Source organism: Maricaulis sp., assembly GCF_048268525.1.
Classification (GTDB): Bacteria; Pseudomonadota; Alphaproteobacteria; order Caulobacterales; family Maricaulaceae; genus Maricaulis.
On the sequence record NZ_JBLWVH010000020.1, the window covers coordinates 1 to 56,092 of the forward strand.

Genomic DNA, 56,092 nt, shown 5'->3' on the forward strand with positions numbered 1-56,092 from the left:
TGTTCGACCGCCGGGTCTCGACGACCTTCATCGGGTCGCTGGCCGGCGCTGCATCGGGTCCGGCCGTCGCTCGCGGCGTCTCCTTCCTGCGCGACAAGCTGGGTGAACAGGTGTTCGCGCCCGGCATCACCGTGATCGACGATCCGCACCGGCCCTGGGGCCACGCCTCTGCGCCCTTTGACGGCGAAGGCACGGTCAACCGGCGCAGCGCCATCATCGAAGATGGTCGTCTGACCACCTGGTTCCTCAACTCCGCCGCCGCGCGCCAGCTCGACATGGCACCGACCGGCCATGCCCGCCGGTCGATGGGCGGCTCACCCGGCGCCGGACCGACCAATTTCCATATGGAAGCCGGCGCCCGAAGCCGTGACGACCTGATCGGCGGCATCACCGAAGGCGTGCTGATCATGGAAATGTTCGGACCGTCGCTCAATTCCAATACCGGCGACTGGTCGGTGGGGGTTTCCGGCTATCGCATCGCCAATGGCCAGATCGACCACCCGGTCAGCGAGATCACCGTGGCCGGCAATCTGATCGACATCTATGCCCGCCTCATTCCGGGCAGCGATCTGGAATTTCGGGGTTCTGTTAACGCCCCCAGCGTATTTGTGGACGCCATGTCCGTCGGCGGTCTCTAGGACCCGCGGCGAACAGCTAAATCAAGGAGCCCGGCATGAGTGAAACCAAGATCAACAACCAGCTGCTGCACCTCGTCATCGGTGGCGAGCTGGCCTGCGTCGATCCGCAGAACTGCGAGTTCAAGGATCTCGACGAAGTCGATTTCGTCGGCGCCTTCGGCACCTATGCCGAGGCTCGCGCTGCCTGGAAGGGCGCCGCCCAGCGCACGGTCGACAATGCCCACATGCGCTATTTCGTCATTCACGCCCACAAGCTTCTCGATCCCGCGACCGAGAAGAAGGACGGCTAGGGTCCGATCCGCGGCGTGACTGACACGGCCCAACCCGGCGACACCAAGCCAGCGTCCACCGCGACGCTTGCCCGGCGCCTGTGGCGTGACTGGCTGTGGCGCCGCCGCGGGATGGTCGTGCTGGCCCTGGTGCTGTCCGCCATTACGGCGGCAGCGGCAGCCTCCTATGCCGGGGTTATCGCCTGGACCTTCGACAAGCTGAATACCGGCGCGGCGGACTTTTTCCCGCTGGCGCCACTGGCGGTGGTCGGGCTGGCGGCCGTCCGGGGCATAAGCCTCTACCTGCAAACAGTGCAGACCAACCGGCTGGCGTTGAACGTGATGCAGGACCTGCAGAACGCGATGTTCGCCAAGCTGATGCAGGCCGATTTCGCCCGACTGCAGGCCGAGGGTACCGGCTCGCTGGTGTCGCGTTTTACCAATGACATCACGCTGCTGCGCGAAACCATTGTCCGCCTGTCCAACAATCTCATGCGCGATGTGCTGACTGTGATCATCACCATCGGCGTCATGCTGAGCCTGGACTGGATGCTGTCGCTGCTGATCCTGGTCGTCTACCCGGTCGCCGCCTGGCCGGTGATCCGGATTGGCCAGCGCCTGCGCAAGACCTCGTCCCAAGCCCAGGCGCAGATGGGTGAAGTGACCGGCCAGCTGGAAGAGAGTTTCTCGGGCGCCCGCATGATCAAGACCTACGGGCTTGAGGATCATGAAACCGAGCGGGCTCGCAAATCCTTCTTCGAGCGCCTGCGTTTCCTGCTGAAAATCACCGAGAACAAGGCCCGCGTCGATCCGATCCTGGAAGTGGTTGGCGGCCTCGCCTTTGCCGGCCTCGTCGCCTTTGCTGGCTGGCGCATGCTGGAGGGTGAAACCTCGCTCGGCAATATCATCGGCGTGCTGACCGGGATCGCGGTGATCTCACCGGCGATCCGGGCGCTGGGCACGCTGAACGCCGTGGTCCAGGAAGGCTTTGCCGTTCTCGAGCGGGTCTTCACCGTTCTGGATACCGAAGAATCCGTCACAACGGCGCTGGACGCCCCGGCGCTGGACGTGAAAGCCGGCGCCGTCGAGTTGGACCAGGTGAGCTTTGCCTATCCGGACGGCTCGATTGCCCTGTCCGACATCTCGCTGAAAGCCGGTGCCGGGCAAACCGTCGCTCTGGTCGGTCCGTCGGGATCCGGCAAGTCGACCATCCTCAACCTGTTGCCGCGCCTCTATGATCATCAATCCGGGCAAATCACCGTCGACGGCACCGCCACCAACGCGGTCTCGCTCGCCTCGCTGCGCCGCTCGATGGCGCTGGTCAGCCAGGATGTGACCCTGTTTGACGACACGGTGCGGGCCAATATCGGCTTCGGGGATCTCGATGCCGGCGAGGACGCCATCATCGCCGCGGCCAGGGCGGCCGATGCGCATGACTTCATCATGGCCCTGCCGGACGGCTATGACAGCCCGGTCGGCCCGCGTGGCGGCAACCTGTCGGGCGGGCAGCGTCAGCGCCTGTCGATCGCCCGGGCCATCCTGAAGGATGCCCCCATCCTGCTGCTGGACGAGGCGACCAGCGCCCTCGACACCGAGTCGGAACAGCGGGTCCAGACTGCGCTCGAACACCTGTCGGAGGGACGCACCAGCCTGGTCATCGCGCACCGGCTCTCGACCGTGCGCCGGGCCGACTGGATCTATGTGATGGAAGACGGCCGCATCGCCGAACAGGGCCGCCATGACGACCTTATCGCCCGCGACGGCCTTTACGCCCGCCTGTGCCGGATGCAATTCGAGGCCTGACCCCTGCCTTGGCAACGCCAGGGCCGCTCAGGCCTCGCGGACCTCGATGATTTCGCTACAACGACCGGCTGCGGGCAGTTTCACCGTGAATTTCGAACCCGCGCCCGGCGCGCTTTCGACAGTGATGTCGCCGCCCATCAGCTCGGCCAGTTTCTTGGCGATGGCCAGGCCCAGCCCGGTACCGCCATTCTTGCGCTGCAAGACGGCCTCGCCCTGGCTGAACGGCATGAAGATGCGCGACATCAAATCGCCGTCCATGCCGATCCCGGTATCGCCAACCTCGAAGGTGACATCATGAGTGCGGTCGGCGGTCTGTGTCATCAGGCAGCGCACCCGCACTTCGCCGCGATCCGAGAATTTGACCGCATTCGACAGCAGGTTGGACAGGATCTGGCGGACGCGGGCCGGATCGCCGACCACCTCACGCTCGGCGACGGGATCGATTTCCAGATGCAGGTTGAGGCCCTTCTCCATCGCTTTCATGCGATAGGGACCGGCGACCGTGCGCACCAGTTCGGCCGGATTGAATGTGTCCTGCTCGACCTCGAAACGGCCGGACTCGATATTGGCCAGATCGAGAATGTCATTGAGGATGGTGAGCAGCGACTGGCCTGACCCCTCGATCAGATTGACCATTTCGCGCTGCGACGGCTCCAGGTCCGTGGTCGCCAGCAAGGCCGACATGCCCAGCACGCCATTCATCGGTGTGCGGATCTCGTGGCTCATCGTGGCCAGGAAACGCGACTTGGCGCGGCTGGCTTCGGTGGCCTGTTGGCGGGCCTCGACCAGATCGTGAATATCGGTCAGAGCGCCGACCATGCGGACCGGGTCACCGTCCGGCGTGCGCACAGCCTCGCCGCGCATCCGGAACCAGCGGTGCAGACCGCCGACGACCTTCAACCGCACCGTCAGGTCGCAGGGTCGCCCGGCCCGGAAATGGGCCTGCTGGGCTGACTGGAAACGTGGCCGGTCATCGGCATGGATCAGATTGGTGAATGTATCCGTGGCCGCGGTAAAATCCCGGGGCTGGTAGCCCAGCAGTTCACGGCCGCGCGCCGAGATATAGATCTGGTCGGTCTCAAGGCAGAAATCGAGAATGCCGTCGGACGTGCCTTTCATCGCCAGCTCGGCGCGATCACCGGACTCGGCGGCCAGGATCTCGCCCGTCAGGCGGCGGCGGTAGTGGTTGAAAACGGACAGCATTTCGTCGGCGACGTCGGCCGGGCGCTTGAACATCGCGACCACGATGCCGACCGACTGGGCGCCATTGTAGAGCGGCATGCCGACATAGGCCCGCATGCCCATTTCCTCGAGCATGAAATCGCGCGGATAGCGCGCAGACACATTGTCCTCGAAGATGTCGGCGCCCGCGTCCATCACATCGGAACAGGGCGTCCCTTTCAGCTCGTAACAATAATTGCCGACCATCGCTGAACCGCAGGCAACTTTCAGCGTGCGCATACGCGAATGGGTGGCATCGATACGGGCGATATAGAGGCGGTCGGCAGCAAATATCTCGGCGGTCTGCTTGACGAAAGCCTCAAGGAAGGCTGGTCCACACTCGCGTGACAGCAGGAAATTGAGGCGGTTCAACCGCTCCTGTGTACAGTCCGAACGTATGGCCAGATCCGGCATCAGCCCCTCTCCCCTCCGCCTCCCGCAAGGCGGGACGCTGAACGTGGTTAACGAGGGTTAATGTGACTCAATCCTGTGGAAAGAGTCGTCATATCTGATGAATTCACTGGTTATAAAAAATGGCCTCGCTCTACTCGCGGCGAAGCAGCCTTTCCGTCAGGAAGTTGCCCCACCAGCTCGACATGAAGCCTGACTGGACCGCATCACGGTCATAGACCGTTTCAACCCATTCCCAAAAATCAATCGGGGTGGTTTCGTTATAGGCGCGATAGCACTCGAAGAAATAATCAAGCACGCCGGTCTTGCCTGCCTTCACGTGCAGGTATTTCAGCGACAGGTGCTTGATGGCCTCGTCATAGGGCAACTTCAGCTTGGTCAGCGCGTAGAGCACCGAGATGATGCCGGCCCGGTCAGCGCCCGACTTGCAGTGGATCAGGGCGGGATATTCGATGCTCTCGAAAATCTTCACCGCCCGCTGCATGCGGTCGACATACGGCGCTTCGCGTGACCCGAAGGGCATGTCGATCATGGTCAGGCCGTGCTTCTCGCAGGCCTCTTTTTCGAGATCGTAATAGCACACGCCCGGCTGCGTGCCGCGAATGTTCAAAATGGTCTTGAACCCGTCCGCCGCCAATTGCTCCAACCGCTCCGGTGAGGGCTGGTTGGCCCGCCACATGCCGCCACCGACCTCGTGCATGTTGTGGAATTTCTGACGCAGGATGCCGTGATCCTTCCACAGATAATCCTGCCAGGCGCGCTCGCGATCAGTCGGGTCGTTCAGGTCATAGGGCATGCTGGGCCTTTCGTCTGGCAGCGCATTTAGGCCGGTCTCGGCCTTGACGCAACCGCGCGCCATGCTTGACCTTTTGGCTCACCGGGGTGAGCAAGGGAGCATTATGTCGAAACGCCTGCTCTCCCGGCCCTGGGCCCAGGAAGTCCTAGCCTTCTTCGTCCTGCTCTATCTGGAGCTGGTCCGCCACTCCATTCGCTGGGAACATCGCAATACCGCCTACGTCCAGTCAGTCTGGGACGAGCGCAAGCCGATCCTGGGCTGTGTCTGGCACGGCCGCATCCTGATGGCCCTGCATGGCTGGGCCCGACAGAAGGATCGCATGGTCGCCCTGGCATCGCGATCACGCGAGGGCGAGATCGGATCGCGGCTGGCGCGCTGGTACAAGGTCGGTGTGGTGCGCGGCTCCTCGCGCAATCCCGACAAGCCGGGCGCCGCCAAGGGCGGGGAAGCGGCCTACCGCGCCATGGTCAATCATCTCAATGCCGGCGGTTGCGGTGCGGTGACGCCGGACGGGCCGCGCGGCCCTCGCATGCGGGCCGGCTTCGGCGCCGTCCGCATGGCCCGCGATACCGGCGTTCCGATCCTGCCCTTCACCTGGTCGACCCATCGCAAGACCATCCTGCGCAAGGCCTGGGATCATCACTGCCTGCCGCACTTCTTTACCCGCGGTGTCATCATCTGGGGCGAGCCGATCCACGTCGCCCGGGATGCCAGCCCGGCCGACCTCGAAGCCGCGCGCCTCGACCTCGAAACCCAGCTCAACGACCTCAGCCGCGAGGCCGACGAGGCCGTCGCAGGTGACCTGATCGAGCCTGACGTCAAACGCCGTCCGGGCACGGGGCGCGCGGCCAGCAAGGCCGACCGCACCGCAGGCGGTGAGGCGGGAGCGACCGCGTGAGCCTGCCGGCTTCGCTCGCCCTCTATCGCGTCCTGACCGGGCTCGCCGCCCCGATCCTGCCGCTCGTCCTGTCGCGCCGCGCCCGCGCCGGCAAGGAAGACCCTGATCGCCGCCATGAACGTCTCGGCCGGCCCGAAATACAGCGGCCTGAAGGCCGACTGATCTGGCTGCATGGCGCCAGCGTCGGCGAAAGCCTGGTACTGGCGACACTGATCGACCAGCTGGCAGCGCGCGATCCGGAGCTGGAATTCCTGGTCACCACCGGCACCGTTACATCCGCCGCCCTGATGGCCAAACGCCTGCCGCCCCAGGCCAAGCATCAATACGTCCCGGTCGACACGCCGGGTGCTGTCCGCCGCTTCCTTGATCACTGGCGCCCGGATGTCGGTGTCTTCGCCGAGTCGGAACTCTGGCCCAATCTGCTGATCGAGGCCCGCAATCGCGACATTCCGATGGCCCTGGTCAATGCGCGCATGACCACCGCCTCGCTGACCCGCTGGCGCAAGCGCGGCGACGCCGTCCGCCGGCTTCTGGAAGCCTTTGCCTGGATCGGGGCTGCCGACACCCGCACCCGCGACGGTCTGGAAGACCTCACCGGTCGCGAGATCGTGCTGGCCGGCAATCTGAAACTGGAAGCCAGACCCGCCGCCCCCGACGCCCGCGAGCTGTCATCCCTGAAGATCGCGCTGGCCGGGCGACCGGTCTGGCTCGCGGCCTCAACGCATGAGGGCGAGGACAGCACCATCCTGGCCGCGCATGCGCTGTTGCGCGAGACCCATCCCGGCGCCCTCCTCATTCTGGCTCCGCGACATCCCGAGCGTGGCAAGCCCCTCGCAGCCATGGCCCGTCAGCGCGGCTTCAAGGTGGCGCGGCGCTCTGCCGGCGAGATACCGGACGGCGCCGATACGGTCTGGCTTGCCGATACGCTGGGCGAGATGCCGCTGTGGTTCGCGCTGGCTCCGGCGGCATTGATCGCCGGCAGTCTCAAGCCCGGCATTGGCGGCCATAATCCGATCGAAGCGAGCCTGGCGGGGGCCTGTGTGATCACCGGTCCGCATGTCGACAGCTTTGACGATATCTACGGCGCCTATCGCCGCCACTCGGCGATGATTGAAGTGACCGATGCGCAAACCCTGTCTGCCGCGGTCGAACAGGCCTGGCAGGCCAAGGCACCGGGACGGGCCGCCGCTGAACGGGCCATCAGCGAGGCCTCGGGCGGTGCGCTGGACACCACGCTGTCGGCCCTCTCCGTCCTGCTTGACCAAGCCGATGGCCCGGAGCCGGAGGCATGAAGGAACCGGCTTTCTGGCGCACCGATGGCGGCCGCGGATCGGGAGCCCTCGCCCGTGCCCTTCTGGCGCCGCTGGGCTGGATTCATGCCTGGGCCGTCGCCCGCCGCATCCGCAAGGCGACGCCCGTCCGTATTGACCCCAAAGTCGTGTGCGTCGGCAATCTGACGGTCGGCGGCACCGGCAAGACCCCGGTCACCCAGACCCTGATGCAACGCCTCGCCGACATGGGTCTGACCGCCGCCTCCCTGTCACGCGGATATGGTGGGCGCGAAGCCGGCCCCTTGCGCATTGAACCGTCTACCCACGACGCCGCTTCTGTCGGCGATGAGCCGCTTCTGCTCGCCCGCTCCGGCCAGGCCTGGATCGCCCGCGATCGCGCAGCCGGTGGCCGCGCCATCGAGGCGGCGGGCGGTGTTGATCTGGTGCTGATGGATGACGGTCATCAAAACCCGGACCTGGCCAAGGATTGCTCGATCGTCGTCGTCGACGGGCTGACCGGCTGGGGGCCGGGCACGATTGTCCCCGCCGGCCCGCTGCGCGAACCGGTCGCGACAGGCCTTGCCCGTGCCGACGCAGTAGTCGTGATGATGCCCGATGCCGCCACCGAGCCGGACTGGACCGGGCTCGGCCTGAGCGAGCTTTCCATCCCGGTCTTCCACGCCTGGCTGGAACCGCTGGCGCCGCCACCAGCTGGCAAGCTGGTCGCCTTTGCCGGCATTGGCCGACCGGAGAAGTTTTTCGATGCGCTCAGAGCAGACGGCGGTGATATCGGCGAGGTCGCGGTCTATGGCGACCATCACGCCTTCAACGCCGGGGACCTGCGCCATCTCGACGCCCTGGCCGCAGCCCATGACGCGCAGTTGATCACGACCGAGAAGGACTGGGTCCGCCTGCCCGTCGATTTCCAGGCCCGAGTCACCGCCTGGCCGGTCCGCGCCGTGTTCGCCAATCCGGGCGCGCTGGACGGCCTGTTGCGCGACGTCATGGATGCCGACATGGACGCAAGCGGCGAGGCTGGTTAAATCCGGACCATGATAGATGCCACCCGCAATGCCTCAGCCCTGACCCGGATCGGCTGGCGATTTGAAGCCGCCGCCTGGGATGCCTATGCCGGCTGGTACAAGATCAAGGGCATCGACAAGGCGTCGGACGCCGCCGGCGCATTGCTGCGCAAGCTCGGCCCGCTGATGCCGGTGCACAAGGTCGCCCGCATCAACATGCAACGCTGCTTCCCCGAAGCCGCCGCGCCCGAAATCGAACGCCTGCTGGGCGGCATGTGGGAAAATTTCGGGCGCCTGGCCGGTGAAATGCCGCATCTGGGCGTGTTTTCCGGGCCTGAGTTCAATGAGCGGGTCGAATTCATCGGACGGGAAAAGTTCGAGGCCCTGCGTGATGCCGGCAAGCCGGCCGTGATCATCTCGATGCACCATTCCAACTGGGAGATCGGGGCCGCCGCCATCAGCCAGACCGGCCTGCCCTGCCACATCACCTATCGCCCGGCCAACAACCCGCTGATCGATCGCCGCATCACCGACATGCGGGTCGGCTATGGCGTCAAGACGCTGACCGCCAAGGGCGGCGACGGCGCCAAGGCCCTCATGCAGGCGCTGAAGGCCGGTGAGGCGGTGGCGCTGATGAACGACCAGAAAATGAATGACGGTATCGAGGCGCCTTTCTTCGGCCTGCCCTCGATGACAGCACCCGGCCCGACACGCCTGGCGATGCGCCATGGCTGCCCGCTCTTGCCACTATCGATCCGGCGCATGGGCGGCGCCCGCTTCCGCGTCGAGGTGCATGACCCGATCGAGATTTCCACCAATCCAGACAGGACCGCCGCCATCGTCGAGACGGTGACGCGGATCAATGAGTGGGTGGAAAGCGAAATCCGTCAGGCGCCGGAACAATGGTTCTGGGTCCATCGGCGCTGGGCGAAATCGGTGTATAAGGGCTAGGCGGAGCGGGGGTGGCGGTCCTACATGCTCCCATGACAGCCGCAATCGGCTGACCGAGTTTGGCGAGACCAGCGGTGTGATCGGTTCCGTGTCGCGATATCGTTTGCGCGAGGCAGTGGTCCAGCCGTCGCGGATGGAAACGAACGGGGACAGGGAATACATGGTGTGTGTCCCAATTTACTCCCTTGGACGTGGTTCTCTTTGGTACGATATGAATTTTGAGGAATGAACGATGATTCCACCTTGGGAGTTCTGCCCAGATTGTGATCCGTTTGGCCCCAAAGACCCGTCAAATGTGACGGAGTGGGACCAGTATTGTATCGACTTCATGTTTTGGTACCGTGAATTGAAGACAGAAGAAGCTGAAGCGTACCAAAGGGATAATCCAGCACCGGCGAAGTGGGATTTCTTCTACGAGGCGATGGAAAGTCGCAGGCGGCGAGTTACGCAATAGGCAGTTCCAGAGGAACATCGGTTCGAGCGTGGACCGTCAATTAATGGGGACAACACCACCTGTGCCGCTGCGTGTGAAGCTATGTCTTCCCTCTCCCAGGGGAGCAGGACGCTCGCGTCTCGCCTCAGCCTACCGAGGCTGGAGCCGAGACTTGGAATCCCTTCGGGGAAATCGGTGTCTGTCCCGGTTTATTCGAGAGATCTCCACCAATCCCGACAAGACCGCCGCCATCGTCGAGACCGTGACGCGGATCAATGAGTGGGTGGAAAGCGAAATCCGTCAGGCGCCGGAACAATGGTTCTGGGTCCATCGGCGCTGGGCGAAGTCGGTGTATAAGTCTACGGGCGCCTGATGACGGTCGGATTTTCCCGCATGACATGCGCAATCGGCTGACCGGCTTTGTCGAGTTCAGCGGTGCGATCGGTCCGTTATCGCGATATCATTGCGCAGGGCAGTGATCCGGCCGTTAGGCTCGGAGCCAAACCGGGGCGCGGGGCAGATGGGGTACACCCCTGTTTTTCACGGCGGAGTAAACTATGAAGTTTGGAAGAGTCTTTGTTGCGGATATTTGTGGCATCCCGCATTTCATGTGCCAAAATCTTGATGATTATTCGGCATCCACAAAAGGACTCGGCCAAAATTTTGGCATCAATTATTCCGACAAGCACCTAAAAATGGCGGCCAAAATGGGGGCGATGGGGGCCTTTTACTACAGTTTAGTCGGAAGAAGATATTATTCAGCGTTGACTATTCTGTCTCGAGGGGCAGTGCTACCAGTATCCTGCTTAAGCGAATTCTGCCGCGCATGCGGGAGTGAAATGTATTATCTCTCTGTTCCGCATTTGGATTATCTTTCAGAGCGTGGAAATTGCAGGGAGGATACTCATCAGCACTTGAGTTCTTTGTTGCAACATCAATCGTGTAAATGTGGCGCAAGAACTCCGTTTATGGTGATCGCTGTTTGCAATGAGTGATGCAAGACCATTGAATCGCCTCATCAAACGGGAAGACACGCCAACCTGGGGCGCTAAAAACCGCTTCAGATGCAATAGCTCCCCTCCAGCCGCGCGCAATCCGCGCAAACCCGTCCATAGACCGCTTGCCGAGAGACCGCCGTATCCGGTTCTTCAGGTCAAGGGCGGCGCAGCCGCCGCTTCGCGGTTTCACCCTTGAGCTGAAGAACCGGATACGGCCTGCTGGCTGACAAGCGATCTATGGCTGATTGCGCGCGCGACGCTCAGTTCGCAAGGAGTTCAACCGGGGGCCGAGCACATCGCATGGGTAATTCGGAACCTGCCTGCGACACCGGAAAAAGGAGCGCCAAGCCCCAAGCCTAGTGCAACTCGGACATGTCCAGATCCAGCAGGCTTTGCGGGTCGACATAGAACTGGTTGCGTAGTTTCACGCGCCAGTCGAGATGCGAGCCGGTGGCCCGACCGCCCGCACCCATGGCGCCGATCAGCTGGCCCTGCTCGACAATGTCGCCCTCGGAGACCTCGACCCCGGACAGGTGCAGGAAGGCCGAGACCAGGCCATGGCCATGATCGATGAAGATCAGGCCGCCCTCGTAATACATGTCCGGCTCGGCCAGGGTCACCAGACCACCAGCGGGCGCATAAATCGGCGTACCGACCTCATTGGCCCAGTCCAGCCCCCAGTGCGGACTGCCCTCATGGCCATTATTGTAAACCCGGGCGGATCCATAGACGCCGGTGGTTATGCCCTCGGCGGGATGAATGAACCCGCCCAGGAAACCCTGCCCGTCCCAGACCGAGTTGAAAGCGGCCTGCTTTTGCGCGTATTCGCGCTGGCGCCGCGGCAGGGTGGACGGGTCCGGCGTCACGGTCGCCTGGGGCACGCCATTGACCTGCTGGAGATCGTATTCGCGCTGGGTGATGTCCCAGACTTCGCTGCCCCCGATACCGAGGAGGTTATCATGGTCGATCGCCGAAACGTCGATAGTGAGGGGCAAACTTGCCGGCGCTCTGCGCGGTATCCCCAACAGGGCCAACCCATCGCGATCCGCCACCGCAGAAACCTCGCCGAGCCTTAGCTCGGTGCGCGGAGGATAGAAACAGACCAACAATGCGCCTTCTTCGCGGCGCCCGGTGCACCCGACATTGTCAGCGCTCACAAAAGGGCCGACATGGGCTATTTCCGCCTCCCGCGCCTCAGGCGAGGCTTGGGCGATCAGGTCACCGATCGGGTCGGCGGCGTCACTGACCAGTGCCGTCGTGGATTGCAGGGCAAGGGCGACGGCGAGGCTGATCATTTTCCCGGCTCCGAATTCAGTTCGATCCAGCGCTGCTTGGCGACCAGAACATCCTTGTAGGCTTCCTGCTCGTCGACATTCCAATAGCGCAGCTGGTCAAGCTGGATCGGGTCATTGGTGACGGCACAACGCACGAAAGCGCCCGCCTTCAATATGATGAAGTCGCTATCGCCATACTCAAGTATGGCTTCGCCCTGGAATTCTTTGTCGAAACTGAAATCACTCATGCATCTTCTCTAGCAGTGTTTTCCGGCCAGCGGGAGGGTGGCGTGTGTCAGAAAAGCCGCCCCTGGCCCGCCGCCTCCGGCTTGCTGCGGGGTTTGGGTTTCGCCTTGGTCTTTTTGGGCAGGTCGGGGGTCTCCGGCGCCCGCTTGCGCGAGCCACGCTCGCCCTCGATCCGCGCTGCGCGTTCGCCATCGGCGAAGACCAGGTCAATGCCCGCCCCCTCCATCAGCGAGCCACCGGACCGCACCAGCTTGCCGGCCCGGTCTCGGACCAGCACGAAACCGCGTTTGAGAACCGACTGGTGCGACAGGGCTTCCAGCCGCGCCGACCAATTGTCCAGATCGCGTTGACGGTCCCGGCGCAGGCGCTCTGCAGCCGGACCCAGCCGCGCTGCGCGCTCGTCCAGCAAGGTGCGCTTCTGGCGCAGGTCACGCGATAGCGCCGCCGGCTTCAATCCCGCGGCGAGCACCAACAGACGACCGCGCTTCTCGGCGGCATGATTGAGCAAAGCCGGATCGAGCTTGTCGGCGATCATGTCGAAGCGTTGGCGTTTGAGCTCCATCAGCGCGGCGGGTCGCGGCAATGCCCGTGCCGCCGAGCGCAGCTCTGTCCGGCGCCGCTCAATATGACGAGACAGGCCTGCCACCAGGCGACCACCCAACTGGTCCAGCGAGGCCTTCAGCTCGGCGCGTACCGGCACCGCCATTTCCGCTGCACCCGTCGGGGTTGGTGCGCGGCGGTCCGAGGCAAAATCGATCAGCGTGGTGTCAGTCTCGTGACCGACCGCCGAGATCAGCGGGATCGCGCTGTCAGCCGCGGCCCGCACAACCACCTCTTCGTTGAAGGCCCAAAGGTCCTCGATCGAGCCGCCGCCGCGGGCGACGATCAGAACATCCGGTCGCGGCACCGGGCCGTCGGATGGCAGCGCATTGAAACCGTGAATGGCCTCGGCGATCTGGGCGGCGGCGCTGTCACCCTGCACCAGGACCGGCCACAACAGGACATGACAGGGAAAGCGGTCCTGCAGGCGATGCAGGATATCGCGGATAACGGCCCCGGTCGGCGAAGTGACCACACCGATGGTGCGCGGCAGGAAGGGCAGTGCCTGTTTGCGGCTGGTCTCGAACAGGCCTTCGGCAGCCAGAGTGCGCTTGCGCTCTTCCAGCAACGCCATCAGCGCGCCGGCACCGGCCGGCTCCATGCTCTCGACGATGAGCTGGTATTGCGAGCGGCCCGGATAGGTCGACAGCCGCCCCTCGATGACCACTTCCAGCCCTTCTTCAGGCCGGAAGCGGAAGCGCTGGGCGGTGCCTTTCCAGGCGATCGAGGCGATCACCGCCTTGTCGTCCTTGATGTCGAAATAGACATGGCCCGACTTGGCCACCACGACCCGCCCCAGCTCGCCGCGCAGGCGGACATGGCCGAAGGCGTCCTCGACCGTGCGCTTGAGCGAGCCGGCGAGCTCGGAAACGGTGAATTCGTGGATGTTTCCTGCGGGTGTGTTCATGGCAACTCTGGTAAAATGGTTTCAGCGCCACCGCAACGGCCCGGCAGACTCGCGATTGCCGGGCGATTGCGCTAGGCAGGGCCGTAACACGGCGCAATTGGATGCATTGAGGGTCACATGAAGGTTCTGGTTGTCGGATCAGGCGGGCGCGAACATGCCCTGGTGTGGAAGATTGCCAAGAGCCCGATGGTCTCCGCCATCTTGGCTGCGCCCGGCAGCGCCGCAATCGGCGAACTGGCAACCTGTCACCCTGTACCGGTTTCAGATCTGGACGGTCTGGTTGATCTCGCCCGCACCCAGGCGGTCGACCTGGTTGTGGTCGGACCGGAAGTTCCACTGTGCGACGGTTTGGCCGACCGCCTGCGCCAGGCCGGCATCGCCACATTCGGCCCATCCCGGCTTGCGGCCCGGCTCGAGGCATCCAAGGCCTTCGCCAAGGACTTCTATGCCCGTCACAACGTGCCCTCTGCCCGCTATGGCACCTTCTCGAATGCCGGCGAAGCCAAGGCGTTTCTCGACCAGTTCCAGCCACCCTATGTGCTCAAGGCCGACGGCCTGGCCGCCGGCAAGGGCGTGGTCATCGTCTCGGACCGAGCCGAGGCCGAAGCCGAGATCGACGCCTTCCTGTCCGGCAAGTTCGGTGATGCATCGCGCACCCTGGTGATCGAGGAATTCATGGCCGGCGAGGAAGTCTCGATCTTCGCCCTGTGCGACGGCAAGGACGTGCTCTATTGCGGCGCGGCGCAGGACCACAAGCGCGTCGGCGAAGGCGATACCGGCCCCAATACCGGCGGCATGGGCGCCTATTCCCCGGCTCCGATCGCCAAGCCCGAGCTGATCGAAACCGCGATGAAAACCATCATCGAACCGGTCGCCCGCGGGCTCGCCGCCGAAGGATCGCCTTTCCAAGGGGTTCTGTTCGCCGGGCTGATGGTGGATGCCGACGGACCCCGGGTGGTCGAATTCAACATCCGCTTCGGTGATCCCGAATGCCAGGTCCTGATGATGCGGATCGAGGACGATCTCCTGCCCTATCTCGAAGCGACGGCCACCGGGCGCCTGGCCGAGATGCCGCCTCTCAGCTGGACAGCCGAGCCGGCGATCACCGTTGTCATGGCCGCCAATGGTTATCCCGACAGCTATGAGAAGGGCAGCCTGATCGAGGGCGTCGACGCCGCCAACAAGATGGAAGGGGTGGTTGTTTTTGAAGCAGGCACCGGCCGCGACGACGCCGGCCATCACACGGCGACCGGCGGCCGCGTCCTCAATGTCACGGCGAATGGCGAGACGTTGCACTATGCCGTCGATCGCGCCTATGCGGCCGTCGACGAGATCGACTGGCCGGGTGGCTTCTGCCGCCGCGACATCGCCTGGCGAGCCCTGAAGACCCACTAACCCCAACCGCGCGCTTCGTTTGACATCCGGGCATCGGGCGTCATCTTCTTCGCAAACACTTGTTTGCGGGGAGGCAGACCTGATGCTGAAATCAGCCATGAGCGCGATCGCGTTGATCGCCACGACCACGTTCACGACATCGGTGCTGGCGCCGGTCGCCTTCGCCCAGGAAGCCGAAGAGGGCCTCACGGTCATCCATGCCGGTTGGCTGCTCGCCGTACCCGGCGAAGAGCCACTGACGGAACAATCCATCCTGATCCGCGGCGAGCGCATCGAAAGCATCCAAGCCGGCTATGTGACGCCCGAGGGCGCCGAGATCATCGATCTCTCGGATGATTATGTGATGCCCGGCTTCATCGACAGCCATGTGCACCTGCAATCGGAACTCGGGCCGGGACGCCGCTTCAACACTTTCACCATGTCCGCCTCCGACCTCGCCTTTGACGGCGCCGTCAACGCCGGCACTACGCTGCGGGCCGGCTTCACCACAGTGCAGGATGTCGGCGGCAATTTCGAAGCCTCGCTGGCGCTGCGCGATGCGATCAATGATGGCGACGTCCCCGGCCCGCGCATGCGCATTGCCGGATCAGCCGTCACGCCGACCGGTGGCCATGCCGACGTCAACGGCTTCTCGCTCGACGTGCTGCACATGTTCGCCAGCGAAACCGCCTGCAATGGCGAGGCCCAATGCCGCGAAGCCGTGCGCACCCTGATCCGCGGCGGCGCCGATGTGATCAAGATCACCGCGACCGGCGGCGTCCTGTCCGACACCGCCGCCGGCGTCGAGCAACAATTCTTTGATGACGAACTCAGCTCCATCGTCGAGGCCGCCCACATGATGGGCCGTCGCGTCACCGCGCACGCACACGGCGTGACCGGCATCAATTCCTTCCTGGAAGCGGGTGGCGACTCGATCGAGCACGGCACTTATCTTGATCGCGAATCGATCCGCCTGATGCGCCGCAATGGCGCCTATCTGGTCCCGACCGTGCTGGCCGGCGTCACTGTCGCCGAAATGGCCGAGACAGTTGATTTCATGACCGACAACCAGCGCGCCAAGTCGCGCGAGGTCGGTCCGGTCATGCTGGAAATGGCCCGCCGCGCCCATGAGGGTGGCGTAATGATCGCCTTCGGCACCGATAGCGGCGTCTCCCGTCACGGCGTCAACGCCCGCGAGTTCGAACTGTTGGTCGATGCCGGTCTGACACCGATGGAAGCCATCGTTACGGCCACCATCAACGCCTCGCGTCATGTGCAGATGGACGACGATATCGGCACGATCGAAGCCGGCAAGCTGGCCGACATCATCGCGGTCGACGGCAATCCGCTGGAGAACATCTCCGAGCTGCGCGACATGGATTTCGTGATGAAGGGCGGCGAGGTTTATCTGAACCCATGAGCGATATCGACGACAGCTTCTCCGGCACCAAACCGGTCGCCGACGCCCTCTCCTTCGATGAGGGAGCATTGGCCGAATGGATGAGTGCCAATGTCGCGGGCTTCCAGGGCCCCCTCACGGTGGAACAGTTCAAGGGCGGGCAGTCCAACCCGACCTACAAGCTGGTCACGCCGGGCAGGGCCTATGTCCTGCGGCGCAAGCCCCCGGGCAAGCTGCTGCCATCCGCCCATGCGGTTGATCGCGAGTTCCGGGTCATGAAGGCGCTGGGCGGCGCCGGATTCCCGGCTCCGGTCATGCACGGGCTGTGCATGGACCGCGAGGTAATCGGGACAGAGTTCTACATCATGGACTTCGTCGAGGGCCGGATCTTCTGGGACCCGCTCCTGCCCGATCTCGACAAGGCCGAGCGCGGCGCCATCTATGACGCGTCCAATGCAACGCTGGCCCATCTGCACGGCATCGACTTTGAAGCCGCCGGCCTTGGTGATTACGGCAAGCCGGGCAATTATTTCGAGCGTCAGATCGGTCGCTGGACCAAGCAATACCGGGCAGCCGAAACCACCACGGTCCCGGCCATGGACCGGCTCATCGAATGGCTGCCGACCGCCGCTCCCGAGCAGGAACGCACCAGCGTCGTGCATGGCGATTACCGGCTCGACAACATGGTCTTCCATCCGACCGAACCGCGCGTCATCGCGGTGCTGGACTGGGAACTCTCAACCCTGGGCGATCCGCTGGCCGATTTCACCTATCAGCTGATGGGCTGGGTCATGCCGCCGGAAATCCGCAACGGGCTGCTTGGCGTCGACATTGCGTCCCTGGGCATTCCCGACATCGAGGCCTACACGCAGGCCTATTGCGAGCGCACCAATCGCTCGGGCATTCCGGCGCTGGATTTCTACTTCGCCTACAACATCTTCCGCCTGACCTCGATCATCCAGGGCGTCTATGCGCGCTCCCTGCAGGGCAATGCCTCGAACTCACGCGCCGCCGAAATGGGCGCCGCCGTCGAACCAATGGCCGAAGCCGCCTGGGGATTTGCGAAACAGGCGGGGGCTTGAAGGCGGGCGAGATTAGAATCGAACGGGGCGCCTGATATATGTCCTGCCCCTTTCGTGACTGCCCGGAATAGCAGACGACCAGGGAAAACACCGTCGCCTCACTGGCGCGAGAAGCGGGGCTCAGTCGCTCCGTTTGCGGCGACGCTTCTCTTCCGCGATAGCTGCGATCACAATCATCGTTACCATGAATCCGAAGAACAGGGTCAGCGGCCAGAGATTGATTTCGATGTCGCCGATCATGATGCCTCCTCCAGGTGCCCGAGATAAAACGCACAAACCCAGCTCGCAACCAGAAATCCGGCGCCGAGCAACAGGCTGGCCGGGCTGATGATACCACGCTCCGCAAATAGCGACAGGCCCAGAAGCCCCAAGCCGATCGCGCGACTCGACTGCTCCCAGCTTCGCCACAGCGCCTTGTTCGAAGTCGTACCGCGTGGACGCCACGCTGCCAGTTGGCTTGCAACCCAACGCACGCCTTTCCACAGCATTCTGATTTGCTTCAGCATGACCGCACCCTACAAGTTCTGGTTATGTTCCGCAACACCGACAACCGGCTGCACCCTGCACTCGCCCCGGCCGTGACCGGCGATATAGTCCGCGCATGACCGCTGCCTTCATCCTTGTCGCGACCTTTGTCACCGCCTTCATTTCCGGCGTGTTCGGCATGGCGGGCGGGTTGATCCTGATGGGGGCGCTGGCACTTGTCCTGCCGGTCGCGGCGGCGATGGTCGTGCACGGGGTGATCCAGAGCGTGTCGAATGGCTGGCGCGCCGTCCTGCACCTGAAATGGATCGACTGGCGCATCCTTGCCATCTATCTGGCCGGATCGGCGGCCGCTGCGGGTCTGTTGGCATTTGCCAGTTTTGAGCTGTCCAAGGCCTGGCTGTTCGTGATCCTGGGTCTGGTTCCAGCGGTGATCTGGATGCCCAAGCACATCCTCCATCTCGACGCCGCCAGACCACACCACGCCGTCGCCTGTGGCTTCGCTGTCACCGGTCTCAACGTGGTCGCCGGTGTCTCCGGCCCACTGTTGGACGTCTTCTTCGCCGACACACAACAGGACCGGCGCACGATCGTGGCGACCAAAGCCGCGACACAGGTCGTCAGTCATGGCGTCAAGATCGCATACTACATCCTGCCGGCACTGGGCGCAGCGGGGCTGCCGTCGGTTCAGTGGTTGTTGATCGCCGCCCCGCTGGCCATCATCGGCACCACCGCCGGAGCGCGTTTCCTGGCGCTGATGAGCGATGTCCAGTTCCGCCAGTGGACAAAGTGGATCGTGTCGGTGATCGGGGCGATTTATGTCATTCGCGGCATCATGCTTTTGATGGGATCTGCTTCATGATCATCGCTCCTGCCATCCGGGAAAACGCTGTCGTCCGGCTGGAACCCCTCGTCGAAGCCCACCGCGAGGAACTCCGCCCCATAGCCGCCGAGCCCGGCCTGTGGACGCTCACCTCCCTGCGCGGCGATGGCGATCATTTCGACGCCTGGTTCAATCTGATGCTGGCCAATACCAATGCCGGCAGCCAGATCAGCCACCTTGTCCGCCGGCAGGCGGATGGCGCGGCGGTCGGTCACTCGGCCTGGCTCACCATCACGCCCGAGCACAAACGCCTCGAGATCGGCTGGACCTGGTATGGCAGTGAGGCGCGCGGCACGGCGATCAATCCGGCCGCCAAACACATCCTGCTGGGAGAGGCCTTCGGGGCCGGTGCCGAACGGGTTGAACTGAAGACCCATCACCTCAACCTGCGCTCCCAAGCGGCCATGACCAAGATGGGCGCGACCCGCGAAGGCACGCTGCGCCGCCACCTCCTGTGCTGGACAGGCGAGTGGCGCGACACGGTGTTCTTTTCGGTTCTGAGGGAGGAATGGCCCGACGTGAAGGCCGGGCTGGAAGCCCGCTTCGCCTAGCCCGCGAAACAGACGTCGGTCAGACCGGCGACATGGCCACCGCGGATTTCAATCTCGACCTCGCCGGCCAGGGCCGCATCGGTCGCATAGACACTCAGGTCAGCCGGCGACCCGGCGGTCAGGATTGCCGTTTCGCGACGGCTCGGTGCAGTCGACGCACGGATGAAGATCGCGCCATGGCTGGAGGCTGCCTGCACACCGGGGCGAACGATGGCGCCCGGACGTCCAAGCTCGACCACAAGCTGGCCGGTTTCCAGTTCAATGTCCGATGCAATCGCCGAAATGCGGCCCTGCTCGATCAGGATGTCCTGATCATCCCATTCGCCCGATGCATCAATGATGGTGACATCGCGCAGCAGGATGGGCGCATCATTGCAAACCGAGCTCTCGGCCTGCGCTGCGGCGCAGGTGCCGAATGTCAGACCGGCAACAAGACAGGTTTTGATCAGTGCACGACGCATGAGCCGCTCCATCGGAATGGCTCCTCTTCGTCCGCGTACGGATTCAACTCAAGACAAGGTTTTATGACAGGTTGGCATGAACGCGAATTATCGAAATGTCGGAGCTACTTGACCGGCAAGGTAGAGACGAAATCGGCCGTCATTCTGGCCCAAGCCGCCAAGGCCTCATCGTCGAGGTCCGACGGTCCGTCCACAGTCACCCAACCCTTCATCACGCGACCGGTCAGATCCATTTCCCGCGCGCCGGTTTTCGCCAAGGCAGCCTCATACTGATCCGGTCCGACCCGGACATGCAGCTCGTCGCGCGAGGTGCCGAAACTCATGTTTCCGCCAATCATCAGGGCAATGCCGCCAAACATGCGGCGTCGTTCAGGACGCTGCCCCAGCGCGACCAGGGCCGCTTCCATCCGGTCAACCAGATCGGGATCAAAGGCCATCGCCCACCTCTTTCGCGGCTGATTTCACCTTGCGACGGGCGCGGAAGAAATCCTTCAGCATCGCCGCACCTTCATCCGCCAGAATGCCCGACACGATCTCGGGCCGCCAGTGACAGGTCGGCTGCTCGAAAAAGCGCGTCCCGGAGACCACGGCGCCGCCCTTCTCGTCGCTGGCACCAAATACCAGCCGGCCGATCCGCGCATGACTGATCGCCCCGGCACACATGGCACACGGCTCCAGCGTGACATACAGCTCCAGCCCCGTGAGACGGTAATTGCCCAAGGCTTTTGCCGCCTCGCGCAGGGCAAGGATCTCGGCATGGGCGGTCGGGTCATGGCCGGCGATGGGCCGGTTATGGGCCTGCGCGACAATGCTGTCCGTGGCCGGATCGACGATGATGGCACCGATCGGTGCCTCGCCAGCCTCAGCTGCGGCTTGCGCCAGGCGTAGCGCCGCCTGCATAAAACGTGTATCGCGCGGGTTCGTCATACTGCGCGCGATAGAGCGCCGCATTGAAAGGGTCAAGCGTGACCGGAACTGCCGACACTTCAGAACGTATCGCCAAATTCCTCGCCCGCGCCGGTGTGGCCTCACGCCGCGAGGTCGAACGCATGATCGAGGGCGGCCGGGTAAAGGTCGATGGCAAGACGCTCGACACGCCGGCCTTCAAGGTCACGGGCACCGAAAACATCGAAGTCGACGGCAAGCGCATCGAGCCGCCCGCAGCCACCAAGCTGTGGCGCTATCACAAGCCCGACGGTCTGGTGACCACCCATGCCGACCCGGAAGGCCGCGAAACCGTGTTCGACGCCATCCCCAAGGATATCGGCCGGGTGATCTCGATCGGTCGCCTCGACCTGACCTCGGAAGGCCTGCTGCTGCTGACCAATGACGGCGCCCTCGCCCGCGCCCTGGAACTGCCCTCGACCGGCTGGACGCGGCGCTATCGGGCTCGCGCCTTCGGCTCGATCTCGGAAAGCGCCCTGAAAATCCTGCGCGCCGGGGTGACGGTGGAAGGCATCAAATACGGGCCGATGGAAGTCGAGGTCGAACGCGAGACCGGCTCGAATATCTGGCTTGAGGTCGGCATTCGCGAAGGCAAGAACCGCGAGGTCCGCAAGGCCCTCGACGCGGTCGGCCTGCGCGTCAACCGCCTGATCCGCATCGCCTATGGCCCCTTCCAGCTGGGACAGCTGGAAAAAGGTGAGATCAAGTCCGTGCCCTCACGCGTTTTGCACGACCAGTGTGGTCACCTGATCGACATGGGCGACACGCCGACCGGCCAGGCGATCGCCAAGCCGCGTCCGGCCAACCGGGCGGCCCGCAAGCCTGGCCAGAAACCCGGCGGCAAGCCCGGCCAGCGCGCGATGGGTGGACCGGGTCAGCCCGGCCTGCCCAAGCGCGAGGTTGATGACAGCCTGCTTGAAGACGCCCGCAAGGGTCGCCCGCTGGACGCCAAATCGACCCGCGCCCGTCGCGGCAAGGATGGCAAGCCGACGGCCAAGCCCGCGCCCGGTCGCGCCGCCCCGCGCGCCACCTCATCGCGTCCCGACACCCCGCGCACAGGCGGCTCCCGCAAGCCGGGTGGGCCTCGCACAGGCGGGCCTCGCAAGCCTGGCGGTCGGAGCTAGGCCGCGATGCGTATCGTCGGCGGCAAATTCCGCAATCGCGCCCTTGTGGCCCCCAAGGGCAAGTCCACCCGTCCGACCTCGGACCGGGCCCGCGAGAACATGTTCAATGTGATCGAGCATGCCGACTGGTGCCCGGCCATCGACGGCGCCCGCGTCGCCGATATCTATGCCGGCTCCGGCGCGCTGGGCCTGGAGGCCATCTCGCGCGGCGCCGCCTTCTGCCTCTTCATCGAGTTCGCGGCCGAGGCGCGCGGCGCCATCCGCGACAATGTCGACACGCTGCAACTCTTCGGCATCACCCGCATCCACCGCCGCGACGCCACAGCGCTGGGCGACAAACCGGCCAATCTGGGCGAGCCCTTCAACCTCGTCTTCCTCGACCCACCCTACGGCTTCGGTCTCGGCACCAAGACGCTGGAAAAGCTGATCGAGGGAGGCTGGGTCAGTGATGACGCGGTGGCCGTGCTGGAAGTCGGCGCGGAGGAAGAGCCGGAAACACCTGACTGGACCTGTCAGGTGGAAAAGATCTATGGCGCGGCGAAAGTGCTGTTCCTGACGCGGGCCTAAATCCCAGTCACACAATCAATTATCTTTGTCATCCCGGACGGATACCCCGCAAAAGCGGGGTGGCGATCCGGGACCCATACGCCCGGCGGTCACGCGAATGGATCCCCGCTCTGCGGCCTGCTTTCGCAGGCCATCCGGCGGGGATGACAAGCGAAATTGCCTGGTCCCGTTGAACGCTGATTTCCCTCTCCCAAGGGAGAAGGGTAGTGGCTGCTACCGCCGCCCGAACAGCCGCTCGATATCGCTCAGCTTGAGCTCCACATAGGTCGGCCGACCGTGATTGCATTGGCCGGAATGGGGGGTGGCTTCCATTTCGCGCAGGAGGGCGTTCATTTCCTCGCCGGTCAGGCGGCGGCCGGAGCGGACGGAGCCGTGGCAGGCCATGGTGCCGACCACGTCTTCCAGCTTTTCTTTCAGGGACAAAGCCTGGTCATACTCGGCGAGGTCGTCGGCGAGGTCGCGGATCAGGCCCTGGATGTTGAGCTTTTTCAGCAAGGACGGCGTTTCGCGGACCGCAATGGCGCCCTGGCCGAAGGCTTCGATGACGAGGCCGAGTTCCTCCAGCTCTTCCGTGCGCTCGAGCAGGCGGCGGGCTTCGGCCTCGTCGAGATTGACGATTTCCGGGACCAGAAGGCGCTGACGCTGGACCCCGGTCTCGGCGATCATCTTTTTCATACGCTCATAGACGAGGCGTTCATGGGCGGCGTGCTGGTCGACAATGACGATGCCATCGCCGGTCTGGGCGACGACATAGGTTTCGTGCAATTGCGCCCGGGCGACACCCAGCGGCCAGTCCGGTGGCGGGGCGGAGGGCTGTTGGGCCGGGTCGAAACCGTCCGCCGCGCCCTCACCCATTCCCGCGCCATAACCCGCCTGGTCCGGCTCGACACGAGCCGACATGCCCGGATCGAAGACCTGATCCTGATAGGGTTCTGACGGGGGGCGCGGCGCCCCCCAGCCGGCGAGGCTGTTGGTGTGGGACTGATAGCCGCCCGGTGGCGGTTGCGGCGGCTGATAGCCTTCCGGACGCACCCGCCCCAGCGCATAGCCGGCGACCGTCGTCGAGGCGCGGTGACCGGCTCCGGCCAGGGCATGGCGCAGGGAGCCGACGATCAGGCCGCGCACCAGGGCGGCGTCGCGGAAGCGGACCTCGGCCTTGGCCGGATGGACATTGACGTCGACCTCGTTGGTCGGCAGCTCGACATTGAGCGCCACGACCGGATGACGGTCACGGGCGAGGAAGTCCTGATAGGCCCCGCGCACGGCACCACCCAGAAGCTTGTCGCGGACCGGGCGGCCATTGACGAACAGGTATTGATGCATGGCGTTGCCGCGCGAATAGGTCGGCAGGCTGGCAAAACCGAAGATGCGCACGCCGTCGCGGGTCTGGTCGACCTCGAGCGCGTTCTCGCCGAAATCAGCCCCGAGGATGGCCGACATGCGGGCCATGCGCGCTTCGGCTCCCTCACCGCGCTCGGCGGCAACGGACAGGCGTTTGCGACCGTCCAGGGTGAGGAAGAAACCGACATCGGGACGTGACAGGGCCATGCGTTTGACCACGTCGGTGATACCGAGGTTCTCCGAGCGTTCAGATTTGAGGAATTTCAGGCGGGCCGGCGTGGCGTAGAAAAGGTCACGCACTTCGATCCGCGTGCCGCCACGTCCCAGCGGCGCGGCCGGTGCGGTGCCATTGGTGTTGCCACCCTCGACCAGGATCGCCCAGGCATCGCCTTCGCCCTTGGCCTGGGTCGTGATGGAGAGCCGGGCGATCGAGCCGATCGATGGCAGCGCCTCGCCGCGAAAGCCCATGGTGGAGATGTTGAGGAGATCGTCGGCGCCGTCATCGCCGACAGGCAGTTTCGAGGTGGCGTGGCGTTCGATGCACAGTTCGAGCTCGGCCGGGCTCATGCCCTTGCCGTCATCCTCGATCAGCAGGCGGACCAGCCCGCCGCCCTCGGCGGTGATGTCGATGCGCTTGGCACCGGCATCCAGCGCATTCTCGGCCAATTCCTTGACGACAGAGGCCGGCCGCTCGACGACCTCGCCGGCAGCAATTCGGTTCACCGTTTCCGGTGGCAGGCGTCGGATGATGGGTTGGGTCATGGCCAAAGACATGAGGCCAGCCTCTTGGCTGGCCCCGAGTCGGTCAAGTGGGAGCGTCGGTCGGACGGTCAGACCGTCAGACGCGACAGGTCCGGATCAAAGGCCCGGCAGTTTGGGAAGCAGGCGACGATCACGCTCGATTTCCACTTCGCCACCACCGGTGACATTCAGGATGCGCTCCTGGGCCAGGGCTTCCGCCTCGGCATCCAGCGGCGTGGCATCACCTTGCGGGCGATACTCGCCATTGCGCCAGAACAGCACCTGATCGGCAAAGCTGCGATTCTTGCGGACAACACTGGCCATCTCGCCATCAATGATGGAACGGATGAACGGGTCGGCGGAACCGCCATTGGCGCGCGCGACCAAAAGGGCCTCGGCGTCGGACCCTTCGAATTCACCCTGTCGGCCGAGCAGCGCCGCGCGGGCCTGCTGGTCGGGATAGATCTCGTCCGGGCGCGGCTCACCGGGACGCGGCGGGCGCAGATTGTATTCCGGCGGAACGGTCAGCGGTGCGATGGTTACGGTACGGAACTCGTCCGGCGTCGAACGCTCGGCACCAAGCGCGCTCGAGACATTGCTGCAGCCGGAAAGGGCGATGGCCGCGACAGTTGCGGCGATAAGAGCAGTACGCTTACGCATCTCTGTGAGACTCCGAATTTCTGTTGGTAACAGTTTAACCCAAAGGCGGGTCATCACTCCACCCCGGAATCCACACTAGGTGTCGGATGCCGGCTTTCTGTCATTGAGGAAAACATCGAGAATGATCGCGGCGACGCCGAAATTGATCCCGACATCCGCAATATTGAAGACGTAGGGAAAGTAAACGTCGGAAAAATTGAGGAAATCGACAACGGCGCCGTAGAGGCCTCGGTCGATAGAATTGCCCAGCGCACCGCCAATGATGAAGCCGAACGCCACGCCCTGCAGCCGGCGCGTGGCCCGGATCGGGCCGGCATTCAGCAGGCCCGCGATCAGGCCGACCGCCACCAGCACCGAAAAGGCGATCAGGATCGACCGCCCCAGCGGACCATCCGCACCCAGCAGCCCGAAGCTGACACCCTTGTTCCAGACCATGGTCAGGTCGAAGACCGGCGACACTTCGATATGTCCGCACGTATTGAGCAAGGTCAGGCGCTCGGCGCCTTCGGCACGCTGATAGTCGAGGCAGCCCGCCGGCGAGAAGTTGAGCCCCGACAACACCCACCATTTGGTGAGCTGGTCGAGGATCAGCACCACGACCGCAATGCCCAACCCCAGGCGCGGCACCGGCGACGCGGCAAAGCGCCGCCGGATTTCGCTCACCCAATCAGGCATTCGCCGCATCCCACCAGGCGACCGCATCAGCGTCGCGCGGGCTCAACTCCGGATAGCGCGCATCGGCGCCGACCTCGGTCGAGTATTTCCACGAACGGGCGCACTTGGTCCCTTTTGCCCGACCCGGCACGACCGCGATGTCGGCGACATCGTCGAGGCGGAAGGCCCCGTCCGGCGCCTCGCCATCAACCAGATGGGCCTGGCTGGTGATACCGATCTCGGCGACAAACTCATCGACATCGCCCGTGGTTTCCGCAGCCAGCGCCGCGCGATAGGCGGCGTCGGAAACGAAGACCTGCGGCGCCGCTTCGAGGCTGGACCCGATCCGCTTTTCCCGGCGCTCGACTTCCAGCGCCCCGTTCACAACCCGGCGCAGACGGCGGATGGTGCGCCAGTTCTCGGCCAGCGCCCCGTCCTGCCAGTCACCCGGCGTTTTCGGGAAGGTGCGCAGGTGCACACTGTCATCCTCGGACGGGAAGCGGGTCAGCCAGGCCTCTTCCATGGTGAAGGGCATGATCGGCGCCAGCCAAGCGGTCAGGCGCATGAAAATCTCGTGCATGACCGAACGGCAGGCCTTGCGGCGGTCACCATCCGGCCGGTCGCAATAAAGACTGTCCTTGCGGATATCCAGATAGAAGGCCGACAGGTCGACAACGCAGAAATTGAACAGCGCCGAATAGACCTTCTTGAAGTCGTAGCTCTCATAACCCTCACGGACCACACCATCGAGCTCGTGCAATCGGTGCAGCATGAATCGCTCGAGCGAGGGCATGCGGTCATGCGGGACGTGTTCGATCGTGTCATCAAACCCGTGCAAGGCGCCGAGCAGGTAGCGCAAGGTGTTGCGCATCTTGCGATAGGCATCGACCGAGGTCTGCAGGATCTCCTCGGAGATGCGCAGATCATCGGTGAAGTCCTGGGCCGAGACCCACAGGCGCATGATCTCGATGCCGTATTTCTTGGCGATCTCGTTGGGCGCGAGTGTGTTGCCAAGCGACTTGGACATCTTGCGACCATCACCCGCCATGACGAAGCCATGGGTGAGCACGGCGTCATACGGAGCACGGCCGCGCGTTCCCGCGCTTTCCAGCAAGGACGACTGGAACCAGCCGCGATGCTGGTCGGAGCCTTCGAGATAGAGGTCGGCCGGCCATTTCTGGTCGGCTCGCGGCTCAAGGGCAAAGGCGTGGGTGCAGCCGCTGTCGAACCAGACATCGAGAATGTCGGTGACCTTCTCATACGCGTCCGCGTCATACTCGCTGCCAAGGAAGTCGGCGGCGGGTCGCTCGAACCAGGCGTCGGCGCCGTCTTCGGCGACCGCATCGATGATGCGCTCATTGACCTTGGGGTCGTTGAGGACACGGGTCGTGCCCTTCTCGACAAACATGGTCAGCGGAACGCCCCAGGCGCGCTGCCGCGAGATCAGCCAGTCCGGCCGCTGCTCCACCATGGAGCGGATGCGGTTTTCCGAGACCTTCGGCGTGAATGTCGTTTCCGAGATGCCCTTGAGAGCCTTCTCACGCAGGGTTCCGCCCGACTTCATCGGCCTGTCAATGGCGACGAACCATTGCGGCGTATTGCGGAAGATGACCGGTGCCTTGGAGCGCCAGGAATGCGGGTAGGAATGCTCAAGTCGGCCGCGTGCCAGAAGTTTGCCCTGCACGATCAGCTCGTCCATCACGGTCTTGTTGGCCGGCCCGTCCTGGCCCTGCTTCTTGCCATCCAGACGGATGATGTTGAGCCCGGCGAAAACCGGCACGTGCGGATAATAGGCGCCGTTCTCGTCGACCATGTGCGGGACCGGCGCATCCTTGTCATGCCATTCCGGGAAGGCCATCCAGGCAACATAGTCCTCGGCACCGTGGCTGGGCGCGGTATGCACGAAACCGGTACCGGCCTCGTCGGTGACATGCTCACCCGGCAGCAGGGGCACGGGATAGCTCCAGAAACGGTCGAGTTCGGACAGCGGGTGCGAGCAGACGAAACCGGCCGGGTCGATGGTGTCGACCCGTTCCCAATTGCCGATCATCGCCGCCTTGGCAGTCTCTTCCCACAGCGCGTCGGCCACGATCAGCGTGTCGCCCGGCATGGCCCAGGGCTTGAACTCGCCGCCATCAACGCCGGTGACCTTGTAGAGGCCATAGCTGATCTCCGGCGAGAAGCAGATCGCGCGATTGCCCGGGATGGTCCAGGGCGTCGTCGTCCAGATCACGACATGGGCGCCGATACAGGTCCTCGGGACCGCCGAACCATCCTTGCGCACACCGCGAACGGGAAAGCGCACGAAGATCGTCGACGATACCTTGTCCTGGTATTCGACCTCGGCTTCGGCCAGGGCGGTCTTCTCGACCGGCGACCACATCACGGGAGCCGAACCACAATAGACCAGACCCTGCTCCACGAAGGCGAGGAATTCGCGGACGATGGCGGACTCCGCCTCGAAGGCCATGGTGGTGTAGGGATCATCCCACTCGCCATTGACGCCCAGGCGCTGGAACTCGGACGACTGGACGCCGACCCATTCGCTGGCATAGCGGCGGCACTCAGCGCGGAATTCCTTGACCGGGATATCGTCCTTGTTGCGCCCCTTGGCGCGGAAATTCTGTTCGACCTTCCACTCGATCGGCAGGCCGTGGCAGTCCCAACCTGGACGGTAGGGCGCATCAAAGCCGAGCATCTGGTGCGAGCGGACGACGATATCCTTGAGGATCTTGTTCTGGCCGGTACCGATATGGATATGACCATTGGCGTAGGGCGGGCCGTCATGCAGCACCCAGCGCTCGCGGTCGGCGCCTTGCTCGCGCATCCGCTTGTAGAGGTCGAGAGAATTCCAGCGTTCCAGCCATTCCGGTTCGCGCTTGGGCAGGCCGGCGCGCATCGGGAAATCGGTTGTCGGCAGGAAGAGCGTGTCTTTGTAGTCGCGACCGGCGTCTGTCGCACCAGTCTTCGAGGGCGTGTCCGTCATCGGATCGGATCCTTGCGGTCTTTTGTCGTCATGGGTTCAAGGCAGGACATGTCCCGGAACCGCCCACGTCAAACGCGGCGGCCCGGGCCGGTAATTCGCCCGAAGGCGGTGGCGGCGACAGGCGCAGCCGGGCATATCAACCGGGACATCGAGACCATGCCTCGCGTTTAACAGAGCCCGTCAGGCCGGTCCAGACAGGGCGCTCAGCACACGACGCGCCGCGGCGGCATCGTCGACGATCTGCGCCTTCAGGGCATCGAGCCCGTCAAACCGCTTTTCCGAGCGCAGGTGATCGAAGAACTCGACCTCCAGCGCGCGCCCGTAAAGATCGCCGGACCAGTCCAGAAGATGCACTTCCAGCAGCTCGGTCGCGCCATCGACCGTCGGGCGCTTGCCGATATTCGCGACACCGGCCAGCGACGGTATGGCGCCATCGACACCGACACGAACCGCGTAAACTCCGTAATCGGGGCGCACAAAGTCACCCAGCGTCAGATTGGCGGTCGGAAAACCGATGGTCCGGCCACGCTGATCGCCGCGCTGGACGATACCCTCGACCGCCCAGGCCGTGCCAAGCAGGGTCGCGGCGGCCCGCATGTCACCATCATGAATGGCCTTGCGTATCCGTGTCGACGAAACCTTGTCGGCGCCATTGCCGTGCAGTTCGGCAAAAGCGGTGGCGATCCCGCGCTCGGCACACAGCCGCGCAAGATCATCAGTGGCACCGGTCCGGCCCGCCCCGAAGCGGAAATCCTCACCGGTGACGATACCGGCGATGCCGAGGCCGTCGGCCAGAACATCGCCGACAAATTGCGCCGGCGTCATCTTGGCCATGTCCATCGAGAAAGGCAGCACGTGAAGCTGCCTGACCCCGAGGCTTTGCAGGATCCGGTTGCGACGCGCCGCACTCATCAGTCGGAAAGCCGGAGCGTCCGGCGCAAAGAAGCGGCGGGGATGCGGGTCGAACAGGGCCGCGCCGAGCGGCGCGTCCAGGGACCGCGCCAGATCTGCGGCCAGCCCGATCACATGACGGTGCCCCATGTGGACGCCATCGAAATTGCCCAGGGCGATGACCGCGCCGCGATCATCCTGCGGCAATCCGTTATGGCCTCGCAGGATCTTCATGCGGGATCAGTCGTCCGCCTTGCGGCGACGCTTGCGGACCATGACCTCGGCTTCCGCCTGCATGGTCAGCTTGTCACCAACATGACAGGTGCAGTCCATGACCGCCTTGCGCGATTTGAGATCGACCGACTTCACTTCGACGCGTGTCCGGACTTCATCGCCGATCCGGGTCGGATGGAAGAAGCGCATGTTCAGGCCAAGGAAGATCGCGCCCGGTCCGGGCAGCTGGTTTCCGAGCACGCCGGAAATGTAGGAGGCGACCAGTGCGCCATGCGCAATCCGGCCCCGAAATGGCGTGGCGCGGGCAAATTCCTCGTCCATATGCACGGGATTATAGTCCCCGGACACTTTTGCGAACATATCCAAATCTTCCTCAGTGACAGTCCTAACTGCCTCTGCGGAAAGACCTATTTCCATTTCATCGAGAGCGATACCGCGCACGTCCGACATGGGAGACTCCATCTTTGTATCCGCTTTAACCGATTTTTATCCGCGATTGTCTAGGGTCCGAACTGAAGACAGCGGAACAAGCTGTCCTAGTGTAAACGCGCCGAGTGGATGGAGACTAAGCATGGCTGTCGAAATGACGATGCCGATCCTGGTCGTGGATGACTACAAAACCATGATCCGCATTATTCGCAACCTGCTCAAGCAGATTGGGTTCGAAAATGTGGACGAGGCCGCCGATGGCCAGGAAGCATACGCGAAAATGCAGGAAAACAAGTACGGTCTGGTGATCTCAGACTGGAACATGGAGCCCATGACGGGCTACGAGCTTCTGCAAAAGGTTCGCGCCGACGAAAGCATGAAGGCGACGCCCTTCATCATGGTAACCGCAGAATCCAAGACCGAAAACGTGGTCGCGGCGAAACGGGCCGGTGTGAACAATTACATCGTGAAGCCCTTCAACGCCGGAACTCTCAAATCAAAGATGTCAGCGGTTCTCGGCGACTTCTAGTCGCTCGATGAAACGCCCAATCCTTGTTTGAGTCTGCAAAGGAAGGAGGGCCCCATGCCCGCCGCCAATGTTGCCGCGCAAGTCCGCACGTCACTCGCCTCACTGAAAGCGAGCGATCTGCAGGATGCCCAGATCATGGAAGTCCTGAAGCTGGCCCACCAGCTGACGGATACGATGAAGCTGTTCTTCAGCTCCCTCGACCAGTCGATCTGCCAGGAATTCAACTATATCGCGGAATACATCTCGCGAACCCGTGACGAGATCGCGGCCTTGAGGCCGAACGATATCAAGACTTCGCGCATTCCCTCCGCCGGCCAGGAACTCGAGGCTGTCGTCGGGGATACCGAACGGGCGACCGAAACCATCATGAGCGAGGCGGAAGCCGTGCTCTGTGACGATGAAGCCGACTATGACGCCTACCGCGCCAGTGTCGAAGCCCGGATGATGACCATCATCGAGGCTTGCAGCTTCCAGGACCTCGCCGGCCAACGGGTATCCAAGGTCGTCACATCGCTGCGCCACGTGGAAGATCGCGTGTCCCGCTTTGCCGATGTCATGGGTGTCCGTGATGCCGATCAGGTATCCGAGGAAACCGCCGAGGAAAAACGGGCCCGCGAGCTGCTGCTCAATGGCCCGGCGATCGGCGGCCCGGAGACCAGCCAGGACGATATCGACGCGATGTTCGCCGATGCGGCTCCGGCTGCGGATCTCGACCAGGGTTCGATAGACTCCCTGTTCGACTGATCCAGGCCAGGCCTACCAGGTGAGCCGGTCCGCGACATAGCGGGCAGCGACACCATAATCCTTCAGCGCGGCGGCGGCTGTCTCGACATCGAGGCGGCCGCCGTCAAGCGTTTCGCCGAGGATACCATCGGCGATGAACAGGCAATCCACACCAGCCCGTGTCGCCCCTTCAACATCGGTCTCCGGCCCGTCGCCGATCGCCAGCACCCGCGTCAGGTCCACGGCAAAGCCACGCGTTTCGAGTGCGGCCCTGGCCAGGCCATAGATCGGCCTGTGCGGCTTGCCCGCAACAATGCTGGTCCCGCCCATCTGCCGGTAATGCCGGGCAATGGCGCCGGCGCAGAAAATCAGCCGGTTTCCGGACTGCACGACGATGTCCGGGTTGGCGCAGACCAGATCCAGACCCCGATCGAGCGCTCTCGCCAATACCGCATCATAGTCTTCCGGCCGGCCATTGAGGTAGTCGTCAGGGCCTGTACAGGAAATGAAATCAGCGTCCTCGATACCGGTAAATTCCAGCGCCAGCCCTTCATAGAGGCTGCCATCACGCTCGGGGCCGATATTGAAAGCCTTGCCGGGCGACCGTACGACCAACGCCTCGCGGATGGCGTCCCCGGACGTCACGATTGCGTCGGTCGCCTCGTCCGGGAGTCCCATATCGGTCAGGAAATGTGCCAGCGAGCTGCTGCGACGGGGGGAGTTCGACACCAGGCAGACGCGGCCGCCGCTGTCGCGGAAACGGATCAGGGCGTCGACCGCCTCTGGCAGGAGGTCAGTACCGTCCCGGATGACGCCCCAGACATCACAATAGAGGGTGTCATAACGGTCGCGGAGCGGGCCGAGTGTGGCGAGTTCAGGAAGCATGGTCTGCTTGAAGCAGGCTCGTGCGGGACGGTCAATCGCTGCTTCGGTCAGGCCGTCATCTGGATGACATTGCTGTCGGCGTCGCGCCCTGTGCCCTTGGCGCTGTCGCGGGCAGTTTCCAGCACGTCATCGCGCACCGGGCGCGGTTCACCGAACAGGTGCCCCTGCCCGTAGGCGACGTCCATTTCCAGCACTTCGACCACCGTCGCTTCATCCTCGATCTTGTCGACGATCAGCTCGATCCCGTGACGTCCGAACAATCCGGCGAGGTCCTCGGTGGCAATGGCGCCGGCCTCGTAGCCGGCAATCGACTCGTAATTCTCGATGGCGTCGAGCAGGCGGCGACCGCCGATCTTGGCAAAGCGCACGCCGGCGCGCTCCATCTCGGTCAGGTCGAGCTCGACATGGGCGATCTGGTCGATCGAGAAGCGGAAGCCGAAATCCGCCATCCGCGCCATGTTGCGGGCGGCGATGGCGTCGCGTTCCTCGAAGGCCTGCTGCGATATCTCGAAGATGAGCGAACCGGACAGATCCTTGTTCTGGCGGATGAAGTCGAGGAATTCGGGAAAGAAGGTTTCGTCCGACAGGGAGTTCAGCGAGATGTTGCAGAAGATCGCGACCTTGCGGTCCTGCCCGGTCAGGCGACGGACGATCTGCACACACCGGAACAGGAGGAGATTGTCGACTTCGGCCATCAGGCCGGCCTCTTCCGCCGCAGCCATGAAGGCGCCCGGAGCGAGGACCAGGCCGGTCGCATCACGAAGACGGGTATAGCTCTCATAGAAGGCCGTCCGGCGCTGCGGCAGGGTCACGACAGGCTGCAGGTACAGATCGACCCGGTTGGCGGCCAGCGCTTCGCGAACAGTATCGATATCGGTACGGGAGGTGCTGACGGTCGTCGCGGTGTCCGGTCGGGTTTGCACTCCGTTCGGACCGACACGCCGGACCAGGTCTTCCAGCACCTTCACTTCATGGACCAGCGCATTGTCGCGCTCGACAGATTCCGCGCGCAGCTCGTCGGTGATTTCGTCGATCCGGGCCTGGGCGGCTTCGAACTCTTCCGCCAGGGCGAGATTGGCCGCCTTGAGGTCGTGGATTTCGGTTTCCAGAACGCGCCGTTCCTGGCCACGGGCCGCCGCCGAATGCGCCATGCCGGCCACGATGAAGACAATCGCACCCATCATCCAGGCATTGAGCGTCGGCATCAGTCCGAAGAACTCGAAACCGATCGCGGCCACGCCGGCAATGGTGATGTAGGTCAGGAGAATCAGAATGTCGGATGCGCGGGGCATGTCGGGCCTTCGAATCAGCGGGTCGTCAGGTGTGCTTGCAGGTTAAGCTGTGTCGGCTCGGGTTGTCGTTTGGTTAACGAAGGTAAACCAGTTCGCCAAACCAGGGCACAAACCATTGATTTCATAGGGAAGGCATAAAATAAAGCGGTCCGCCTGAAGGCGGGCCGCTTTCATTTCGGTGTGGAGAATCGACCGGATCAGGACGAGGCGTGCGGCCGGATCAGGATTTCGACACGACGGTTCTGCTGGCGGCCGGAGGCCGTCTCGTTGGACGCGATCGGTGAACGCTCGCCCATTCCGGCGATGTAGAAACGGTCACGCAACACGCCTTGGGCGATCAGGTAATTGCCAACCGACAGGGCCCGGCGCTCGGAGAGCTGCTGGTTGTAGTCGGCAGCACCAACCGAGTCGGCATGACCAACCACATCCACATAGGTGGCCGGGTAGCGGTTCAGCACCGTCGAGACATCGCTGAGGATGCCATAGAACTGACCCTGGATGTCGGCGGAATTGGTGGCGAAGGTGACATCACCCGGCATGATCAGGCGCAGGTCATTGCCTTCACGGCGGACACCGACGCCGGTGTCGGACAGGGCTTCGCGCATGGCCGTTTCCTGGCGGTCCATGTAATTGCCGATAGCACCACCGGCGAGTGCGCCGATACCGGCACCGATCAGGGCGTTGGTCCGGCCCTCTTCGCTGTCATTGGTATTGGTGAGATAGCCCAGCGCGGCGCCGGCAGCGGCGCCCAGCAGGACGCCCCGGCCCGTATTGTTGGCCCGGGTTTCACCGGTATAGGGGTCGGTGGTGGTGCAAGCGGCCATGGACAGGGCCACGACGGTGAGGACGGTGGTGCGAAGCATGGTTGGGCGGAGTCTCATGATGTTTCCCTCTCGGTAACGCAACTCGACACCTATCATATCGATTTATATGACAGGTATGGCAATGGCCGGATTTATCTTCCGCAAGATGAACGCAGGCTGACAGGCATTCCGTCGCGCTGCAAATGCATTCGCGACCTCTTGACGGGCCGCCCTTCGCCTCCTATCTCCGCCGTTGTTAGCAGTCGGATGGGGTGAGTGCTAACCCACCCTGCCCGATTGCGAGAAACCTTCAGTCCTCTGTTTGGAGATAGATCAAGATGACTTTTCGTCCTCTGCACGATCGCGTGCTGGTGAAGCGCGTCGAAGAAGAGTCCACGACCAAGGGCGGGATCATCATCCCGGATACGGCCAAGGAAAAGCCGCAGGAAGGCGAAGTTGTCGCCATCGGCGGCGGCGCGATCAAGGAAGACGGCTCTGTGCGTCCGCTCGACGTCAAGGCCGGCGACCGCATCCTGTTCGGCAAATGGTCCGGCACCGAAGTCACCGTTGACGGTGTCGAGCTGCTGATCATGAAAGAGTCCGACATTCTCGGCGTGATGGCGTAAGCCGCACACCCGATCAGAACACTCCTCTCTAGCTAGAAGAACGGATATATTCCAATGGCTGCCAAAGACGTACTTTTCGGCTCCGACGCGCGTGAACGCATGCTGCGCGGCGTCGATATCCTCGCCAATGCTGTCAAGGTCACGCTCGGTCCCAAGGGCCGCAACGTGGTCATCGAGAAATCCTTCGGCGCACCGCGCACCACCAAGGACGGCGTCTCCGTCGCGAAGGAAATCGAACTGACGGACAAGTTCGAGAACATGGGCGCACAAATGCTGCGCGAGGTGGCTTCCAAGACCAATGACGTCGCCGGCGACGGCACCACGACCGCCACGGTCCTGGCCCAGTCGATCGTCCGCGAAGGCATGAAGTCGGTTGCTGCCGGCATGAACCCGATGGACCTCAAGCGCGGCATCGACAAGGCCGTCGCCATCGTCATGGACGACATCAAGGCCAGCTCCACCCCGGTCAAGGACTCCGGTGAAGTTGCGCAGGTCGGCACCATTTCCGCCAACGGCGCCAGCGACATTGGCGAGATGATCGCCAAGGCCATGGACAAGGTCGGCAAAGAGGGTGTCATCACCGTCGAGGAAGCCAAGTCCCTGGAAACCGAACTCGACGTCGTCGAAGGCATGCAGTTCGACCGTGGCTACCTGTCGCCTTACTTCATCACCGACGCTGACAAGATGCAGGTCGAGATGGAAGAGCCCTACATCCTGCTCTTCGAAAAGAAGCTGACCTCGCTGCAGCCGATGCTGCCGATCCTGGAAGCTGTGGTTCAGTCCTCGCGTCCGCTGCTGATCATCGCCGAAGACGTTGAAGGCGAAGCGCTGGCCACCCTCGTGGTCAACAAGCTGCGTGGCGGCCTGAAGATCGCTGCCGTCAAGGCTCCGGGCTTCGGTGATCGTCGCAAGGCGATGCTGGAAGATCTCGCCATCCTGACCGGCGGCCAGGTCATCTCCGAAGACCTCGGCATCAAGCTGGAAACCGTCACGCTCGACATGCTCGGCTCGGCCAAGCGCGTCAACATCACCAAGGACGACACCACGATCGTCGACGGTATCGGCGACAAGGCCCAGATCGAAGCCCGCGTCACGCAGATCCGTCGCCAGTCCGAGGAAACCACCTCCGATTACGACCGTGAGAAGCTGCAGGAACGCCTGGCCAAGCTGGCCGGCGGTGTTGCCGTGATCAAGGTTGGCGGTGCCACCGAGATCGAAGTGAAAGAAAAGAAAGACCGCGTCGACGACGCCCTCAATGCCACCCGCGCCGCGGTTGAAGAAGGCATTGTTCCGGGCGGCGGCGTTGCCCTCCTCAAGGCCTCTGCCAAGCTGGCCGGCCTGGAAGGCGACAATGCTGACCAGACCCAGGGTATCGCCATCGTGGCCCGCGCCCTGCAGTCCCCGATCCGCCAGATTGCCACCAATTCCGGTGTCGAAGGTTCGATCGTGGTCGGCAAGGTCATGGAAAACGCTTCCGCGACCTTCGGCTTCAACGCCCAGACCGAAGAATATGGCGACATGCTCGCCTTCGGTGTGATCGACCCGGCCAAGGTCGTCCGCACAGCCCTTCAGGACGCGGCTTCCGTCGCCTCCCTGCTGATCACCACGGAAGCTGCGGTGGCTGATACGCCGAAGGAAGAAGGCGCCGGCGGCGGCATGCCTGACATGGGCGGCATGGGCGGAATGGGTGGCATGGGCGGCATGATGTAATCATGCCGGTCACCTGACCGAACAAAGTAATGGGCCGTCCCGATGGGGCGGCCCTTTTCGTTTGCGTCTACTCTCCTTCCAGTCGGGTAATTTCCCGGCGGGCATGATCGCACCAGTGGCAATTCCCCTCGCCCGGATCCATCTCCAGCGACAGGCGGTAGTGCCGGATCGCCAAAGTTTGGCGCCCGGAGCGGGCATAGGCTTCGGCCAGGGAATCCTGGAGATTGCCATCGCCGGGGAAGAGCCGCGTATTCCATTGCATGAGCGCGATGGCCCAGTCTGTCCGCTCCTCCTCCAGCAGACGAAAGCCGAGGCGATTGAGTATCCAGGCCTCTTCAATGGGCCCAGTCCCGCTCATCTCCAGCAAGGCCGGTAAACGGTCTACTGCCACCGGCGGATAGTGCTCGGTGAAGTCCTCCACCAGACGGATCGCATAGGGCGCAATCGGAGAAGGCTCATACGCCTCGTCAAACAGCATGTGGCGGATTGCATAGCCCATGCGCTCGATTTCCCGACTGGCCTCATTGGTAAGATGCAGGACCAGAATATCCTCTTCCGGGTAGCGGTGGATCGAGGCAAAGAAGATGGAATTGCCGCCATTATGGCTCAACACAGGCGTCCCGTCCGGACTGGTACCGACCGCCCAGCCATATCCGTAATGCGTGAAACTTGGCCCCGCGTCGAAACCGCTGGGAATATGGGGCGCCTCGAAACGCGCACGCGAGTCCGGCGAGAGAAGGCGGTCGTCCTGAAGGGCGCGGTGCCAGCGTTCCAAATCGGCCATCGTGGAATGCAGGCCGCCATTGCCCCGCAAATGCCAGGTGACCGCCTCCTCGCGCCAGCGCTCCAGGAAGAACCAGCCGGTATCGGCCCGTGCCGGATCGGGCTGGCGGTAATCATAGCCGCGCGCCGCCTGGTCTTCGCGCCAGTCCATCAGCCGGTAGCCGGTCTGCTCCATGCCCGCAGGCTCGAACAGGGCCTCGCGAAGGAAGGCTTCGTAGTCTTGCCCGGACACACGCTCAATGATCGAGGCGAGCACAGAATATCCGGCATTGGTGTATTCGTGGCGCGTCCCCGGCGGCGAAGTCAGCGGGCTGGCGAACAAGGCAGCCATGAAGTCCGCTTCCGACACGAAGGGATCGGCATCATGCCCCTCGAAGCCGCCGGTATCATCCGACAATCCGGATGAATGGCTGAGCAATTGGTCGATTGTGATACCTGCCTTGTCGGCCGGCACATCGCCAAAATGATCGACCAGCCTGTCCTGCAGGGCGAGCTGCCCCCGATCGGCCAGAACGAGAATGCCCGCTGCCGTGAATTGCTTGGTCAGGGAGCCGATGTCGAACAGGGTTTCGGCGCCGAAACCGCGGCCTGTGCGCCGGTCAGCCTCTCCGAAAAAGCCCTGGTAGACAGGCTCGCCATCGATCCAGACCCCGATCGCGCCGGGCACCACGCCATTGGCTTGGCTTTGCCGCACGAAATGGTCGATGCGTTCAGTGAGAATCGGGTCGGTGCCGGTGGATTGGGCGAGCGAGTTGGCTGGCACAAGGCACAAAAGGGCCCCGGCCACGACACCCGCCAGGGTGCGAAGTTGCAACATGGAAATCTCCAAGATGTGTGGAATCAGGGCCGGTCGAGCCGCCCCGGTCTCTGGCGCTTACTTCCAGCGCCAACTGATGGTGAAACAGCCCAGCGCGCCGAAAAGGAACATCAGGCCGGGTACCCAGAACCAGCGCAGGGGCGAACGCTCGATGACGGTCTGGCTGTCGAGCGCGCGGAAATAGCGGCGTCCGCCCTCCACGGTCTCGAAATAGCCCTCGCCCTGCATGGCGCGCTGGATGCGGACTTCCTCATCGATGCGGTCCTGCAGCGCGATCTGTTGCGCTCGCATGTCGGCCACCACGGCCGGCGCTCGGCCCAAGGGGACACCCACCAGGTCAAACACATCAAAGGGCTCACCCGGCGCGATCACACCGCGGGACAGATAGATGTATTCCTCATGGCTGGTATCGGACGCGGTCAGGGCCGCGCCGGTCGATCCGCCACCGATCACAAGACAGGCGAGACCCGCCAGCATCCAGCCCCGCGACAGGCGCTGTGCGGTCCGGTGCAGGGTAAGCCGGGTTGCGCGAAGGCTCTCAATGTCACGCAAGGCCTCAGCCTCACCCGGATCGAGATCGCGGACCAGGTTTTTCACATCGATCTCGTATGCTTTCACCAAGCGGCCGAATACGTCGTCGGACGGGTAGGACTTCCCGGTCTCAAGCTTGGACAGATAGGACTGCTCGATCCCCGCCCGGGCGGCCGCTTCCGGCTGGGTCCAATGGCGGGCCTCGCGGGCCTGTCTGAGATAGTCACCGAATTTCATCATGTCTCTTGTGTCCACGTCTTCACGCCGCTCCGGGCGGCGCCAACACACGCAGTCTTGGAAAGTCGGACCGGGAATGACAGGTGAATATTAGGGAATATCCCAGAAATTTCACGGGGTTTTGGCCCCAATTGCCGGGAATGGCCGATTTCGCTTTGTCCTTGCCATCCCCACCATCGCCGCGCTTAGCTGTCCGCATCACTCGAGGGGATAGCCATGAGATACCTGATTTCCGCGTCCAGCCTGGCCCTGGCCGGCCTTCTGGCCGCCTGCCAGCCGGCCGAGACGGTGACGGAAACCGCCGAGACGCCGCCGGCCGCAGCTGAAGCCGCTGTCCGCCATGACGCGGCCACCTTCCACCAGACCACGAGTTTCGGCATGGCCTCCTCGGCCGGCTTTGCCTGGTCGTCGGATGACAGCCGCATCCTGATCTCCTCGGACGAGACCGGCGTCTTCAACGCCTATGCGGTTGACCCCGACAGCGGTGATCGCGAGGCACTGACCGCGTCCGAAACAGACGCCACCTTCGCCCTGTCCTGGTTCCCGACCGATGACCGCGCCGTGGTGACCGCCGACAGCGGCGGCAATGAGATCAGCCATATCTATGTGCGCGAGCTCGATGGCCGGCTCAACGACATCACGCCGGGCGAGGAAGTGCGGGCGCAATTTCTCGGCTGGGCTCCCGATGGCAATGACATGTGGCTGATGACCAATGAGCGCGACCAGAGCGCCATGGACATCTATGCCTATGACACGCTGAGCTATGAGAGCGGCTTTGTGTTCCAGAATGATGACGCGCTGCAGATCGGCGATGTCAGCCCGGACGGACGTTGGGTCGCGCTGGTGCGTAACCGAACCTCCGCCGACAGCGACATCTTGCTGCTCGACCTCGCCTCGGGCGAGACCGAGCCCAGCGTGATCACCGCCCACGAAGGCAATATTGCCCATGGCGTCTACACCTTCACGCCGGACAGCACGCAACTGGTCTATGCCACCGACGAGCATGGCGAGTTCAACCAGGCCTGGACCTATGACCTGGCCGACGGAACCACCGCGCCGCTGATCGAGGCCGAGTGGGATGTGCAGTTCGTGATCTATTCCGACAGCGGCCGCTACCGCGTCTCCGGCATCAATGCCGATGCCCGCACCGAAGTGACCATTCTGGACACGACGAGCGGCGACACGCTGGCCCTGCCGGACCTGCCCGCCGGTGACATCAATTCAGTCCGCTTTTCGCGCGACGAGACGCGGATCGCCTTCCTGATCAATTCGGCGACCTCGCCGTCCAACCTCCACGTCGTTGACCTGGACAGCCAGGCCCATGCCCAGCTGACCAATGCCCTCAACCCGGCCGTCACCGAAGACGAGATGGTGGATGCGCAAGTGGTCCGCTTCGAGAGCTTTGACGGGCTGGAAATCCCGGGCATTCTTTATCGTCCGCATGGCGCCAGTGCCGACAATCCGGTGCCGGCCCTGGTCTGGGTGCATGGTGGCCCGGGTGGGCAGAGCCGGATCGGCTATTCCGCCACCATCCAGCACCTCGTCAATCACGGCTATGCCATCTATGCCGCCAATAATCGCGGCTCGTCGGGCTATGGAAAGACCTTCTTCCACATGGATGATCGCCGTCATGGCGAGGAAGATCTGCGCGACATTGTCGCCGCCGGCGACTGGCTGCGCGAGCAGGACTGGGTCAATGCCGAGGAAGTTGGCGTGCTCGGTGGCTCCTATGGCGGCTTCATGACTGCCGCCGCCCTCACCTTCCACCCGGAAGCCTTCGAGGTCGGCATCAATATCTTCGGCGTCACCAATTGGGAGCGGACGCTGGCCTCGATCCCGCCCTGGTGGGAGAGCTTCCGCGAGGCCCTCTATGACGAGATGGGCGATCCGGCGACCGATGGCGAGCGCCACCACGCCATCTCGCCCCTCTTCCACGCCGAGAACGTGATCCGCCCGATGCTGGTCATCCAGGGCGCCAATGATCCGCGCGTGCTGCAGGTGGAGAGCGACGAGCTGGTCGAAGCCGTCCGCGCCAATGGCGTGCCGGTCGAATACGTCCTATTCCCCGATGAAGGGCACGGTTTCCGTCGCCGCGAAAACCGGATCACGGCGTCAGAAGCCTATGTGAGCTTCCTCGACACCTATCTGCGTGAACAGGACGAAGCGCCGGCCGAGTAAGCCGCAAGGATTGAATCCGGGATACAGGCCACCGGCCTGTGCCCCGGACCAACCTCAGCCTTCAGGCGGATGCCGGTATCGGGATGGCGGTCGAGAATTTGTGGGTCGTGAAAACGACCGATGTCTCGTATCGGCGGATACCCGGATCACCCAGCAGGTGCCGTTCCGCCCAAGCCTCGAAATCGCGCAGGCTGGCAGCGTGAACATGGATGATGAAGTCCACCTCCCCGGCGATGGAATAGCATTGCGTCACACAATCCTGTGCCAACATGCGCGTACGAAATCCGATATGATTGGCCGGCGTATCATCGGCAAAGACAATGGACAAAATCAGCGTCTGGCCCAGGGCATCGCGATCAAGAAGCGCGACATCGCCGCTGATCAGGCCGGACGCCCGCAATCGGTCCAGCCGGCGACGGACAGCCGTTTCCGACAGGTTCACGCGCTCCGCAATCACCCGGTTGGGAAGCCGATTGTCCACCTGCACCAATGAGAGCAAGGCCCTGTCGAACGCGTCGATATCCATGGCCCAAGCCTATGTGGCGAAATTCGCCACTTCAAGTGCGGAAATCGGCGATTAAAATCTGGCGGGCTGGGTTAGCTTGGCCGACCAATGATCAGGAGACCTGCCGTGCGTTGCTTTTTACATGTGATCCAGGCTGCGATTTTAGCCGCTCTTTGCGCCGGGTGTTCGAATGCCGAGCCAACCTCTTCAGAGGCCGCTGGCGCCGGGCAGATCGTACAACGCATCGACGCCGCGCTGGCGGAAGACGACATCCCGGGCGCCATTGTCCTGCTGGACATTGCCGGCGAGCGAACGATCATCGCCCGCGGCCTGGCCGATCGTGATACCGGGCTGGAGATGGAGGCCTCATTCCTGTTGCGCGCAGCGAGCATCGGCAAGCTCCATACCGCCGCGGTGATCCACCAACTGATCCTGAACGGCGATCTGTCGCTGGACATGGCGCTGACCGACCTGGTCGAGCCGCATTGGCTGGATGGGGTGGCAAATGCGGACCAGGTCACGATCCGCCAACTCCTCAACCACACCAGCGGCATTCCCGATTATTATGATGATCGCTGGTTTGCCGAAGTGAATGCCCTTGAGGGCAATACCGCCGAACGGACGCTCGCCCATATCCGGGGCGCGCCGGCCGATTTCCCGCCAGGAACCGGTCACGCCTATTCCAACACCAACTACCAGTATCTGGCGCTGGCCGCCGAAGCGGCGACCGGCCAGTCGCTGGACAGTCTCTACCAGCAATTCGTGTTCGCGCCGCTCGACCTGTCGGCGACCGGGTACAATATCCAGTTCGATCCGCGCGACCGGATCCATGGTTATGGCAGTGAGCTGGACCCCGAGCAGGACGTCTACGACCTGCTGGAGAATAACGGCCCGGATGGCGGCATCTTCACCACCGCCGGCGAACTGGCCGACTTCCTGGCCGCAGTCTTCGCCGAAGACGGTCGCCTGAACGCCATCGGCGCCTCGATAATGTCGGATCTGCATGATCGCGGCGAAGGGCGTTATCGCGCGCTTGGCCCAACCTATGTCGAACATCCGCTGGGCTTCACGGCGATCACCCAGGGCGGCTCGATTGCCGGCTACGCCACGATCGCCATCCGGCTCCTGAGCCAGGATGCGACCGTTATTGTCCATGTGAACCGTGACCGACCCGACATAGCCGGTCAGCTGGCACGACAAATCCTGCTGGAAGCCCTGACCGGCTCGGCTGACTAGAGCCCCACGCGCGCCTTCAACACGGCCAGTCGCGCGACCGACTGGTTGATCCGGTGTTCGGTCAGTCGACCCTCGCTGATGGCTGCCACGACCCAGTCAACGATGCGTTGCGGCAGTTCGGCATCGGGCGCAGCAGAATTGGACAGCATGATCATGTCATTGCCGGCCTCGATGGCGCTGATTACCGCCTCATGCTGGCTGTAATTATTGCGGATCGCGCCCATGTCGAGATCATCGGTCATCATCACGCCGGTGAAGCCGAGCTGCTCGCGCAAGAGGCCTTCCAGCACAGGCGCCGAGAAGGTCACCGGCGCACCGGTCGGGTCGAGCTGTCGATTGGTCAGATGACCGCCCATCATCACATGCGCCTGGCCCTGCTCGATCAACTGGCGGAAAGGCGCAAGCTCGGCCTCGCTCCAGCTGTCGGAAATGTCGACAAATCCGTCATGACTGTCGCCGCGTGACCGGCCATGCCCGGGGAAGTGCTTGATCGCACAGGCGATACCGGACGCTTCGAAAGCGTCGATGAAGGCCCCGGCATAGGCCGCGATGGTCTCGCCATCCGTGCCATAAGCCCGTCCGTGTCGGCCGATCACGGCATTTTCGGGATCGTGCAGGTCGGCAACGGGCGCCAGGTTCATGTTGAAGCCGGCCGCGCGAAATTCCGCTGCGCCCAGCCGGTAGAGTTCCCCTGCCGCCTCGGGAGAGCGGGCCTCGGCGACCTGCATGGCGCGCGGGATATGGGTGTAGCCCAGATCACGCGACAGGCGCTGGACCAGGCCGCCTTCCTGATCGATGGCCATCCAGGCGGACGGGCTGGTCGCCCGGAAGCGGGCAGCAGAGCCTTCCGCGCCTTCGCGCGACCGCACATTGTGGCGCAGGAAAAGCACGCCGCCGATCCGCCTGGCCGCGAGATGGGCATTTATGATGTCGGCACCCTCGGTTTCGCTGTGCGAACCGATGAACCCCATCAACAACATGTCGCCGACGCGGTCGGCCAGTGGCCGCTCGATGGCTTCGCGTGCCAGGGCCCCGGCGACGGGACCGAACGCCGCCGCCAGTGTGGCCGCGATTCCCGATTGCAAGACGCGTCGTCGATCCATGATCCGCTTTCCGTCACCCGTTTTAACTGGTCCGAGCATGCGGATCGGGCGCCGGGCTGGCAAGCCTGCCGGCTGCCCAAAAGCTGAAGACGGACGGGCGTCATGTCGCCCAGCGGGACGGATGTGTTGCGCGACCAGCCGTGTTGCCGGGCTTGCCCGCAAGATGCTGGCGCGGCAGGCTTGCTTCGTGACAAATAATTTAGCGCGGATCATGGGCGCCGTAACGCTGCACGGTCCAGTATGTCGCCACATCGAAGAGGGATAAATGCAATGAAACGAGTTTTGATGGCTGGCGCCGCACTCGCCGTGACTGGCGCCGCCGCTTTTGCACTGGACGATGACGGCGCTCGCCAGACCCGCATTCATGTGGCCGGTGGCCATGAGGCCATGGTGGTCAGCGAAGACGGTCAGGTGGTCGAAGTCCGCGGAGCCAACGGCGACCGGACCATCCATGTGGATCGCGACGGCGAGACATCAGTGATCAGTGTCGACGGCCAGCGGATCGAGATCAGCGATGGAGTCGTGACGGTCGATGGCGAAGAGGTCGAAACCGCGCCGCACAGCGTGGTCATCATCGATGGCGACGAGGTCCGCGTGATCGAAGGGCATCACGCCCGCATGGGACGCGAGTTCGAGGTGCACCTCGCCGAACGGGCCGAACATCTCGCCGAGATGGAAAATCATATCGCCCGCATGGTGATCGACGTCGATGGTGCCGATATCGAGGCGACCGTCATGGAGTCTCTGGAACAGGCCTTGGCCGGGCTCGATGAGCATCACATCATTCATTCCGACGATTGGGATGAGCTGAGCGACGAGGAACGCGCCGAAGTCCGCGCTGAACTCCAGTCCGCCCGCGAGGAAATGCGCGAAGCCATGGCAGAGGTCCGCCGCGAAATGCGAGGCGCCCACGCCGAACTCGAAGGCGAACGCCGGCGCGCCCGCGTCGAGATCCGGCGCGCTGCCCGCGACATGGCCCGAGCCGAACGCGATGTTGCCCGCGCCCGCGTCGAGGTTCTGCGCGGCCACGAAGAGGTCCGCCGCGCCGACATTGAACGCCTGCACCAGGTGCTGGGCGAGAATGGCGCCGCGGAGCTCCGCATCGAAGAAACCGATGGACGCCAGCGCGTCTGGGTCGATGGCGAGGAGCAGACAGGCGACGACCTGATCGACTGGCTCAATCGTCTCGAGGTCGACCGGCTGGCCGGCGGCAATCTGGCTGAAGGCCACGACGGTCGCGACATGCGCCGACATGCCCGCATCGAGCGGATCCAGCGCGGCGGCAGCCGTCGGGTGATCGAGATGGATGATGGCGAACGCGTCGTCATCATCGAACGCCACACCACCGACGACAACGACGAGGACTAGCGCCTCATCGACCAGGACGGAATCAGGCGGGCCGGCTGAAGCCGGTTCGCCTTTTTCGTGCGCCACGCTCAGTCTGCGGACAAAAAAAGGGGCTGGCAAAGGCCAGCCCCGAGATAACGGTTGGTCGATAAAGGGCGTCTCCTCCCCGAAACGCCAAAAGGACAGAGCGGTCAGGCCCAGTCCGATCACGACGTTGACGTGACTGCCTTGTTACGTCAACCCCCATAATCCTGGCACATGGGGATAAGCTGCGCTTCCGCTTTGGCTTTTCGGTCCTACTTGTTGCGTTGGGCGACCGCCGTGACCGCCGCAATCCAGCCATCCCGGGAGACGGTCTCCTGCGCCGGCTGCTCCTCGCGCCATTGCTTGTTGTCGCTGATATCAGCTGCCAGGCGCGCGCCCAGCTTGAGGTCCTTGATCGTGACCAGGCCTTCTTCGCGCTCATTCGATCCGACAATAACCGCCGCCACGGCGCCGCGCCGGTCGGCATATTTCATCTGCTTGCCCATATTGCCCGAGCCGACGAAGGCCTCGGCCCGGAAACCGGCAGTCCGCAACTCGCGGGCCATGGCGAGATAGTCGGCAGAGCGATCCTTTTCGCTCGCGACCACCAGAACCAGTGGTTTCTCATCCACCGATCCGGTCAGTCCCAGCGCCGACAGCGCCGCTGCAAAACGGCTGACCCCGAAGGAGAAACCGGTTGCCGGCACGGCCTGGCCGGTGAAGCGCGACACCAGGTCGTCATAGCGACCACCACCGCCGACAGACCCGAACTGGATCGGTGAGCCATCATCATAGCTCGCCTGGGCCAGCAGCTCGGCCTCAAAGACGGGGCCGGTGTAGTAGCCCAGACCGCGGACGACGGACGGATCGAACAGCGCCCGGTCGACATCGACCCCGATCGCGGTCAGGACCGCGTCGATTTCAGCCAGCGCCGCCAGCCCGGACTTGCCGGTATCAGACGTCCCGATCAGCGGCTCAAGGCGCGCGATGACATCGCTGCGACTGCCACCGCCGGCATCGAGGAAGCCCAGCACGGTGTCGATACCGGCCGTATCAAGTCCGGCACCTTCGGTGAAGTCACCGGACTCGTCCTTGCGGCCTTCGCCCAGCAACAGCGCAACACCGTCGCGGCCGAGACGGTCCAGCTTGTCCGCGGCGCGGAGCACACGCATGCGTCGCTCCGGATCAGCAGCGCCGATCGTTTCAAGCACGCCGTCCAGGATGCGCCGATCATTGACCCGGACCACATAATCACCATCGGCAAGACCGACCGCGCGCATGACGTCGGCGGCCAGCGCGATCATCTCGGCGTCGGCCGAAGCGCTCGCGGCACCGACCGTGTCGGCATCGCACTGGACGAACTGACGGAACCGGCCCGGCCCCGGCTTCTCATTGCGCCAGACATCGCCGGCCTGATAGCGGCGATAGGGCTTGTTGAGGTCCTGGAAATTCTCGGCCACATAACGGGCCAGCGGCGCGGTGTGATCATAACGCAGCGACAGCCACTGCCCGTCATCATCCTCGAGGGCGAACACGCCCTCATTGGGACGCTCTTCGTCCGGCAGGAATTTGCCCAACGCGTCGGCATATTCAAAGGCTGAGGTCTGCAGCGGTTCGAAACCCCAATCGTCATAGACACGACTGGCCGTTTCAACCAGATGGCGCTCGACCCGGAGGACTGATCCGCTGCGGTCTTCAAAGCCCCGCGGACGGCGGGCCTTGGGTCGGAAAGGTTTCTTGGCCTTCATCACAGTCTCCGGTTTGTGGACCGCTGCACCCCTGCGTGACGATCCTGATCAGGCGGTGTTTTCCACCAGCGGGCAGGTCCTGTGAACCCGCGCACGCATACTGACAGGGGAGATGCCGGTCGATTCACCGGAAATCAAGGCGTTACTGCTAGAAGCGACCCTGTCACTATGGGAGTCGCCGATGAAATCCGTGCTGTTTGCCGTCCTGGCCGCTTCGGCCCTTGCCACCTCTGCCGCCCAGGCAGGTCCGGGCAGCGAGTTCGCGGCCTTTGCCGAGGCGATCGGCGAGACGGCCCGCGCCCGGGCCCGTGAGGCGGCGCAACGACCGGCGGCGCCGGCGCGACCGCTGGACATTGAAGACCCGCTTTCCTTCGAGCTGGAACAGTTTTCGCTGGAAGCCATGCTGATGAGTCGCCGCATCGACGAGGCGGGCGGCCCGCTTGATCTGCGTTGCATCTTTCGCGGCATGTCGGCCGATGCCAGCGCCCGTCTCGACGCGCTCAATGCCGCCGAGACCGCAGCCGAGCAGGCGCATATATATACCGATCTCGCAGACCTGATGGCCGATGCCAGTGAAATCGCGCCAGCCGTCGACAGCGATGCAGACCTGAGCGCGGTCGATCTTCCCGCCAGCTGCCCGGCCGTTTCCGGCGGCTGAGCCGCCAGGCCTGGTTTGCGGGCTAGTTGTCGGCAGCCCACGCCAGCCCGTCGATCAGGCCGCCCTGTGTCAGAACCGTCGGCAGAACACGCGGCGCACCGCCGGAAGCCGGATAGAGCAGGTAAAGCGGAACCCCCGCCTGACCATGTTCGCTGATCAGCGCGGCGATGGTCTCGTCGCGATTGGTCCAGTCGGCCCGCAAGCTGGCAACGCCGAAGCGGTCAAAGGCATCAAGGACCGGATCACTGCTCAATACCGTCAGCTTGTTGATCTGACAGGTGACGCACCACGCAGCCGTGACATCCACGAACACCGCCTGCCCCATGCCCTGCAGTTCAGCGACACGGGCCCGTGACCAGGCCTCCTCGCGCGCTGACAGGGACTGTGTACTGGTGGTCGCCGGCAGGCGGGCGATCATGACTACGCTGACCACGCCCAGGGCCAGCCCGGCTATCGCAACCACACTCCACACCCGATTGCCCTGGCCATGCGCCCAGACGGCGAATGACAGCGCCAGCATCGCGGCACCGAGCAGCAACAGGCCGGTCGGTCCGGACTGGATCGACAGCACCCAGGCCAGCCAGACGACCGAGGCGAACATCGGGAAGGCGAGGAATTGGCGGAAGGTCACCATCCAGGCACCGGGCTTGGGCAGGAAGCGCAACAGGCCTGGTGACAATGACAGCACAACAAAGGGTGCGGCCAGTCCCAGCCCCATGGCGGCGGCCACCAGCAAGACGACCGGTGCCGGCTGCGTCAGGGCCAGCCCCAGCGCCCCGGCGGCCAGAGGGCCGACACACGGAGCGGCAACGACAACAGCGAGGACGCCGGTGAAGAATGCGCCCTTCCAGCCCGGCTTGTCGGCCAGACCGGCGCCAAGCCCCATCAGACGGGTCCCGACTTCAAACGCACCGAGCAGGTTCAGCCCGATGGCAAACAGCAACAGCGCCAGGCTGGCGACCACGATCGGCATCTGCAGCTGGAACCCCCAGCCGACCGGGAGACCGACTTCGCGCAAGATTACCAGCATGCCGGCCAGACCGACGAAGCTGATCAGCACACCGGCAAGGAAAAAGGCGCCCTGTCGGCGGATGGCGGCCGGGTCGGCATGCGCCGCCTGGACAAATTTGAGGACCTTGATTGACAGGACCGGAAAGACGCAGGGCATCAGATTGAGGATCAATCCGCCGCCGAAGGCCAGCAAGATCAATCCGAAAATCCCGCCAGTCATGGCTTGGGGGACAGCAGACCCGGCCAATGGCGGCAGCCCGTAGCCGCCCGCTCCCGGTCGCGCCTCGATTGCCACGGCTTGCCGGTCACCCCCGTCCGCACCGCGCCAGGTGACAACACCGCCCTGGGCGCTGTCGCCGGCGCTGGCGGCGGCATAGCCGGGCTCGAGCAAAACAAGTGTGCGGCTCTCGCCCGCCTCGACAATCTGCCGACCGGCATTGCGGATCACGCCGGTCTGATAGGGAAAGAAACGCAGGTCCGAGATCGCGCCCGGATTGGCAAACGCCCCGCCGGACAGATCCAGGATCACCCGGCCACCCTCGATGGCAAATTCGGCCGAAACCGCCGGGTCGACCCTTGGCTCGCTTTCAAGCGCGCCGCGGATATACCAGTATCCCGCCTCGTCCTGATCAGGCTGCGGGCCGACCGGCAGCGTCAGGGCAAGCTCGCGGTCTTCAGGGACACAAATGGTGTCGCAGACAAGCCAGGTCGCATTGGCGCGAAACTCGATGGTCTCGCCGACAAATCCTTCGGCAACCGTCACCGGCATCGGCAGGACCAGCTCACCCTTGTATCCATAATCCATGATCATGTCGGTGAGGGGCAGCTGGATCGGGGCCGGCCAGACGACCTCGCCAACCTCAACGCCCTCGGGCAGGTCCCAGTCGATCTCGACCGGAAGACCGTTATCACCGGGATTCCGCCAATAGGTGTGCCACCCTTCGGGCATGATCTGATGGAGGCCGATATGGAACCGGTCGCCGGGAGCCGTGACGGCGCGTTCGGAAACGAGGTCGGCGTCGATGATGGCCTCACCGCTCGACCACGAGGATTGCGCGTGGGTCGGGGCTGTCAGAGCCATGCTGGCGAAGGTGATCAGGGCCAACAGCCCGGTCAGAAAGCGCATTCATCTACCTCGTTGAAGTCAGTCAGGCCCGGCCTGCCAGTGGAGGATATAGTCGCTTTTGCCACCGGGGCGAACCTCGCTCCCACAACCGTGATCACAAACGAAAACGGCCGCGCCAATCTGGCACGGCCGTTCACATTTCGGGTCCGGTGAAGGATCAGGCCTGAGCCGGCATCTGCGCAGTCGCCACATTGGACGTCCGGCGCAGGATACGCTCCCAGCGCTGCAGCGAAATAATGTGCGAAATGATCGCACCGAGATCGCCATTGGTCTGCATTTCCTTCAGCTTGTCAGCCGGAAGAGCGTCAAACTTTTCGGCGGAAACGCCCCAGTATTCCGCGACGGTGACCGGGTTTTCCGGGTCCTGCGGATTGGCAACCTTGACGTCTTTCTGCTCGAGCAGGTCCAGCGCGATCAGACGCTCGACAAACGCTTCGGTCGTGCGGGCGTCATTCTCGAAAGCAGAGACAAAATCGATGGCCTGGCGCGTGTACTCGGTCGGCTCACCCTTGTCGTCAAAGAAGGGGCGCTCCGGGTTTTCCGTGACCACGAACTCGGCATCCAGATCGACACAGACCGTGGACGGCTGGTCGTTCGGGTTGGCCGCGCTGACGAACGGATAACGGCGGACATAGGCCGGGATGTAATGCTCGTTATCGAACTGACCGTCCTCGGAAACGAAAACGTTCGAACCCTGACGCAGGCCCATCACCAGGATCGGCATCTTCTTCTCACCGAGGAAGATGATCGGGTAGCTGCCGCAGGCGAATGAGAATTCAGCGCTGATAGCTGGCACAAAATGCCAATCTTTCAGGAAGTTGAACGGCTGCGAGACCGTATTCACGCCATAGCCGGCGTGTTTTTGACGGTTGAGCGGCTCCACGTTTTTGTAGAGCGGAACAGTTCCGGTAAGGCGCGGCTCGGTGGCGGCAGCGTCGACCATGATAAAAACCCCTTCAGTTCTTTGCGCACTGGATAGCGGATATGCCCTGCCCCGGCAACGCACCGGTGCAGAGCTGAATGACCGGCATGTAGCAAGAAAAATGCCGGTCCGCGGAACGGACCGGCATTGCACTGTTCCAGAGACTGAAATGTCAGAAACGCCGGCCCAATCCGATGCCGAATACGACGGGGTCGATCTGCACATCGGCAGCGATGGCGCCATTGATCGTGACGTCGGTGTCGATATCGATGTATTTGACGTCCACATTGACGAACCAGTCGTCATCGAGGGCGAAGTCGACACCCGCCTGCGCTGCCAAGCCAAAGCTGGCATCATAGTCGATGGAGGTCAGGGCCGATCCGGCCGGCAGATCGGCATCGAAGAAGTGCGTGTAGTTGACGCCCGCGCCCACATAGGGACGAATCTGGCCTTGCGGATTGAAGTGGTATTGCAGGGTCAGGGTCGGCGGCAGCAGTGTCACATCTCCCAGATCGACATCGCCAAGCGTGGTTCCAACTGCGGTCACATCATGCGGCGTGACACCCAGGATCAGTTCCACAGCCCACTGGTCCTGCACGAAGTAGGTGATGTCGAGTTCGGGCACGACCGAGGTGTCGATATCGACATCGCCGCCAATGGTGGCAATGTCCGCGCTTTCATTCGGGGCCACATTGATGGCGCGCAGGCGGACTAGCCAGTCACCACTCTCCGCGGAGGCCGGAGCGGCGGTGAGAAGAGCGGCAAGTGCTGCGGTGAAGAACAGGCGTTTCATGGGCTGATCCTTTCGTCCCTAAAAAATCTAGGGACTTTCTGGACCCGCCTGCGCTTCAATGGCAGTGCGCGTTTCGTCGCGCGACAGCCCGCCGCGCGGCAGGCTGTCGCGGTCCGTCAGGTCAGAAGTCGAGAACCAGCGCGGCGCGGAAGTTGCGACCCGGCAGCGGCACCTGATCCTTCAGGAAGGAGGTGTGCAGACGCGCCTCCGCGTCGGTGAGATTGCGCGCTTCCAGGATCACCCGCAAATCGCGGCTCTCGATCGGCTCGAAGGACCAGCGCGCATTGACCAGCACATAGGACTGGGACTTGAACTCGAACGGCGCGGTATTGTCCTGGACGTCCGCCCATTCAGCTTCCAGGTGCAGATCGTGACCGGCCCGCGAAGCCGATATGCCGGCTGTGAAGGACAACGGGGGCAGACGCGGCAGATCGCCGCCGGCATCGAGGCTGGCCTCGACATATTCACCGGTCAGCTCGCCATCGAGATCCCAGCCGCCCACGGCGCCAAGCGGGCCCTCAAGGCGCCCTTCGAAGCCGGACAGGACAACATCATCCTGGCTGTAGGCATAGACCGGGAAGCCATCATCCTCGGCACCCGTCGCATAGGCGGCGATAAAGCCGTCATAATCGGCCCGGAAGACCGATGCCTCAAGCGACCAGTCACCCAGACGGGTGCGCGCGGTCAGCTCGGCTGACACCGCCCGTTCAATGTCGAGATCCGGATCGCCCAGCTCGAATGTGCTGCTGGCGACATGCGGCCCGTCCGCGAACAGCTCGACATCAGTCGGTGCCCGTTCGCTGGAGGACAGTGTGACGGCCAGGAAAGTGTCCCGGACCGGGCGGAAAAAGATCGAACCGGACAGGCTTGATGTTTCAAAAGTGCGGCTGTCGCTTGCCGTGTCCAGTTCGCGGCGCTCAAGACGCAGACCGCCTTCAAGCCCCCAGGTATCGGCGTCCCAGCGCTCAACAAAGAAGATACCCCAGTCCGACGTCTCCGACGGCGGGACATAGGCTTCCTCGCCAATGGCCGCGAAATCGCGATTGAACGCCTGTACGCCGGCGGCGCCTTCCCAGCTGCCGCCCCAAAGATCGATGGGCACGTGGCGGGCTTCAACGCGGCCCTCCCACCCGTCATTGGTGAACAGTGTCCCGATCTCATCGCCTTCAAGCTCGACATGCTCATAGCTGCCGGTGCCGAAGGAGAATTTCACCCGATCGATATGTTCGCCCAGGTTCCGCCATTCCCCGCGCAGGTCGAACCGGGTCTGCTCGAGATCGATCCGCACGCTCTCGTCATGGCCGTGCTCATCCTCATGATCTTCATCGTGATCGTCGTCTTCATGCTCTTCCTCCCCATGAGCGTGACCGCCCGGGACGCCATAAAGCGCATTCGACTGCTTGAAGGCCACGCCGATGAAACCATCCTCGCCGACCCAGGCGATACCGGCTGATGCAGAGTTGAAATCAAGGCCGGAATTCTCGACCGTGCCGTAGGGATGCTCTTCCTCGTGCTCGTCGTGATCGTCGTCATCATCGTGTTCGTCTTCGTGCTCTTCGGCCTCCTCGAAGAGGCGGAAGGTCTCGGACTCGGCATAGCCGGGAATGTCATAGGGCTGGGCGGTCCGCATCAGACCTTCCAGGTTGATGACGAACTGCCCGGCGTTGAAACGCACACGACCGGCAGCGGTCTCGCCGTCATCGACCGAAGTCACGGACCCATAGAAACGTCCCTCAAGACCATCCTCGGCCCGCTCTTCGGGGATCCGGCCGTCAATCACATTGACCACGCCGCCAATGGCCGCACCGCCATAAGCGATCGCTGCCGGCCCGCGCAGGATCTCGACGCGCTGGGCTTCCAGCGCTTCGGACGCCACGGCATGGTCCGGGGAGTTGGTCGAGGCATCGATCAGGCCGACGCCATTGACCAGCACGCGGACCCGGTCGGCCCCGAGGCCGCGGATCACCGGACGGCTGGCCGCCGGTCCGAAATAGGTTGTCGAGACACCCGGCTCATGGGCGATCGTGTCAGCCAGCGATCCGGAGAGATTGTCCTCCAGGTGGCGGCGATCAACGACTTCCACCGCACCAACGATCTCGTCGGCGGTAACACCGAGGGGCGCCGATGTGACCACGATGACATCCTCATCCGCCTCGGCCTGCTGGGCCAGGGCCGGAGCAGCAAGGCCGGCGCCGGCCAGGAGTGCGACAAGAGCGGTGGAGTGTTTCAGACGCGCGAACATGGAATCCCCGATATGTAATAACAGAACATCTACTGAGCGTGATATTATAACATCCAGAACTTCGCAATGCCGAACCACTGGGAAATGCGGCAAAGCGTGATTAAATGTTGGCAAGATGACCGTTGATTCCCTCACCAAGGCGCTCGCCGCCGCTGAAGCCCATTGCGTTGAACGGGGCGAAAAGCTCACCCCCGTGCGCAAGCGCGTGCTCGAACTCGTCCTTGAAGCCGACAGTCCGGTGAAAGCCTATGATCTGCTCGAAGCGCTCAAGCCGGGCCCCGGCTCGGCCAAGCCGCCGACGGTTTATCGGGCGCTGGACTTCCTGATGACAGCCGGCCTGGTGCACAAGGTCGAGGCGCTCAACGCCTTCGTTGGCTGCAGCCATACCCATGACGGGCTTGGCGGCGGCGCCGAGCTGTTCATCTGCACCGGCTGCGGCGCGGTCGAAGAACGCCATGGCGATCCGGTCCCGACCAACGCGCCTGCCGGTTTCACCATCCAGCGCTCGGTAGTCGAGCATTTCGGTCTTTGCGCCGACTGCCGGGCTGCCTGAGGAGCGCCTCACCATGATCGAACTCTGGCGCGGTTGCGTGAACGCCTGGGAATGCGACGAGCTGGGCCATTTCAATGTCCGCTTCTATCTGGCACGAGCCAGCGAGGCGCTGGCCAACCTGGCCGAGGCGGCGGGTCTCAACCCGATCCAGCGCCCCGACGCCCTGGCAACCATCGCTCCGCAGTCCCTGCACATCCGCTTCCTGGCCGAAGCCCGGCCCGGCGCACCGCTCTATATCGAGGGCGGCTTTACCGATATCGACCGCGAAACCGCCGGGATCCTGCTGGTGATGCGTCATTCCGGCACCGGCCAGCCGGCCGCCAGCTTCCGCATCCGAGCCAGCCATGCCGCTCCGGACACGCTTGAGGCCTTCGCCTGGCCCAAACGCTTCGCTGATGCCGCCCGGGCCCTGACTGTTGACACACCGGACTTCGCCACACCCCGCGGCCTTACCGATAAACCCGGCACCCGCCCGGCCTCGATGACCGCTGCCGACGCCCTCGACCTGACCACGATCGGCCGCGGCCGTCTGGGCCCGCACGAGATGGACGCCTTTGGCTGGATGCGGGCCGAATTCCTGCTCGGCCGCGTCTCCGACAGCGTCACCAATTTCGCGTCCGCCTTCCCCGAGGAATGGGACATGCATGCCGGCCAACCCTCGGCCCGCATCGGATCGGCCTTGCTGGAATGTGTCATCCACGTCCACCGCTGGCCCCGCGCCGGCGACGGCTATGCCATCCGCTCCGGCCTCAAATCCGCCGGCACCAAGGTCCGCAACATCGTCCACTGGGTGCTGGAACCCGCCACCGGCAAACCCTGGTGGACCATGGAAGGCGTCGCCGCCCCGATGGATCTCGACAAGCGCAAGCTGGCGGTGATCGATGCGGAGACCCGTGCGAAGGTGGAAGCGGCGGTGGTGGCGGGGATTGAGGCTTAGGTGGCGATCAGGTCCTCGCCCTTGATGGGCGAGGTGGATCGGCGCGCAGCGGCGAGACGGAGTGGGTGACGGGCGATCGGTGCAGGAACGCTGGCGCGTTTCACCCGATCCGACCCGAGGCTGCGCCTCGGCCCACCTTCCCTTGTCTGGGGAAGGACCTGGCCTCACCCCTGTGCTCCCGACGCCACACATCTCGCCTCAAACGCGAAATCGGGCCTCCCGCACCTTGC

The 56,092-nt window shown here is 63.6% G+C and carries 53 protein-coding genes; 26 read left to right on the forward strand and 27 right to left on the reverse strand.

Annotated elements, in window-relative coordinates; all coding sequences use genetic code 11:
* The 3 genes from ACN0X9_RS10925 to ACN0X9_RS10935 all read left to right on the forward strand — a co-directional run.
* Positions 1 to 638, forward strand: a 638-nt coding sequence (locus ACN0X9_RS10925; protein ID WP_417487632.1) for a metallopeptidase TldD-related protein, incomplete at its 5' end; no start/stop codon positions are given.
* A 35-nt stretch (positions 639 to 673) separates the two neighbouring features.
* Entirely contained in the window at positions 674 to 928 is a 255-nt protein-coding gene (locus ACN0X9_RS10930) for a DUF4170 domain-containing protein (protein WP_011642578.1), read from the forward strand.
* A 15-nt stretch (positions 929 to 943) separates the two neighbouring features.
* Positions 944 to 2,710: an ABC transporter ATP-binding protein gene (locus ACN0X9_RS10935; RefSeq protein WP_417487633.1), complete on the forward strand. Its 1,767-nt coding sequence runs from the start codon at positions 944 to 946 to the stop codon at positions 2,708 to 2,710.
* A 27-nt stretch (positions 2,711 to 2,737) separates the two neighbouring features.
* Here ACN0X9_RS10935 and ACN0X9_RS10940 read toward each other — a convergent pair whose 3' ends face one another.
* Both ACN0X9_RS10940 and ACN0X9_RS10945 read right to left on the reverse strand, forming a co-directional pair.
* On the reverse strand, positions 2,738 to 4,345 hold the full coding sequence (locus ACN0X9_RS10940; protein WP_417487634.1) for a sensor histidine kinase: 1,608 nt from the start codon (positions 4,343 to 4,345) through the stop codon (positions 2,738 to 2,740).
* 130 nt (positions 4,346 to 4,475) lie between these two features.
* Positions 4,476 to 5,138 (reverse strand): fused DSP-PTPase phosphatase/NAD kinase-like protein, encoded by a 663-nt coding sequence (locus ACN0X9_RS10945; protein ID WP_041637230.1) that lies wholly within the window; start codon positions 5,136 to 5,138, stop codon positions 4,476 to 4,478.
* Between the two features lie 103 nt (positions 5,139 to 5,241).
* Here ACN0X9_RS10945 and ACN0X9_RS10950 point away from each other — a divergent pair, with 103 nt between their 5' ends.
* The 6 genes from ACN0X9_RS10950 to ACN0X9_RS10975 all read left to right on the forward strand — a co-directional run bounded on the left by ACN0X9_RS10950 (position 5,242) and on the right by ACN0X9_RS10975 (position 10,708).
* Positions 5,242 to 6,036 (forward strand): lysophospholipid acyltransferase family protein, encoded by a 795-nt coding sequence (locus ACN0X9_RS10950; RefSeq protein WP_417487635.1) that lies wholly within the window; start codon positions 5,242 to 5,244, stop codon positions 6,034 to 6,036.
* Positions 6,033 to 7,328 carry a 3-deoxy-D-manno-octulosonic acid transferase gene (locus ACN0X9_RS10955; protein ID WP_417487636.1) on the forward strand — a complete coding sequence of 432 codons (1,296 nt, stop codon included), beginning with the start codon at positions 6,033 to 6,035 and terminating at the stop codon, positions 7,326 to 7,328. Before ACN0X9_RS10950 ends, ACN0X9_RS10955 begins: the two co-directional genes overlap by 4 nt.
* Positions 7,325 to 8,350 carry a tetraacyldisaccharide 4'-kinase gene (lpxK, locus tag ACN0X9_RS10960; protein WP_417487637.1) on the forward strand — a complete coding sequence of 342 codons (1,026 nt, stop codon included), beginning with the start codon at positions 7,325 to 7,327 and terminating at the stop codon, positions 8,348 to 8,350. The genes ACN0X9_RS10955 and lpxK overlap by 4 nt, the downstream gene beginning before the upstream one ends.
* A 9-nt stretch (positions 8,351 to 8,359) precedes the next feature.
* Complete coding sequence (locus tag ACN0X9_RS10965; RefSeq protein ID WP_417487638.1) at positions 8,360 to 9,280, forward strand: lysophospholipid acyltransferase family protein; 921 nt, start codon at positions 8,360 to 8,362, stop codon at positions 9,278 to 9,280.
* Positions 9,281 to 9,777: 497 nt separating this feature from the next.
* Positions 9,778 to 10,086 carry a hypothetical protein gene (locus ACN0X9_RS10970; RefSeq protein WP_417487686.1) on the forward strand — a complete coding sequence of 103 codons (309 nt, stop codon included), beginning with the start codon at positions 9,778 to 9,780 and terminating at the stop codon, positions 10,084 to 10,086.
* A 184-nt stretch (positions 10,087 to 10,270) separates the two neighbouring features.
* Positions 10,271 to 10,708 (forward strand): hypothetical protein, encoded by a 438-nt coding sequence (locus ACN0X9_RS10975; RefSeq protein ID WP_417487639.1) that lies wholly within the window; start codon positions 10,271 to 10,273, stop codon positions 10,706 to 10,708.
* A gap of 359 nt (positions 10,709 to 11,067) precedes the next feature.
* On the opposite strand, the gene ACN0X9_RS10980 is transcribed toward ACN0X9_RS10975, so the two are convergent.
* The 3 genes from ACN0X9_RS10980 to xseA are packed head-to-tail and all read right to left on the reverse strand — an operon-like array spanning position 11,068 to position 13,738.
* Complete coding sequence (locus ACN0X9_RS10980; protein WP_417487640.1) at positions 11,068 to 12,006, reverse strand: M23 family metallopeptidase; 939 nt, start codon at positions 12,004 to 12,006, stop codon at positions 11,068 to 11,070.
* Positions 12,003 to 12,233, reverse strand: coding sequence for a DUF2093 domain-containing protein (locus ACN0X9_RS10985; protein ID WP_011642569.1), 231 nt, complete (start codon positions 12,231 to 12,233; stop codon positions 12,003 to 12,005). Before ACN0X9_RS10985 ends, ACN0X9_RS10980 begins: the two co-directional genes overlap by 4 nt.
* Positions 12,234 to 12,280: 47 nt before the next feature.
* Positions 12,281 to 13,738 carry an exodeoxyribonuclease VII large subunit gene (gene xseA / locus ACN0X9_RS10990; protein WP_417487641.1) on the reverse strand — a complete coding sequence of 486 codons (1,458 nt, stop codon included), beginning with the start codon at positions 13,736 to 13,738 and terminating at the stop codon, positions 12,281 to 12,283.
* Positions 13,739 to 13,855: 117 nt separating this feature from the next.
* Between xseA and purD the strand changes: the two genes are divergently transcribed.
* The 3 genes from purD to ACN0X9_RS11005 all read left to right on the forward strand — a co-directional run bounded on the left by purD (position 13,856) and on the right by ACN0X9_RS11005 (position 17,593).
* Complete coding sequence (gene purD, locus ACN0X9_RS10995; RefSeq protein ID WP_417487642.1) at positions 13,856 to 15,133, forward strand: phosphoribosylamine--glycine ligase; 1,278 nt, start codon at positions 13,856 to 13,858, stop codon at positions 15,131 to 15,133.
* Positions 15,134 to 15,215: 82 nt separating this feature from the next.
* Positions 15,216 to 16,532, forward strand: coding sequence for an amidohydrolase family protein (locus tag ACN0X9_RS11000; RefSeq protein WP_417487643.1), 1,317 nt, complete (start codon positions 15,216 to 15,218; stop codon positions 16,530 to 16,532).
* Positions 16,529 to 17,593: a phosphotransferase gene (locus ACN0X9_RS11005; RefSeq protein WP_417487644.1), complete on the forward strand. Its 1,065-nt coding sequence runs from the start codon at positions 16,529 to 16,531 to the stop codon at positions 17,591 to 17,593. Before ACN0X9_RS11000 ends, ACN0X9_RS11005 begins: the two co-directional genes overlap by 4 nt.
* Positions 17,594 to 17,829: 236 nt before the next feature.
* Here the strand turns inward: ACN0X9_RS11005 and ACN0X9_RS11010 are convergent, their stop codons facing one another.
* Positions 17,830 to 18,099, reverse strand: a complete 270-nt coding sequence (locus ACN0X9_RS11010; RefSeq protein ID WP_417487645.1) for a hypothetical protein — start codon at positions 18,097 to 18,099, stop codon at positions 17,830 to 17,832.
* A gap of 95 nt (positions 18,100 to 18,194) precedes the next feature.
* Between ACN0X9_RS11010 and ACN0X9_RS11015 the strand changes: the two genes are divergently transcribed.
* A complete protein-coding gene (locus ACN0X9_RS11015) occupies positions 18,195 to 18,938 on the forward strand; it encodes a TSUP family transporter (protein ID WP_417487646.1) in 744 nt (247 codons plus the stop codon).
* Complete coding sequence (locus ACN0X9_RS11020) at positions 18,935 to 19,510, forward strand: GNAT family N-acetyltransferase (RefSeq protein ID WP_417487647.1); 576 nt, start codon at positions 18,935 to 18,937, stop codon at positions 19,508 to 19,510. The genes ACN0X9_RS11015 and ACN0X9_RS11020 overlap by 4 nt, the downstream gene beginning before the upstream one ends.
* On the opposite strand, the gene ACN0X9_RS11025 is transcribed toward ACN0X9_RS11020, so the two are convergent.
* From ACN0X9_RS11025 to tadA, 3 genes are all read right to left on the reverse strand, one after another.
* Positions 19,507 to 19,971 carry a hypothetical protein gene (locus ACN0X9_RS11025; protein WP_417487648.1) on the reverse strand — a complete coding sequence of 155 codons (465 nt, stop codon included), beginning with the start codon at positions 19,969 to 19,971 and terminating at the stop codon, positions 19,507 to 19,509. The genes ACN0X9_RS11020 and ACN0X9_RS11025 overlap by 4 nt on opposite strands.
* A gap of 104 nt (positions 19,972 to 20,075) precedes the next feature.
* Positions 20,076 to 20,408, reverse strand: coding sequence for a TfoX/Sxy family protein (locus ACN0X9_RS11030; protein ID WP_417487649.1), 333 nt, complete (start codon positions 20,406 to 20,408; stop codon positions 20,076 to 20,078).
* Complete coding sequence (tadA, locus tag ACN0X9_RS11035; RefSeq protein ID WP_417487650.1) at positions 20,398 to 20,898, reverse strand: tRNA adenosine(34) deaminase TadA; 501 nt, start codon at positions 20,896 to 20,898, stop codon at positions 20,398 to 20,400. The genes ACN0X9_RS11030 and tadA overlap by 11 nt, the downstream gene beginning before the upstream one ends.
* 38 nt (positions 20,899 to 20,936) lie before the next feature.
* On the opposite strand from tadA, the gene ACN0X9_RS11040 reads away from it, so the two are divergent.
* Positions 20,937 to 22,040, forward strand: a complete 1,104-nt coding sequence (locus ACN0X9_RS11040) for a pseudouridine synthase (protein WP_417487651.1) — start codon at positions 20,937 to 20,939, stop codon at positions 22,038 to 22,040.
* A gap of 6 nt (positions 22,041 to 22,046) precedes the next feature.
* Positions 22,047 to 22,607, forward strand: a complete 561-nt coding sequence (rsmD, locus tag ACN0X9_RS11045) for a 16S rRNA (guanine(966)-N(2))-methyltransferase RsmD (RefSeq protein ID WP_417487652.1) — start codon at positions 22,047 to 22,049, stop codon at positions 22,605 to 22,607.
* Between the two features lie 213 nt (positions 22,608 to 22,820).
* Here the strand turns inward: rsmD and mutL are convergent, their stop codons facing one another.
* The 6 genes from mutL to ACN0X9_RS11075 all read right to left on the reverse strand — a co-directional run bounded on the left by mutL (position 22,821) and on the right by ACN0X9_RS11075 (position 30,576).
* Entirely contained in the window at positions 22,821 to 24,710 is a 1,890-nt protein-coding gene (gene mutL / locus ACN0X9_RS11050) for a DNA mismatch repair endonuclease MutL (protein ID WP_417487653.1), read from the reverse strand.
* Positions 24,711 to 24,806: 96 nt separating this feature from the next.
* Entirely contained in the window at positions 24,807 to 25,349 is a 543-nt protein-coding gene (locus ACN0X9_RS11055; RefSeq protein ID WP_417487654.1) for a DUF3035 domain-containing protein, read from the reverse strand.
* Between the two features lie 75 nt (positions 25,350 to 25,424).
* Positions 25,425 to 26,024, reverse strand: a complete 600-nt coding sequence (lspA, locus tag ACN0X9_RS11060; RefSeq protein ID WP_417487655.1) for a signal peptidase II — start codon at positions 26,022 to 26,024, stop codon at positions 25,425 to 25,427.
* The gene (ileS, locus tag ACN0X9_RS11065) at positions 26,017 to 28,989 is read right to left on the reverse strand and encodes an isoleucine--tRNA ligase (protein ID WP_417487656.1); all 2,973 of its coding nucleotides are present in this window, start codon (positions 28,987 to 28,989) and stop codon (positions 26,017 to 26,019) included. Before ileS ends, lspA begins: the two co-directional genes overlap by 8 nt.
* Positions 28,990 to 29,169: 180 nt before the next feature.
* Positions 29,170 to 30,114 (reverse strand): bifunctional riboflavin kinase/FAD synthetase, encoded by a 945-nt coding sequence (locus ACN0X9_RS11070; protein WP_417487657.1) that lies wholly within the window; start codon positions 30,112 to 30,114, stop codon positions 29,170 to 29,172.
* 6 nt (positions 30,115 to 30,120) lie between these two features.
* Positions 30,121 to 30,576 (reverse strand): MaoC family dehydratase, encoded by a 456-nt coding sequence (locus ACN0X9_RS11075; protein WP_417487658.1) that lies wholly within the window; start codon positions 30,574 to 30,576, stop codon positions 30,121 to 30,123.
* Between the two features lie 109 nt (positions 30,577 to 30,685).
* Here ACN0X9_RS11075 and ACN0X9_RS11080 point away from each other — a divergent pair, with 109 nt between their 5' ends.
* Positions 30,686 to 31,072, forward strand: coding sequence for a response regulator (locus tag ACN0X9_RS11080; protein WP_417487659.1), 387 nt, complete (start codon positions 30,686 to 30,688; stop codon positions 31,070 to 31,072).
* Between the two features lie 54 nt (positions 31,073 to 31,126).
* Complete coding sequence (locus ACN0X9_RS11085; protein ID WP_417487660.1) at positions 31,127 to 31,816, forward strand: protein phosphatase CheZ; 690 nt, start codon at positions 31,127 to 31,129, stop codon at positions 31,814 to 31,816.
* A gap of 12 nt (positions 31,817 to 31,828) precedes the next feature.
* Here the strand turns inward: ACN0X9_RS11085 and ACN0X9_RS11090 are convergent, their stop codons facing one another.
* The 3 genes from ACN0X9_RS11090 to ACN0X9_RS11100 all read right to left on the reverse strand — a co-directional run bounded on the left by ACN0X9_RS11090 (position 31,829) and on the right by ACN0X9_RS11100 (position 34,853).
* Entirely contained in the window at positions 31,829 to 32,680 is an 852-nt protein-coding gene (locus tag ACN0X9_RS11090) for a TIGR01459 family HAD-type hydrolase (protein ID WP_417487661.1), read from the reverse strand.
* 47 nt (positions 32,681 to 32,727) lie between these two features.
* The gene (locus ACN0X9_RS11095) at positions 32,728 to 33,972 is read right to left on the reverse strand and encodes an EAL domain-containing protein (protein ID WP_417487662.1); all 1,245 of its coding nucleotides are present in this window, start codon (positions 33,970 to 33,972) and stop codon (positions 32,728 to 32,730) included.
* A gap of 197 nt (positions 33,973 to 34,169) precedes the next feature.
* Positions 34,170 to 34,853 (reverse strand): OmpA family protein, encoded by a 684-nt coding sequence (locus tag ACN0X9_RS11100; RefSeq protein WP_417487663.1) that lies wholly within the window; start codon positions 34,851 to 34,853, stop codon positions 34,170 to 34,172.
* Positions 34,854 to 35,113: 260 nt separating this feature from the next.
* Here ACN0X9_RS11100 and ACN0X9_RS11105 point away from each other — a divergent pair, with 260 nt between their 5' ends.
* Both ACN0X9_RS11105 and groL read left to right on the forward strand, forming a co-directional pair.
* Positions 35,114 to 35,401: a co-chaperone GroES gene (locus ACN0X9_RS11105; protein ID WP_011642545.1), complete on the forward strand. Its 288-nt coding sequence runs from the start codon at positions 35,114 to 35,116 to the stop codon at positions 35,399 to 35,401.
* Positions 35,402 to 35,455: 54 nt separating this feature from the next.
* The gene (gene groL, locus ACN0X9_RS11110; protein ID WP_417487664.1) at positions 35,456 to 37,111 is read left to right on the forward strand and encodes a chaperonin GroEL; all 1,656 of its coding nucleotides are present in this window, start codon (positions 35,456 to 35,458) and stop codon (positions 37,109 to 37,111) included.
* Between the two features lie 67 nt (positions 37,112 to 37,178).
* Here the strand turns inward: groL and ACN0X9_RS11115 are convergent, their stop codons facing one another.
* Entirely contained in the window at positions 37,179 to 38,711 is a 1,533-nt protein-coding gene (locus ACN0X9_RS11115; protein WP_417487665.1) for a serine hydrolase, read from the reverse strand.
* A gap of 57 nt (positions 38,712 to 38,768) precedes the next feature.
* Complete coding sequence (locus tag ACN0X9_RS11120; RefSeq protein WP_417487666.1) at positions 38,769 to 39,482, reverse strand: helix-turn-helix domain-containing protein; 714 nt, start codon at positions 39,480 to 39,482, stop codon at positions 38,769 to 38,771.
* 213 nt (positions 39,483 to 39,695) lie between these two features.
* Here ACN0X9_RS11120 and ACN0X9_RS11125 point away from each other — a divergent pair, with 213 nt between their 5' ends.
* Positions 39,696 to 41,657 (forward strand): S9 family peptidase, encoded by a 1,962-nt coding sequence (locus ACN0X9_RS11125; RefSeq protein WP_417487667.1) that lies wholly within the window; start codon positions 39,696 to 39,698, stop codon positions 41,655 to 41,657.
* Positions 41,658 to 41,718: 61 nt separating this feature from the next.
* On the opposite strand, the gene ACN0X9_RS11130 is transcribed toward ACN0X9_RS11125, so the two are convergent.
* Positions 41,719 to 42,183, reverse strand: coding sequence for an Lrp/AsnC family transcriptional regulator (locus tag ACN0X9_RS11130; RefSeq protein ID WP_417487668.1), 465 nt, complete (start codon positions 42,181 to 42,183; stop codon positions 41,719 to 41,721).
* Positions 42,184 to 42,288: 105 nt separating this feature from the next.
* Between ACN0X9_RS11130 and ACN0X9_RS11135 the strand changes: the two genes are divergently transcribed.
* Positions 42,289 to 43,398: a serine hydrolase domain-containing protein gene (locus ACN0X9_RS11135; RefSeq protein ID WP_417487669.1), complete on the forward strand. Its 1,110-nt coding sequence runs from the start codon at positions 42,289 to 42,291 to the stop codon at positions 43,396 to 43,398.
* On the opposite strand, the gene ACN0X9_RS11140 is transcribed toward ACN0X9_RS11135, so the two are convergent.
* Positions 43,395 to 44,501 (reverse strand): glycoside hydrolase family 3 protein, encoded by a 1,107-nt coding sequence (locus ACN0X9_RS11140; RefSeq protein ID WP_417487670.1) that lies wholly within the window; start codon positions 44,499 to 44,501, stop codon positions 43,395 to 43,397. The genes ACN0X9_RS11135 and ACN0X9_RS11140 overlap by 4 nt on opposite strands.
* 270 nt (positions 44,502 to 44,771) lie before the next feature.
* On the opposite strand from ACN0X9_RS11140, the gene ACN0X9_RS11145 reads away from it, so the two are divergent.
* On the forward strand, positions 44,772 to 45,869 hold the full coding sequence (locus ACN0X9_RS11145; RefSeq protein WP_417487671.1) for a hypothetical protein: 1,098 nt from the start codon (positions 44,772 to 44,774) through the stop codon (positions 45,867 to 45,869).
* A 275-nt stretch (positions 45,870 to 46,144) separates the two neighbouring features.
* On the opposite strand, the gene hisS is transcribed toward ACN0X9_RS11145, so the two are convergent.
* Positions 46,145 to 47,620, reverse strand: a complete 1,476-nt coding sequence (hisS, locus tag ACN0X9_RS11150; RefSeq protein ID WP_417487672.1) for a histidine--tRNA ligase — start codon at positions 47,618 to 47,620, stop codon at positions 46,145 to 46,147.
* 112 nt (positions 47,621 to 47,732) lie between these two features.
* Here hisS and ACN0X9_RS11155 point away from each other — a divergent pair, with 112 nt between their 5' ends.
* Positions 47,733 to 48,278, forward strand: coding sequence for a hypothetical protein (locus ACN0X9_RS11155; protein WP_417487673.1), 546 nt, complete (start codon positions 47,733 to 47,735; stop codon positions 48,276 to 48,278).
* 22 nt (positions 48,279 to 48,300) lie between these two features.
* Here the strand turns inward: ACN0X9_RS11155 and ACN0X9_RS11160 are convergent, their stop codons facing one another.
* The 4 genes from ACN0X9_RS11160 to ACN0X9_RS11175 all read right to left on the reverse strand — a co-directional run bounded on the left by ACN0X9_RS11160 (position 48,301) and on the right by ACN0X9_RS11175 (position 54,372).
* Positions 48,301 to 50,415 (reverse strand): protein-disulfide reductase DsbD family protein, encoded by a 2,115-nt coding sequence (locus tag ACN0X9_RS11160; RefSeq protein WP_417487674.1) that lies wholly within the window; start codon positions 50,413 to 50,415, stop codon positions 48,301 to 48,303.
* Between the two features lie 157 nt (positions 50,416 to 50,572).
* Positions 50,573 to 51,358 (reverse strand): SapC family protein, encoded by a 786-nt coding sequence (locus ACN0X9_RS11165; RefSeq protein ID WP_417487675.1) that lies wholly within the window; start codon positions 51,356 to 51,358, stop codon positions 50,573 to 50,575.
* A 151-nt stretch (positions 51,359 to 51,509) separates the two neighbouring features.
* Complete coding sequence (locus ACN0X9_RS11170; protein ID WP_417487676.1) at positions 51,510 to 52,130, reverse strand: OmpW/AlkL family protein; 621 nt, start codon at positions 52,128 to 52,130, stop codon at positions 51,510 to 51,512.
* A gap of 121 nt (positions 52,131 to 52,251) precedes the next feature.
* Positions 52,252 to 54,372 carry a TonB-dependent receptor gene (locus tag ACN0X9_RS11175; RefSeq protein ID WP_417487677.1) on the reverse strand — a complete coding sequence of 707 codons (2,121 nt, stop codon included), beginning with the start codon at positions 54,370 to 54,372 and terminating at the stop codon, positions 52,252 to 52,254.
* Between the two features lie 115 nt (positions 54,373 to 54,487).
* Here ACN0X9_RS11175 and ACN0X9_RS11180 point away from each other — a divergent pair, with 115 nt between their 5' ends.
* Together ACN0X9_RS11180 and ACN0X9_RS11185 are read left to right on the forward strand one after the other, a co-directional pair.
* Complete coding sequence (locus tag ACN0X9_RS11180) at positions 54,488 to 54,925, forward strand: transcriptional repressor (RefSeq protein ID WP_417487678.1); 438 nt, start codon at positions 54,488 to 54,490, stop codon at positions 54,923 to 54,925.
* Between the two features lie 13 nt (positions 54,926 to 54,938).
* Positions 54,939 to 55,862 (forward strand): thioesterase family protein, encoded by a 924-nt coding sequence (locus ACN0X9_RS11185; protein WP_417487679.1) that lies wholly within the window; start codon positions 54,939 to 54,941, stop codon positions 55,860 to 55,862.
* Positions 55,863 to 56,092: the final 230 nt, after the last annotated feature.

Coding starts and splice junctions, on each gene's coding strand:
- ACN0X9_RS11115 (WP_417487665.1), bottom strand. CDS start 38,711: ATGTTGCAACTTCGCACCCTGGCGGGTGTCGTGGCCGGGGCCCTTTTG.
- mutL (WP_417487653.1), bottom strand. CDS start 24,710: ATGACCCAACCCATCATCCGACGCCTGCCACCGGAAACGGTGAACCGA.
- tadA (WP_417487650.1), bottom strand. CDS start 20,898: ATGACGAACCCGCGCGATACACGTTTTATGCAGGCGGCGCTACGCCTG.
- ACN0X9_RS10965 (WP_417487638.1), top strand. CDS start 8,360: ATGATAGATGCCACCCGCAATGCCTCAGCCCTGACCCGGATCGGCTGG.
- rsmD (WP_417487652.1), top strand. CDS start 22,047: ATGCGTATCGTCGGCGGCAAATTCCGCAATCGCGCCCTTGTGGCCCCC.
- ACN0X9_RS11030 (WP_417487649.1), bottom strand. CDS start 20,408: ATGGCCTTTGATCCCGATCTGGTTGACCGGATGGAAGCGGCCCTGGTC.
- ACN0X9_RS11025 (WP_417487648.1), bottom strand. CDS start 19,971: ATGCGTCGTGCACTGATCAAAACCTGTCTTGTTGCCGGTCTGACATTC.
- ACN0X9_RS10985 (WP_011642569.1), bottom strand. CDS start 12,233: ATGAGTGATTTCAGTTTCGACAAAGAATTCCAGGGCGAAGCCATACTT.
- xseA (WP_417487641.1), bottom strand. CDS start 13,738: ATGAACACACCCGCAGGAAACATCCACGAATTCACCGTTTCCGAGCTC.
- ACN0X9_RS11155 (WP_417487673.1), top strand. CDS start 47,733: ATGCCGGTCGATTCACCGGAAATCAAGGCGTTACTGCTAGAAGCGACC.
- ACN0X9_RS11120 (WP_417487666.1), bottom strand. CDS start 39,482: ATGATGAAATTCGGTGACTATCTCAGACAGGCCCGCGAGGCCCGCCAT.
- ACN0X9_RS11095 (WP_417487662.1), bottom strand. CDS start 33,972: ATGCCCCGCGCATCCGACATTCTGATTCTCCTGACCTACATCACCATT.
- ACN0X9_RS11165 (WP_417487675.1), bottom strand. CDS start 51,358: ATGGTCGACGCTGCCGCCACCGAGCCGCGCCTTACCGGAACTGTTCCG.
- ACN0X9_RS11085 (WP_417487660.1), top strand. CDS start 31,127: ATGCCCGCCGCCAATGTTGCCGCGCAAGTCCGCACGTCACTCGCCTCA.
- ACN0X9_RS10950 (WP_417487635.1), top strand. CDS start 5,242: ATGTCGAAACGCCTGCTCTCCCGGCCCTGGGCCCAGGAAGTCCTAGCC.
- ACN0X9_RS11010 (WP_417487645.1), bottom strand. CDS start 18,099: ATGCTGAAGCAAATCAGAATGCTGTGGAAAGGCGTGCGTTGGGTTGCA.
- ACN0X9_RS11105 (WP_011642545.1), top strand. CDS start 35,114: ATGACTTTTCGTCCTCTGCACGATCGCGTGCTGGTGAAGCGCGTCGAA.
- ACN0X9_RS11160 (WP_417487674.1), bottom strand. CDS start 50,415: ATGCGCTTTCTGACCGGGCTGTTGGCCCTGATCACCTTCGCCAGCATG.
- purD (WP_417487642.1), top strand. CDS start 13,856: ATGAAGGTTCTGGTTGTCGGATCAGGCGGGCGCGAACATGCCCTGGTG.
- ACN0X9_RS10940 (WP_417487634.1), bottom strand. CDS start 4,345: ATGCCGGATCTGGCCATACGTTCGGACTGTACACAGGAGCGGTTGAAC.
- ACN0X9_RS11175 (WP_417487677.1), bottom strand. CDS start 54,372: ATGTTCGCGCGTCTGAAACACTCCACCGCTCTTGTCGCACTCCTGGCC.
- ileS (WP_417487656.1), bottom strand. CDS start 28,989: ATGACGGACACGCCCTCGAAGACTGGTGCGACAGACGCCGGTCGCGAC.
- ACN0X9_RS10930 (WP_011642578.1), top strand. CDS start 674: ATGAGTGAAACCAAGATCAACAACCAGCTGCTGCACCTCGTCATCGGT.
- ACN0X9_RS11100 (WP_417487663.1), bottom strand. CDS start 34,853: ATGAGACTCCGCCCAACCATGCTTCGCACCACCGTCCTCACCGTCGTG.
- ACN0X9_RS11125 (WP_417487667.1), top strand. CDS start 39,696: ATGAGATACCTGATTTCCGCGTCCAGCCTGGCCCTGGCCGGCCTTCTG.
- ACN0X9_RS10970 (WP_417487686.1), top strand. CDS start 9,778: ATGGGGACAACACCACCTGTGCCGCTGCGTGTGAAGCTATGTCTTCCC.
- ACN0X9_RS11055 (WP_417487654.1), bottom strand. CDS start 25,349: ATGCGTAAGCGTACTGCTCTTATCGCCGCAACTGTCGCGGCCATCGCC.
- groL (WP_417487664.1), top strand. CDS start 35,456: ATGGCTGCCAAAGACGTACTTTTCGGCTCCGACGCGCGTGAACGCATG.
- ACN0X9_RS11020 (WP_417487647.1), top strand. CDS start 18,935: ATGATCATCGCTCCTGCCATCCGGGAAAACGCTGTCGTCCGGCTGGAA.
- lspA (WP_417487655.1), bottom strand. CDS start 26,024: ATGCCTGATTGGGTGAGCGAAATCCGGCGGCGCTTTGCCGCGTCGCCG.
- ACN0X9_RS11180 (WP_417487678.1), top strand. CDS start 54,488: ATGACCGTTGATTCCCTCACCAAGGCGCTCGCCGCCGCTGAAGCCCAT.
- ACN0X9_RS11075 (WP_417487658.1), bottom strand. CDS start 30,576: ATGGAGTCTCCCATGTCGGACGTGCGCGGTATCGCTCTCGATGAAATG.
- ACN0X9_RS11015 (WP_417487646.1), top strand. CDS start 18,195: ATGACCGCTGCCTTCATCCTTGTCGCGACCTTTGTCACCGCCTTCATT.
- ACN0X9_RS11000 (WP_417487643.1), top strand. CDS start 15,216: ATGCTGAAATCAGCCATGAGCGCGATCGCGTTGATCGCCACGACCACG.
- ACN0X9_RS11145 (WP_417487671.1), top strand. CDS start 44,772: ATGAAACGAGTTTTGATGGCTGGCGCCGCACTCGCCGTGACTGGCGCC.
- ACN0X9_RS11130 (WP_417487668.1), bottom strand. CDS start 42,183: ATGGATATCGACGCGTTCGACAGGGCCTTGCTCTCATTGGTGCAGGTG.
- ACN0X9_RS11140 (WP_417487670.1), bottom strand. CDS start 44,501: ATGGATCGACGACGCGTCTTGCAATCGGGAATCGCGGCCACACTGGCG.
- lpxK (WP_417487637.1), top strand. CDS start 7,325: ATGAAGGAACCGGCTTTCTGGCGCACCGATGGCGGCCGCGGATCGGGA.
- ACN0X9_RS11185 (WP_417487679.1), top strand. CDS start 54,939: ATGATCGAACTCTGGCGCGGTTGCGTGAACGCCTGGGAATGCGACGAG.
- ACN0X9_RS11170 (WP_417487676.1), bottom strand. CDS start 52,130: ATGAAACGCCTGTTCTTCACCGCAGCACTTGCCGCTCTTCTCACCGCC.
- ACN0X9_RS10945 (WP_041637230.1), bottom strand. CDS start 5,138: ATGCCCTATGACCTGAACGACCCGACTGATCGCGAGCGCGCCTGGCAG.
- ACN0X9_RS11090 (WP_417487661.1), bottom strand. CDS start 32,680: ATGCTTCCTGAACTCGCCACACTCGGCCCGCTCCGCGACCGTTATGAC.
- hisS (WP_417487672.1), bottom strand. CDS start 47,620: ATGAAGGCCAAGAAACCTTTCCGACCCAAGGCCCGCCGTCCGCGGGGC.
- ACN0X9_RS11005 (WP_417487644.1), top strand. CDS start 16,529: ATGAGCGATATCGACGACAGCTTCTCCGGCACCAAACCGGTCGCCGAC.
- ACN0X9_RS11070 (WP_417487657.1), bottom strand. CDS start 30,114: ATGAAGATCCTGCGAGGCCATAACGGATTGCCGCAGGATGATCGCGGC.
- ACN0X9_RS10980 (WP_417487640.1), bottom strand. CDS start 12,006: ATGATCAGCCTCGCCGTCGCCCTTGCCCTGCAATCCACGACGGCACTG.
- ACN0X9_RS10975 (WP_417487639.1), top strand. CDS start 10,271: ATGAAGTTTGGAAGAGTCTTTGTTGCGGATATTTGTGGCATCCCGCAT.
- ACN0X9_RS11080 (WP_417487659.1), top strand. CDS start 30,686: ATGGCTGTCGAAATGACGATGCCGATCCTGGTCGTGGATGACTACAAA.